47 protein-coding genes and 3 pseudogenes are annotated in these 57,671 nt (G+C 72.1%); 27 read left to right on the top strand and 23 right to left on the bottom strand.

Annotated elements, in window-relative coordinates:
- The first annotated feature begins 315 nt into the window (after positions 1-315).
- Positions 316-750 (top strand): hypothetical protein, encoded by a 435-nt coding sequence (locus tag ABZ854_RS15830; protein WP_361210408.1) that lies wholly within the window; start codon positions 316-318, stop codon positions 748-750.
- Between the two features lie 30 nt (positions 751-780).
- On the top strand, positions 781-1,248 hold the full coding sequence (locus ABZ854_RS15825; protein ID WP_361210405.1) for a hypothetical protein: 468 nt from the start codon (positions 781-783) through the stop codon (positions 1,246-1,248).
- Here the strand turns inward: ABZ854_RS15825 and ABZ854_RS15820 are convergent.
- From ABZ854_RS15820 to ABZ854_RS15775, 10 genes are all read right to left on the bottom strand, one after another.
- The gene (locus tag ABZ854_RS15820) at positions 1,236-2,750 is read right to left on the bottom strand and encodes a GMC family oxidoreductase N-terminal domain-containing protein (protein ID WP_361210210.1); all 1,515 of its coding nucleotides are present in this window, start codon (positions 2,748-2,750) and stop codon (positions 1,236-1,238) included. The genes ABZ854_RS15825 and ABZ854_RS15820 overlap by 13 nt on opposite strands.
- Before the next feature lie 113 nt (positions 2,751-2,863).
- Positions 2,864-4,228: an aldehyde dehydrogenase family protein gene (locus tag ABZ854_RS15815; protein ID WP_361210207.1), complete on the bottom strand. Its 1,365-nt coding sequence runs from the start codon at positions 4,226-4,228 to the stop codon at positions 2,864-2,866.
- On the bottom strand, positions 4,228-5,328 hold the full coding sequence (locus ABZ854_RS15810) for a phenazine antibiotic biosynthesis protein (protein WP_361210204.1): 1,101 nt from the start codon (positions 5,326-5,328) through the stop codon (positions 4,228-4,230). The genes ABZ854_RS15815 and ABZ854_RS15810 overlap by 1 nt, the downstream gene beginning before the upstream one ends.
- A gap of 102 nt (positions 5,329-5,430) precedes the next feature.
- Positions 5,431-6,069 (bottom strand): phenazine biosynthesis FMN-dependent oxidase PhzG, encoded by a 639-nt coding sequence (gene phzG / locus ABZ854_RS15805; protein WP_361210201.1) that lies wholly within the window; start codon positions 6,067-6,069, stop codon positions 5,431-5,433.
- Positions 6,070-6,081: 12 nt separating this feature from the next.
- The gene (locus ABZ854_RS15800; RefSeq protein WP_361210198.1) at positions 6,082-6,903 is read right to left on the bottom strand and encodes a PhzF family phenazine biosynthesis isomerase; all 822 of its coding nucleotides are present in this window, start codon (positions 6,901-6,903) and stop codon (positions 6,082-6,084) included.
- 11 nt (positions 6,904-6,914) lie between these two features.
- Positions 6,915-7,220, bottom strand: a complete 306-nt coding sequence (locus ABZ854_RS15795) for a hypothetical protein (protein WP_361210195.1) — start codon at positions 7,218-7,220, stop codon at positions 6,915-6,917.
- Positions 7,221-7,264: 44 nt separating this feature from the next.
- Positions 7,265-9,130 (bottom strand): anthranilate synthase family protein, encoded by a 1,866-nt coding sequence (locus ABZ854_RS15790; RefSeq protein WP_361210192.1) that lies wholly within the window; start codon positions 9,128-9,130, stop codon positions 7,265-7,267.
- Positions 9,127-9,750, bottom strand: coding sequence for an isochorismatase family protein (locus tag ABZ854_RS15785; RefSeq protein ID WP_361210190.1), 624 nt, complete (start codon positions 9,748-9,750; stop codon positions 9,127-9,129). Before ABZ854_RS15785 ends, ABZ854_RS15790 begins: the two co-directional genes overlap by 4 nt.
- A 24-nt stretch (positions 9,751-9,774) precedes the next feature.
- On the bottom strand, positions 9,775-10,956 hold the full coding sequence (locus ABZ854_RS15780) for a 3-deoxy-7-phosphoheptulonate synthase (protein ID WP_361210187.1): 1,182 nt from the start codon (positions 10,954-10,956) through the stop codon (positions 9,775-9,777).
- Positions 10,957-10,988: 32 nt separating this feature from the next.
- Positions 10,989-11,498 carry a PhzA/PhzB family protein gene (locus ABZ854_RS15775; protein ID WP_361210184.1) on the bottom strand — a complete coding sequence of 170 codons (510 nt, stop codon included), beginning with the start codon at positions 11,496-11,498 and terminating at the stop codon, positions 10,989-10,991.
- Between the two features lie 695 nt (positions 11,499-12,193).
- Here ABZ854_RS15775 and ABZ854_RS15770 point away from each other — a divergent pair.
- The 6 genes and pseudogenes from ABZ854_RS15770 (at position 12,194) to ABZ854_RS15745 (ending at position 17,565) form a co-directional block, all read left to right on the top strand.
- The gene (locus ABZ854_RS15770; RefSeq protein WP_361210182.1) at positions 12,194-13,552 is read left to right on the top strand and encodes an FAD-dependent monooxygenase; all 1,359 of its coding nucleotides are present in this window, start codon (positions 12,194-12,196) and stop codon (positions 13,550-13,552) included.
- A gap of 13 nt (positions 13,553-13,565) precedes the next feature.
- Entirely contained in the window at positions 13,566-14,675 is a 1,110-nt protein-coding gene (locus ABZ854_RS15765; protein ID WP_361210179.1) for a hypothetical protein, read from the top strand.
- 295 nt (positions 14,676-14,970) lie between these two features.
- Complete coding sequence (locus ABZ854_RS15760; RefSeq protein ID WP_361210176.1) at positions 14,971-15,834, top strand: oxidoreductase; 864 nt, start codon at positions 14,971-14,973, stop codon at positions 15,832-15,834.
- A gap of 583 nt (positions 15,835-16,417) precedes the next feature.
- Complete coding sequence (locus ABZ854_RS15755; RefSeq protein WP_361210173.1) at positions 16,418-16,747, top strand: hypothetical protein; 330 nt, start codon at positions 16,418-16,420, stop codon at positions 16,745-16,747.
- Positions 16,748-16,796: 49 nt separating this feature from the next.
- Positions 16,797-17,108, top strand: a pseudogene (locus ABZ854_RS15750) (glycosyl hydrolase family 18 protein); the annotation flags it as partial.
- Between the two features lie 157 nt (positions 17,109-17,265).
- Positions 17,266-17,565: a hypothetical protein gene (locus ABZ854_RS15745; protein ID WP_361210170.1), complete on the top strand. Its 300-nt coding sequence runs from the start codon at positions 17,266-17,268 to the stop codon at positions 17,563-17,565.
- 90 nt (positions 17,566-17,655) lie between these two features.
- Here ABZ854_RS15745 and ABZ854_RS15740 read toward each other — a convergent pair whose 3' ends face one another.
- Positions 17,656-18,135 (bottom strand): DoxX family protein, encoded by a 480-nt coding sequence (locus ABZ854_RS15740; RefSeq protein ID WP_361210168.1) that lies wholly within the window; start codon positions 18,133-18,135, stop codon positions 17,656-17,658.
- 367 nt (positions 18,136-18,502) lie between these two features.
- On the opposite strand from ABZ854_RS15740, the gene ABZ854_RS15735 reads away from it, so the two are divergent.
- Positions 18,503-19,231 (top strand): lytic polysaccharide monooxygenase, encoded by a 729-nt coding sequence (locus ABZ854_RS15735; RefSeq protein WP_361210165.1) that lies wholly within the window; start codon positions 18,503-18,505, stop codon positions 19,229-19,231.
- Between the two features lie 91 nt (positions 19,232-19,322).
- Here ABZ854_RS15735 and ABZ854_RS15730 read toward each other — a convergent pair.
- Both ABZ854_RS15730 and ABZ854_RS15725 read right to left on the bottom strand, forming a co-directional pair.
- A pseudogene (locus tag ABZ854_RS15730) lies at positions 19,323-19,433 on the bottom strand (fasciclin domain-containing protein); the annotation flags it as partial.
- Positions 19,410-19,679, bottom strand: a pseudogene (locus ABZ854_RS15725) (sigma factor); the annotation flags it as partial. The pseudogenes ABZ854_RS15730 and ABZ854_RS15725, both read right to left, overlap by 24 nt.
- Here ABZ854_RS15725 and ABZ854_RS15720 point away from each other — a divergent pair.
- The 3 genes from ABZ854_RS15720 (at position 19,678) to ABZ854_RS15710 (ending at position 23,867) form a co-directional block, all read left to right on the top strand.
- Positions 19,678-21,054: a deoxyribodipyrimidine photo-lyase gene (locus ABZ854_RS15720; protein ID WP_361210162.1), complete on the top strand. Its 1,377-nt coding sequence runs from the start codon at positions 19,678-19,680 to the stop codon at positions 21,052-21,054. The pseudogene ABZ854_RS15725 and the gene ABZ854_RS15720 overlap by 2 nt on opposite strands.
- Positions 21,055-21,171: 117 nt before the next feature.
- Positions 21,172-21,870 (top strand): alpha/beta fold hydrolase, encoded by a 699-nt coding sequence (locus ABZ854_RS15715; RefSeq protein ID WP_361210159.1) that lies wholly within the window; start codon positions 21,172-21,174, stop codon positions 21,868-21,870.
- Positions 21,871-22,112: 242 nt separating this feature from the next.
- Positions 22,113-23,867, top strand: coding sequence for a SpoIIE family protein phosphatase (locus ABZ854_RS15710; protein WP_361210402.1), 1,755 nt, complete (start codon positions 22,113-22,115; stop codon positions 23,865-23,867).
- A gap of 57 nt (positions 23,868-23,924) precedes the next feature.
- Here ABZ854_RS15710 and ABZ854_RS15705 read toward each other — a convergent pair whose 3' ends face one another.
- The gene (locus ABZ854_RS15705) at positions 23,925-24,437 is read right to left on the bottom strand and encodes a PadR family transcriptional regulator (RefSeq protein ID WP_361210156.1); all 513 of its coding nucleotides are present in this window, start codon (positions 24,435-24,437) and stop codon (positions 23,925-23,927) included.
- A 96-nt stretch (positions 24,438-24,533) separates the two neighbouring features.
- Here ABZ854_RS15705 and ABZ854_RS15700 point away from each other — a divergent pair, with 96 nt between their 5' ends.
- The 10 genes from ABZ854_RS15700 (at position 24,534) to ABZ854_RS15655 (ending at position 37,679) form a co-directional block, all read left to right on the top strand.
- Positions 24,534-25,094 (top strand): hypothetical protein, encoded by a 561-nt coding sequence (locus ABZ854_RS15700; RefSeq protein ID WP_361210154.1) that lies wholly within the window; start codon positions 24,534-24,536, stop codon positions 25,092-25,094.
- Positions 25,091-26,398 carry a carotenoid oxygenase family protein gene (locus tag ABZ854_RS15695; protein ID WP_361210151.1) on the top strand — a complete coding sequence of 436 codons (1,308 nt, stop codon included), beginning with the start codon at positions 25,091-25,093 and terminating at the stop codon, positions 26,396-26,398. The genes ABZ854_RS15700 and ABZ854_RS15695 overlap by 4 nt, the downstream gene beginning before the upstream one ends.
- A gap of 183 nt (positions 26,399-26,581) precedes the next feature.
- Positions 26,582-28,390 (top strand): fatty acyl-AMP ligase, encoded by a 1,809-nt coding sequence (locus ABZ854_RS15690; RefSeq protein ID WP_361210148.1) that lies wholly within the window; start codon positions 26,582-26,584, stop codon positions 28,388-28,390.
- Positions 28,384-30,114: an acyl-CoA dehydrogenase family protein gene (locus ABZ854_RS15685; protein WP_361210145.1), complete on the top strand. Its 1,731-nt coding sequence runs from the start codon at positions 28,384-28,386 to the stop codon at positions 30,112-30,114. Before ABZ854_RS15690 ends, ABZ854_RS15685 begins: the two co-directional genes overlap by 7 nt.
- A gap of 55 nt (positions 30,115-30,169) precedes the next feature.
- Positions 30,170-30,469 (top strand): acyl carrier protein, encoded by a 300-nt coding sequence (locus ABZ854_RS15680; protein WP_361210142.1) that lies wholly within the window; start codon positions 30,170-30,172, stop codon positions 30,467-30,469.
- Entirely contained in the window at positions 30,469-33,510 is a 3,042-nt protein-coding gene (locus ABZ854_RS15675) for a beta-ketoacyl synthase N-terminal-like domain-containing protein (RefSeq protein WP_361210139.1), read from the top strand. Before ABZ854_RS15680 ends, ABZ854_RS15675 begins: the two co-directional genes overlap by 1 nt.
- Before the next feature lie 97 nt (positions 33,511-33,607).
- Positions 33,608-34,624, top strand: a complete 1,017-nt coding sequence (locus tag ABZ854_RS15670; RefSeq protein WP_206739216.1) for a 3-oxoacyl-ACP synthase III family protein — start codon at positions 33,608-33,610, stop codon at positions 34,622-34,624.
- A gap of 3 nt (positions 34,625-34,627) precedes the next feature.
- A complete protein-coding gene (locus ABZ854_RS15665) occupies positions 34,628-36,571 on the top strand; it encodes an HAD-IIIC family phosphatase (protein ID WP_361210136.1) in 1,944 nt (647 codons plus the stop codon).
- Positions 36,568-36,837 (top strand): acyl carrier protein, encoded by a 270-nt coding sequence (locus ABZ854_RS15660; protein ID WP_361210133.1) that lies wholly within the window; start codon positions 36,568-36,570, stop codon positions 36,835-36,837. Before ABZ854_RS15665 ends, ABZ854_RS15660 begins: the two co-directional genes overlap by 4 nt.
- Positions 36,834-37,679 carry a 4'-phosphopantetheinyl transferase superfamily protein gene (locus tag ABZ854_RS15655; RefSeq protein WP_361210130.1) on the top strand — a complete coding sequence of 282 codons (846 nt, stop codon included), beginning with the start codon at positions 36,834-36,836 and terminating at the stop codon, positions 37,677-37,679. Before ABZ854_RS15660 ends, ABZ854_RS15655 begins: the two co-directional genes overlap by 4 nt.
- A gap of 23 nt (positions 37,680-37,702) precedes the next feature.
- On the opposite strand, the gene ABZ854_RS15650 is transcribed toward ABZ854_RS15655, so the two are convergent.
- Entirely contained in the window at positions 37,703-38,755 is a 1,053-nt protein-coding gene (locus ABZ854_RS15650) for a helix-turn-helix transcriptional regulator (RefSeq protein WP_361210127.1), read from the bottom strand.
- A 221-nt stretch (positions 38,756-38,976) separates the two neighbouring features.
- Here ABZ854_RS15650 and ABZ854_RS15645 point away from each other — a divergent pair, with 221 nt between their 5' ends.
- A complete protein-coding gene (locus ABZ854_RS15645; protein ID WP_164992264.1) occupies positions 38,977-39,147 on the top strand; it encodes a hypothetical protein in 171 nt (56 codons plus the stop codon).
- A gap of 40 nt (positions 39,148-39,187) precedes the next feature.
- On the opposite strand, the gene ABZ854_RS15640 is transcribed toward ABZ854_RS15645, so the two are convergent.
- Positions 39,188-39,895, bottom strand: coding sequence for a 4'-phosphopantetheinyl transferase superfamily protein (locus ABZ854_RS15640; RefSeq protein ID WP_361210123.1), 708 nt, complete (start codon positions 39,893-39,895; stop codon positions 39,188-39,190).
- A gap of 409 nt (positions 39,896-40,304) precedes the next feature.
- On the opposite strand from ABZ854_RS15640, the gene ABZ854_RS15635 reads away from it, so the two are divergent.
- The 3 genes from ABZ854_RS15635 to ABZ854_RS15625 all read left to right on the top strand — a co-directional run bounded on the left by ABZ854_RS15635 (position 40,305) and on the right by ABZ854_RS15625 (position 45,415).
- Positions 40,305-41,135 (top strand): metallophosphoesterase, encoded by an 831-nt coding sequence (locus tag ABZ854_RS15635; protein ID WP_361210120.1) that lies wholly within the window; start codon positions 40,305-40,307, stop codon positions 41,133-41,135.
- A gap of 243 nt (positions 41,136-41,378) precedes the next feature.
- Positions 41,379-45,146, top strand: coding sequence for an AAA family ATPase (locus tag ABZ854_RS15630; protein WP_361210118.1), 3,768 nt, complete (start codon positions 41,379-41,381; stop codon positions 45,144-45,146).
- A gap of 47 nt (positions 45,147-45,193) precedes the next feature.
- A complete protein-coding gene (locus ABZ854_RS15625; RefSeq protein ID WP_361210115.1) occupies positions 45,194-45,415 on the top strand; it encodes an MbtH family NRPS accessory protein in 222 nt (73 codons plus the stop codon).
- Here the strand turns inward: ABZ854_RS15625 and ABZ854_RS15620 are convergent.
- Together ABZ854_RS15620 and ABZ854_RS15615 are read right to left on the bottom strand one after the other, a co-directional pair.
- Complete coding sequence (locus ABZ854_RS15620; RefSeq protein WP_361210112.1) at positions 45,380-46,282, bottom strand: hypothetical protein; 903 nt, start codon at positions 46,280-46,282, stop codon at positions 45,380-45,382. The genes ABZ854_RS15625 and ABZ854_RS15620 overlap by 36 nt on opposite strands.
- A 1-nt stretch (position 46,283) precedes the next feature.
- Complete coding sequence (locus ABZ854_RS15615; RefSeq protein ID WP_361210110.1) at positions 46,284-46,553, bottom strand: hypothetical protein; 270 nt, start codon at positions 46,551-46,553, stop codon at positions 46,284-46,286.
- 272 nt (positions 46,554-46,825) lie between these two features.
- Between ABZ854_RS15615 and ABZ854_RS15610 the strand changes: the two genes are divergently transcribed.
- On the top strand, positions 46,826-47,770 hold the full coding sequence (locus ABZ854_RS15610) for a polyprenyl synthetase family protein (RefSeq protein WP_361210107.1): 945 nt from the start codon (positions 46,826-46,828) through the stop codon (positions 47,768-47,770).
- A gap of 129 nt (positions 47,771-47,899) precedes the next feature.
- On the opposite strand, the gene ABZ854_RS15605 is transcribed toward ABZ854_RS15610, so the two are convergent.
- The 5 genes from ABZ854_RS15605 to ABZ854_RS15585 form a co-directional block, all read right to left on the bottom strand.
- A complete protein-coding gene (locus ABZ854_RS15605; RefSeq protein ID WP_361210104.1) occupies positions 47,900-49,660 on the bottom strand; it encodes an AMP-binding protein in 1,761 nt (586 codons plus the stop codon).
- On the bottom strand, positions 49,651-51,843 hold the full coding sequence (locus ABZ854_RS15600; RefSeq protein ID WP_361210101.1) for a LuxR C-terminal-related transcriptional regulator: 2,193 nt from the start codon (positions 51,841-51,843) through the stop codon (positions 49,651-49,653). Before ABZ854_RS15600 ends, ABZ854_RS15605 begins: the two co-directional genes overlap by 10 nt.
- A gap of 485 nt (positions 51,844-52,328) precedes the next feature.
- Positions 52,329-55,007 (bottom strand): BTAD domain-containing putative transcriptional regulator, encoded by a 2,679-nt coding sequence (locus ABZ854_RS15595; protein WP_361210098.1) that lies wholly within the window; start codon positions 55,005-55,007, stop codon positions 52,329-52,331.
- Positions 55,008-55,020: 13 nt separating this feature from the next.
- Positions 55,021-56,010 (bottom strand): AfsA-related hotdog domain-containing protein, encoded by a 990-nt coding sequence (locus ABZ854_RS15590; protein ID WP_361210095.1) that lies wholly within the window; start codon positions 56,008-56,010, stop codon positions 55,021-55,023.
- A 317-nt stretch (positions 56,011-56,327) separates the two neighbouring features.
- Positions 56,328-57,671 (bottom strand): LuxR C-terminal-related transcriptional regulator (locus tag ABZ854_RS15585; RefSeq protein ID WP_361210092.1); only part of this gene is annotated, 1,344 nt, incomplete at its 5' end.

Below are 57,671 nucleotides of genomic sequence, written 5' to 3'. Positions count from 1 at the left end.
ATGTTCTGGCTGTTCTAGGAAGCTGACGATTCCTAACTTCGGTGCTCTGTACGATCGCTGGGACGGGTGTGATGGAGGGGACCAAACTCGGCGCGGATGTGCGCGGGCTGGGACACTGCGGGGCCCGTCCGGGGGCGCGTGCCGCGGGTTTCGGAGGACACGTCTCGCGCGGGGCGGCTGAACTGGACGCGGGGATTTCGCCCTTGGTGAGCGTGCGTCGTTCCGAGGCGGGGCTCAAGCAGCTGCCGAGCATGATCCCGGTCTGGTAGACGCGCTGCTTGGCGCTGGTGATCCCGGAAGGGCGGTGACGGAGATCTGGCGCTCCCCCCTTACAAAGGAGGAAAGCTTCCCCCTGCACGCGACCTTCGCGGACCGCTGAGGCCGCCCCAGCACCGGCATCCAGACCGGGATGCCCCGTTCCGCTACATCGGCGACAACGTCTGCGAGTTCACGCAGGCAGGCGAGCCGGTGATCAGCGCGGACACCAAGACGGAGGAGGTGCCCGGCGACTTCGCGGCGGCCGGCCGGGAGCGGTGGCACACGCCGGTCGGCCCGCGCGGGGCCCGCACGCACGCCTTCCCGGAAAAGGGTGGGGCGGAGAGGGGCGCCCATGGATCTGCGGCCTGGTCACGGATGCCGGGTGCGTCTCGGGGGGCTGCGACGGGGACCCCGCGGCGTTCGCCGTGGCCACCCTGCGCCGCTGGTGGGAGGCAAAGAGGCGGGCCCGCCGGGACGCCATCCGGCTGCTGATCACCGGGACGCCGACGGGGCGAACGGTCCCTGTTCGCCCCGATCAGCATCAACTTACGCGGTAGGCCGGTCACTAGCCATGAAGCCGTCGTCAGCACCATCGGCGCGACCACGACCCGCATCGGGCTCACCGTTCGAGCGGAACGTGACTCCGGCGCCCACCCCGACCGAACCACCGTTCCCACCACGTCATGGGACAGGCTCCCCCTGGAGCCGCACGAGTGGCACGGCATCCGGAGCCGGCGCGGACCCGAACAGCTTCGACCCGAACCCCCGTGCCCGTCACCGGAGTCCGACCGCTTCCCTGCAGGGACAAGAGCCCCCGCAGGGTTGCTGCACCACAGCCGGGGCGGCATGGAACCCACCGCAGGCATACTCTGCTCGGCGGCCACCGCGACTACCTGGACGAGCAACCCGCCGATCATGGCAACCAAGAGAACCGGCCCCGGCAGCGAGTGGCCGGCCTCCTTGGCAGCCTTGGGCCGTCAGCGGTTGTAGACGAGGTGGGCGATGCGTTCGGCGAGCATGATCGTGGTGAGGTTGGTGACGCTGGAGGGCACGTACGGGATGATGGAGGCGTCCACGACACGCAGAGCGGCGAGTCCGTGCACGGCTCCGCGGGAGTCTACGACCGCCTGAGGCGAGTCGGCGGCGCCCATGGGGGCGGTGGAGGTGGGATGACCGTAGACGGAGAGGCCGGATTCGACTATCCGTGTCAGTTGCTCGGTTTCGTCGGGCAGTTCACGCGGCATCAAAAGCCCCGCGAGCGACGGCGCGAGTGCCGGGTCACGGGCTAGATCACCGGCGATGCGTACGCCTTCGAGCATGCGTCGGCGGTCGCGCTCGGTGCCGAGGTAGTTGTGGTCAATCAAGGGCTGGGCAAGCGGATCGCGGCTGGCGAGGCGCAGCGTGCCGTGCGCGTCGGGGAGCACCAGGGCCGTGGACAGGGCGATGACCCCGCCGGCGGGCATGAACGGAGCCCCGTTGGGATGCACGGCGACGATGTTCAGGTCGAGTTCACCGTCGTCGGCCTCGCTGGAGGCGGTCCACAGCAGCGCGCCGAGGGCGGGAGTCATCTCCGCTCGCCCCGGGGCGAGTGCATAGACGGTGGGGCAGAAAGGATGGTCTTGCAGGTGTCGCCCGACGGGCAGGTCGGCGAGAAGCTCGACGCCGAGAGACGCCAGTTCGCCGGCGGGGCCGATGCCGGAGCGCAGCAGGATCGCCGCGCTTCCGTAGGTTCCGGCAGAGAGGATCACCTCGCCGGCATTGTGCACGGCCCCGTCGGCGGTGACTACTCCAGTCGCCCTGCCACCGCGGAACAGGACCCGGTCGACGGTGACGGCACCGTGCACGGTGAGATTCGGGCGAGCGCGTACCTCAGCGGCGAGGTAGACCAGTGCGGTGTTCTGTCGGACCCCGTCGAGGACGTTGACCGCGAAGGGTCCGACGCCGCCCTGCTCGGTACCGTTGAAGTCGGCGATCCGCTTGTAACCAAGGGCGACTGCGGCGTCGATGAAGCCACGATGCGCGGGGGTCAGCTCCGAGTCGGTAAGTTGGCGCACGGGCATCGGCCCGCTTCGCCCGTGAAACTCGTCTTCGCCGGTTGAGGTGTTTTCCAGGGCGCGGAAGTACGGCAGGACGTCGGCGAAACTCCAGTCGTCGAGCCCGTTCTCGGCCCAGCGGGCGAAGTCGCGGGCGCGGGCGCGGAGGGCCGCGCCGGCGTTGACGGCGGAGCTCCCGCCGATCACCTTGCCGCGCAGAGCGGCGATCTCGGGGCTCAGTCGTCCGCCCCGTGCGGTGTATCCCCAGTCGTGATCGAGATCGGCGATGCGGTTGGCGTCGAGCAGCGCGCCGGGGAACTGGGTGGGGCCGTAGTCCGGCCCGGCCTCGAGCAGTACGATGCGCCGGGCGGGGTTCCCGCTCAGTCGCGCGGCGAGCACTGCACCGGCCGATCCGCCGCCGACGATCAGGACGTCGGCCGGTTCGACGGAGTGGGACAAGGTAGGACCCTTTCGATCTCGATGTAGTTGGAGGGGGCGTCCACGTGGCGAGCCGCCACCGGCGATTCGGAACCTTGCTCACGATGCGAACGTGAGCGCCGCCAGAACCACTTTCAGTTCCGGATGACACCCTTGTTCCGCATGAGGAAGTCGGCCAGGTAGCCATCGTGCGGAACCGAGGGATCCATCCAATGGGTGTGCTGGCTTCCCAGGTACAAGTTGCTTATGGTCGGCTCGCCGAGCAGGCGGTCGATGAGCTGGGCGTCGTGGGTCATCGCGTTCAGTACGAGCGTGTTCTTCAGCGGGTCCGTCCCGGCCTCGGGTGTCCACGGCGCGATCCACACGCAGGGGAACGGCAGCTCCACTCCTGCCTGCGGAGCGGCTGGATCGTCGATTTGGTGGACGGCGGGCAGCAGCGCGGCGCTCCCGTCCCCGAGTTCGCCCACGATGCCGTCGCCGCCGAGCCACGGCCGGGCGCCGGCTGCCTTCTTCAGCAGGTGCGTTTCGATCGCCTTGGCGACCGCGATCGGCTGTACGGGGAGTACGGCCTTGTCATCCTCGGGCGGCAACGGCGTCGCGGCGGACAACCGCGCCGCGACGGCCTCGGCGAGCGGAGCTGGGTCGCCCTCCACGAAGATGGCTGTCGCGTTCACGCATCCGGTCCCTCCGTGGCCGCTCACGGATGCGACGATCACGTCCAGGTGGTCGCGCCAGTCCACGTCGGCCGTGATGAGGATTTTCGACCGGCCCGGCCCCTGCGGCAGCACTGTCGCGGCCTCGCCGTACTTGCGGGTCACCTCCTCGCCGCCGTACACCATCCCCAGGTCGGCGCCGCGCAGAATGGCATCGGCACCGGCGTGGTCCGTGGGCAGGAGCACCACCTGATCGTCGGCAAATCCCGCGCTCCGCAATGCCGTCACAAGCCGGTGCGGGGTGAAGGGGTCACGGCTCGACGGGCGGACAGCGACGCGGTAGCCCAGTGCCAGTGCCTCCGGCCAGATGCTGTGGGTGCCGGGATGGTTGCCCGCCGCGTGCAAGGCGAATACGTCTCCGCGCCGTGTCCACACCGAACGCCCGGTCCGCGTCAGCGGATCGCGCCAGTTGTCGACCGCCCCCCGCGGGCGCGCGTACTGGATGCTCGCGTGAGCCTTCGCCACCCGCTCGGCGACCGTGGTGGTCGCCGTGACAACGGAGGAGACCGGAACTCCTCCCACCCTGCTGACAGCGTGTTGGTACTCCTCGACGGTCAGTCCGTCGATCGTCGCGGTCGCGAAGAGCGTGGCCGCACGGCTCAACGCGTCGGCCCGTTCGTCGGCCGGCATGACGCTGCCCCGGCGCAACGCCGCCATGGTGCGGTTGACGTACAACGGCGGCACGAGGCTCAGTTCCGCGAAGGCAGTGCCTGCCACATCGGTGACCGTCTGTATGTTCCTGGAGCGGTAGGCGCCGGTTGCACCGAGCGCGGGCAGGTCGATCATCAGTAGACCCCCTCGATGACGTTCTCGTCCTCGAAGACGGCGACGGTGCCGATGTCAGCGACCGAGTCCCCGACCGCGCCGTTCACCTGAGGAAATCGAGTGGCGAGGTCACGTTCCAGGTTGCTGGGCAGCAGAAAGGACTTGCTGACGTGGTTGACCAGTACCTGGCCTCGCTCTCCGTAGGGCACCGGCTCAAGGCTCTTCGGATCGACGACCGTGAAGGTCACGTAGGGGGAGAACGAGTCGAAGACACACGGGTCGTCGACGGTGAGCCCGGCACGCTCGCCAGCGACCCCGATGATCATCGTGCTTCCGTACTCGCCGCACAGCGCGACCTCGGGGAACACCTCGGTCTTGAAGAGGTGGCGGCTGTCGGCGTCCATCTGCGTACCTCCCCACCTGATGCACTTCACCCGCTTGTTCACCAGGGCGACCAGCTTGTCGTCCCTGGCCAGTCGTTCCAGCAGCGGGGGCGTGATGGTGAGCAGGCCGATGTCCTGCGTCCGCAGGACATCGGCGGCCTGGTCGATGAGGTGCTGGGCGTAGGCGTCGACCTGCCCGAACTGACCGTCGGCGATGAGCCGCTTCACCCAGCGCGGATCGAGGTCGATCGTGAAGCCATGGCGGCCGTGCGTCACGGCGTGCTGCCGGAACAGGGTGCCCACGACGTGCGGTCCGGTCGGGATGACTCCCAGCCAGTTCCCTCCGCGCGGCACACCGTGGCGGTCCAGGTTCGCGTTGCTCCAGCTCACCATGCGGTCAAGCCAGTCCCGCATCAGAACGACCCGCTTCGGAGCGCCGGTGGTGCCGCCGCTTTCGAAGAACCCGATCACGTCGGACTGATTTCCGTATCCCCTGGGAACCAGATCCTCGCCACGGACGTCACGAAGCTCCGTGGCCACGTTCGGGAAGTGCCGGAGGTCCTCGTAGGTCTTGACATCGGCTCGCGGATCGAAGCCGAGGGTAGCGGCTCGGTCCAGCCAGAACTTGCAGCCGGTCTCGGGATTGAAGTGCCACTCCATGGCGGCGCGGATGAACTCGTCCGGATCGGGCTGCACGTCGAACGGAAGATCCAGGATCTGTTCTGCGGTAAAAGGCATTGTCTCTTCCTCATGGAAAGGGTTCGGGTGGATCCGGGCACGACGACGATGCCGCCGGTGCAAGGCGGTGAGCCCGAGAAGGGTCTGCCGAAGGAGCGGGGACTACGGCTGCAGCCGGCTCGTACGCCAATCGAGCGAGTCGCGGTCATAGCGCAGCCTGCGGTGCAGCCGGTCCGAGCTCGCGGACCAGAATTCGACGACGTCGGGCTGCAGCCGGTAGCCGACGAAGAACTCCGGCCGGGGCTGGGGCGCCCCGGTCAGTCCCAGGCCGCGTGCCCTGGTGCGCAGAGACTCGACGTCCTCCAGTGGCTCACTCTGCTCGGTGACCGTCGACATGGCGTGCAACGGAATCGGCCGGGCGGACCACAGGGCGTCCGACTCGGCGTCGGGCAGTAGCACGACTGGACCGGAGAGGATGATCTGCTGACCGGTCTCCCTCCAGTACAGCAAACCCGACGCCCACCCCGTAGCAGCGATTTCACGTCCCTTCTGGCTGCAGCTGTGGCTCGTGAACACCAGGCCGAGGTCAGTGACATCGGTTATGGCGACCACCCGGTTCGAAGCACGGCAGCGGGAGTCCGCGGTGGCCAGCGCCAGCGCGGTGGGCTCGCGGACTCCGAGTTTTCGTGCCTGGGAAAGCCAGCTCTGCACCAGCTTGAGGGGCTCCGACGGCGGCTGATCGTACTCGGGGAAGGGGAGGTCGACCTTCCCGCTGAGGGACTCGTATCCACTTGCGTCCATGAAAGGCCCCCACTAGACGTTGATTGTTCCCTCGGCAACCACGACGGCGTGGCCGCCGACGTGGACCGAGCGGACAGACTCGCCGGCCCCCTCGGCGGTAGCCCTCATGACCGAGGCGCGTCCCATCTCCACGCCCTGGGTGATCTTGATCTCCTGCCCGTACTCGGCGAACCCGTGTCTGGCCAGGTGAATTGCGAGAGGCCCGGCAGCGGAACCGGTCGCCGCGTCCTCGACCACACCGTAGGCGGGGGAGAACATCCGCGTCCGCCAGCCCCCGTCTGCCTTGGCGAAGCAGTTGGCGGCCATGTCGGGAAAGCGTGAGAGGGCGCGATGATCCGGATTGAGAGCGGAAAGCGCCTCGACGTCGCTCAACCCCACGAACACGTGACGCGGTCCGTTGCAATAGATCTCGACCGGGGCCGTCGATGTTTCGACCCCGAGTGCGGCCAGGAGGTCATTGCTGAGATCGTAGGGCTCCGAGCTGGGAACCGGTTGCCGCATCTGGACCCACGCGGCGCCGTCGTGGGTACTCAGCTCGAACTGGATGACACCCATCGCGGTCTCCAGCCGCAGCCTGTCGCGTTTCCAGGTCTGACCGAGCGCGAGGGCCGTGCCGAGCATCGGGTGCCCGGCGAACGGCAGTTCGTTCACCGGGGTAAAGATCCTGATCCGTGCGTCGCCGCCTTGCTCGGCCGGCAGCACGAAGGTGACCTCGGAGAGGTTCATCTCTTTCGCGATGCGTTGCATCGTCTGGCCGGTCAGATCCCCGCTGTCGAAGAAGACGGCGACCGGGTTGCCCAGCAGCGGCTCGCGGGCAAAGGCGTCTACGATCATGTACCGGTGCACTATCGGCGCTCCGTGGCTTGTGGCGATACCGGGGGCCCGGCGGAGAAGGCAAGGCCTAGCGAGTCGATCCCCTCGGCCACCGCTGCGACGTCGAAGCCGGTGCGATGGTCGGGTGCGTACCCGATCAGCTCTGCCGCCCGGTTGGGCGGCAGCGGCTGATCTGCCGGAACATCCGAGTCCCACCACATGATCGCGCCCCAACGGCCGCGTTCACGGTCGGCGATCCACAGCTTCAGGCGCAATCCCTTGACCTCACGCCATGGCTCGGCGGAGCCGTCACGAAGATCCTTCTCCAGGGATTCCACGGTTTGGTGGGACCTGGCCAGGTCCCACCAGACGACATCCACTCTCATCGGCCGAGAACCCCCTGTATCGCCTCTCCGATGATGCGCGGGCCGTCGACGGTGAGCACCGACTCGGCGTGGAACTGAACCGAGGCAAAGCCGGGCCCGCGTAGCGCGTTCACTTCGCCGGTCTCCTCATCTCGGCTCACCTCGACCACACCGATCCCTTCGACGGTTCGCTTGCTCACCGAGCTGTGCGCGGCGAACGTGTTGTAGAAGCCCACTCGTTCGCGCACGCCGAACAGGTCGATCTCACGCTGTACACCCTGGTTGGGTACTTCGCGGCGGTGCAGGTCGAAGCCGAGCCTCATGCTGAGCACCTGGTGGCTCAGGCACACGGCCATCATCGGGCGGTGACTCGCCAACGCGGCGTCGACCGCCTGCCGCAGCTTGGCGATCTTGGGGTGGGAAGTCATCCGCGGATCCCCGGGACCCGGACCGAAGACCGTCAGGTCGCAGGCCGCCACGTCGAACGGCTCGTCGAATCGGCGGACCTTCACGGACAACCCCAGTGACCGCAACTGCTGGTCGAGCATCGCGGTGAAGGTGTCCTCCGCGTCCACGACCAGTGCCGTCGCGCCGTCCAGCCGGGCCACGGCCGGCCGGTGACCACACGTGTCCCGGAGCCAGAAGTCCGCGATCCCCTCGTTGCGGCGATCCAGGGCGGCCCGGACCTCCGGATTGGCCGCGTAGCCGGACCGATGGTCGGACTTGAGCGCGTTGAGCAGGGTCGCCAGCTTGCTGTGGGTCTCGGCGACCTCAGTCATCGGGTCGGAGTGGCGCACCAGTGTGGCCCCCACCGAGATGTTCATCCGGCCGCCGGGATCGATGTCGGCCGTCCGTATCAAGATCGACGAGTCAAGTGTGTGCCGTCCGGCCGCGTCCCGTCCGATCAGCGCGGCGACCCCGCTGTAGTAGCCGCGTCCTTGCGGCTCGTAGCGCCAGATGACCCTGGCGGCGCTCTCCAGAGGGCTCCCTGTGACGGTCGGGGCGAACATCGTCTCGTGCAGAACCTCACGCACATCACGGCTGGTCGTGCCTTCGATCAGGTATTCGGTGTGCGCCAGCCGCGCCATTTCTTTCAGGTACGGCCCGTGGACACGTCCTCCGTCATCGCACAGCCGGGCCATCATCTTCAGTTCCTCGTCGAGGACCATGTAGAGCTCGTCGGTCTCCTTGGTGTCGGCGAGGAACTCCATGACCCCCTGCAAGGTGGGGCCGCCGGACGGATACCGGTATGTGCCGCTGATCGGGTTCATGACGGTCTTGCCGCCGGCGAGCGAGATATGGCGCTCCGGCGTCGCACCGACAAGAGTGTTGGAGCCGGTGTGGATGATGAAGGTCCAGTAGGCCTTCTCCTCGCGCTCCAAAAGCCTTCGGAAGAACGACAGGGCGCTGGCCAGAGAGTAGTCGCCGATGTTTGCCATGAACGAGCGCTTCATCACGAAGTTGGCACCCTCGCCGGTGCCGATCTCCTCGGTGACGATCTGGCGCACCATCTGCGCGTAGGCGGCGTCGTCCACGTCGAAGTGTCCGTCGGTCAACTCCGTTGGGACCTGAGGGAAGCGGGCAAGCGCTTCGGCAACCGGCACCGATTCGCGAGCGGTGAGGTTCATCGCGAGCAAAGGCGTGGCGTCGTCTCGCGCGGCGAAGCCTCGATCGGCCAGTTGCCGGTAGGGGACGAGCACCAGAGTGTCGAGCGCGGGACCCGGCCCGGAATCGTCGGCCAACGGGATGTCGTCCAGCGACTTGTACTCGGTCACCTGGCCGGTCAGGACGTCCAGCGTGCCGGGCGAGCCGCTTTCGAGACGGTGGATGATCGCGAAGGCGGGCAGTTCCAGCGCGAGAACGCGCTCAAGCAGGACGGTCATGCGAGCACATCCTCGGTTTTGACCACCATGGCGCAGGACCGTGCCGCGTATTCGAGGGTCAGTTTATGGTGACCTTCGGAGAAGTCGCCGAGCGCGTCGGCGACCAGGAAGGGCTGAATGTCGTTGGAGAACGCGTCCAAAGCGGTCGACAGCACACCGATATGCCCGTACACGCCACAAATAATCAACTGGTCACGCTGCAGCGCGCGCATACGCTTCAGCAGCTCCGACCCGAAGAACGCACTGTAGCGCCACTTCGTGCTCATCCAGTCGTCCGCGTCGGGCTTGAGCTCGGGCACCACCGCGCGTTCGGCCTCCTCAGTGCGCATGCCGGGGCCCCAGAAGTCCTTCAGGAGCCCACGCTGCCGGTCCGTCATCCCGCCGGGCTGGGCGGTGTAAGCCACCGGCACCCCCAACTCCGCGCAGCGCTTCTTGAGGCCGGCGATGCTACCCACCAATTCGCTGCGCATGCCGTCCTCAAAGGGATTGAGGAAATAGCTCTGCATGTCGTGGATGAGGAGCACCGCCCGTTCCGGGCGGACGGTCCAGCGCACGGCGTTTTCCGGCAGCGCATACCGCGGCGGCAGACTGTACGGCGCGATCGGTGGTATTCCCGTCATCAAAAGGCTCCCTCTCTAGGAATCTCAATACTCGGACCACGCTGAGACCACCTCGATGGCCTGCCGGGTGTTGAGTCGCGGATCACACAAGCTGGTGACGGGGCCCGACCCCAGCTCGGCCGTGTCCAGCACGCACTCGGTCACGTCGTCGGGGGTCGCCTCGAGGTGAAGCCCCCCGGCCGGAACCCCCACCAGGTCCAGGACCCGCCTGAAGCCGCGGACTTCCCGGGCGATGGTTCCCACGAGCCGGTATTTGGTGCCGTCAGCCGCACAATCGGTGTTCCCGTGCATCGGGTCGCTGAGCCAGACCGCCGGGTGCCCGGCCGACTGCACGGCCTCGACGAGCCGGGGTAGCCTGCCGGCGACGAGGTCGGCGCCCATGCGCACGATGAGTGAAAGCCGGCCCGGCTCCCGATCGGGGTCCAACCGGTCGCACAGCTCCACGATCTCGCCCGCGGTCATTGACGGGCCGACCTTGCAGGCAACCGGGTTGACCACCTGGGCGAGCAGTGCAACGTGCGGGCCGTCGAACTGCCGGGTCCGCTCGCCGATCCACGGCCAGTGGGTGGAGCTGAGCCAGCGCCGGCCGCCGTCGAACTCTCGGAGCATCGACATCTCATAGTCCAGAAGCAGCGCTTCATGGCTGGTCCAGACAGCAGATCCGTCGAGCCGGGGTGCCAATCCCACCCACCCGAGCTGCGTCATGATCTCCCTCGCGGTCATGTAGCCCGTGAGCATGCGCAGAGGATCGGGACGCCTCCTCTCGTGGGTGGGCTCCGGCCCGTTGATCATGTGCCCGAAGAACGACGGCAGTTCGCCGTCGCCGAGCTTTTCGACCTGGCTGGAGCGGGGCTTGGAGAACTGCCCCGCGATCCGTCCGACCCGCAGCGTCCGTTTGCCTGTGGCGGTCTCCAGGTTCTGGGCGAGCAGGTCGATGAGTCTGGTCTTACCTTGAACATGCCCAGCGGTGCACTCGGCTGGGTCCTCCGCACAATCCCCTGCCTGGAGCACCTGCATCTCGCCGGTGGCGACACGGGCCAGGTGGGAGCGGAGGTTCACTACCTGCGCCGCGGTCACCAGCGGTGTGACAGATGACAACATCGCCCGTACGAGCTCGACCTGTGACGGATCGTCCCATTCGGGCTGGTGGCGCGCCTTGGCCTGCTCGAAGTCGGCAAGGATGTTTCCCATAACGGCCTTCTCCATTGATTGATAAGAAGACGCCCGGCGAACCACGTTCAGGTTGGTATGTCGGCACGCTTGACCTGAGGGACTGCTATGCCCAGAGCCCTGAACTGCTCGCAAGGGTTCATGAACTCGCGCTGGCGCTTGATCTTCCCGTTCTCGAACAGGAAGGAGTGCAGGAAGTGATTGCGGTAGTGGCCCTCGGGGTAGTCCGCGAAGCGGATCTTTCCCTCACCGTCGCATTCGACCCAAAACTGGTTGGGGTCCTGCGTGTCGAAGATCTGGATGTTCGTCCAGGCCCAGTCGGGGAAGCACTGGAGTGACCATTCGCCGTGGTCACCGAGTCGATCCCTTCCCTCGATGACGATCGGCAGTCCAGTGTCTGTTGTCCAGAGACCACCAGTGCCGTCTTCGGTGAACAGAAGATGCCGACGCAGGCGATCCAGCCCGCGGGTATTCATGTACTGCTCCACGATCGCACGGTTGCTCGCTCGCAGTTCCGCGTCGCTGTCGGACCTCGACAACGTATCAGTGGTTTCCGCGGTGCCGGTGATGTCGACCATTGGATCTCCCTGTAGTGCCGAAGTAAAGCAGAACCACCGCGTACAAGGGCAGCCTCAACCAGTCACGAAGGCACTGAAAGAGCACAATCATGCATTGGTTCACGAGATTCCTGTTGAACCCGCCTCCCCACGCACAACGGGTAGCCGAGATCCTGCTAAACTCTGGCTGGTTCGGGAAGCCGATCGCCGCTGTCTGGCCAAAATATTCCAGCGGGTATCACCGTCTGACGGATCTGCTCCATGGCGGGCGCGACTCCACCTGAGCCCGGGTCAGCCGATCGGGGCCCGGGGCGACGGCCAGTCGACCGTCCGGAAGCCGGCCCGTCCGCCGACCGGCCGAGCTGCACTCCTGTCCCCTGTACGACGGACGTCCACGACTACTGCCGACGCCGGGAGCTGGGGCCCAGTGCCGGTGCCGGACACGTACCGCCAGCTGTCGCCGACGAGCGCCGGAAACTCGCATCCGACGTGAATTTCGGCCACGCGAGCCGCGCTCGATGGAACGAACAAGCCAATACTGCGCCCACATGCGGTGGCCGAACCTGGGGGGCATCTATATTCGCGGTGCGCATTGAACACTTCGGTGATATCCGTATCGAAGGATTCGGGAAACCATCGCCGGGCATCGACCGCATCCCCCATGTGTTGGATGTCCTACCCCACACAAGACACTTGCCCCAGCAGAAGGAATTCCAGTGAAGCGTATCGGTGAACATGCGGTGGTGTTGGGCGCAAGTATCTCGGGTCTACTGGCCGCCCGGGTGCTCTCCGAGGCATTCGACAGGGTCACGGTGATAGAACGTGACGAACTGCCGGACGGCCCGCGGACTCAGCGGCGAGGTGTGCCGCAGGGCCGCCACGCTCACGGCCTGCTCTCCAAGGGTGCGAAGATCTTTGAGGAGCTGTTCCCCGGGATACTCGACGACTTCGTCGCCGGTGGCGCGCCTGTCATCGACGGACCTTCCGAGCTGCGGATGAGCTTGGGCGGGCACTTGTTGCGCATGGACGGCGAGTACAGAGATCTGTCCCGCACCTACCAGCCCAGCCGGCCGCATCTGGAGAATCGGCTCCGCGCCCGGATCGGGGAGCTTGCGAAGATCAAGCTCATCGACCAGTGCCAAGTCACCGGCCTCGAGACCACCTCGGACAATGGCGCCGTCACCGGTGCGCGTGTTAGGTACGTGGGCAGCGGCTCCGAGGATGTGATCCTCGCCGATCTCGTGGTGGACGCGACCGGCCGGTCTGGACGGACCACCAAGTGGCTGGTCGAGATGGGATACGAGCCACCGGCCGAGGAGCGTATCGACGTCGACATCATGTACACCAGCCGGTATCTGCGGCCGGCCCCCGGTTCGATGGGCCGTGAGAAGGTCGTGATCATCGGGCATGCGCCGGGGAGCCCCAAGGGCGCGGAGTTCCTGGAGGAAGAGGACGGCCGCTGGGTCCTGACGCTGATCGGTTACCGCGGTCACCATCCGCCGACCGACCCGGCCGAGTGGGTGGAGTTCGCCAGGCCGTTGGTTCCCGAACATGTCTTCGCGGCGATCCGCGACGCTGAGCCGCTCAGCGAGATTTCCGCGCACCGGTTCCCGGCGAGCGTGCGCCGTCGCTATGAGAAGCTGACCCGAATCCCGCGCAGGCTGCTGGTGGTGGGCGATGCGATATCGAGCTTCAACCCCATATACGCCCAGGGGATGACGGTGGCCTCGCTCCAGGCAATGGCGCTGCGTGACTCGCTGAGTGGTGACCTGGATCAGGTCGGCCAACGGTTCTTCCGCAAGGCCGCCAAACCCATCGGCGTCGCCTGGAAGATGGCGACCGGAAGTGACCTGGCCCTGCCTCAGATCGAAGGCCCGAGGCCACTTCCCGTACGGCTCATCAACTCCTACATGGACAAGGTGCTCGCCGCAGCCGAAACGGACATGGTCGTGACCGAAAAATTCCTGAAGGTCCAGTACTTGCTTGAACCGCCGACAACATTGTGCACCCCGGGCATTATGTGGCGCGTTTTTGCGGGAAATCGCCGGCAGCGCGTCCCGGCACACACCAGTTAGTGGAGGTAACCAAATGCCCATCTCCATCGCCGACAAAATCCTTCGGCTCTCCCTTACCACGTTCCCGTTCATAGATGCGTCACAGTTCTTTCCGTCGCTCTCAACGTACAAGGTTGACAGGACCTTCGATCTTACCGAGTTTGAGGGGGCCATGAAGTACTTCTTCCGGGGAAATCCGCTCTTCTCAAAGTGTCACCTGGTGGAGCTGACCTTCGATACTCCGGAAGATTTTCCCCTCTCGTCATTCCAAGGGCTCCTCGCGGAAAGGTATGAAAGCTACTACGACAGCTTTCTGCTTGCCTCCGTCACTTATCGCTCCGACCCGCACCTGCAGGGCATCTTTACGTGTATTCCGTTTCCGCTGCAGGACGGGTACAAGGTTTTCCGATTCCACCAGGCCTTGATGAAGACCCTGAAGACTCGGCAGGACGGCTTCCAGATCGCCCAAGGCCTCGCAGAGCTGGGCATCCGGCCCGACGAGCTGGCGACGTTTTTGCCGCCGGCCGAGACTTCGCCCTCCGGTGCGACCAAGGAACTCCCCGTCGCGTTCGCCGAAGGCTCTGCCTCGCCTGTCAAGATCGGCCCCTTCATGGAAAAAATGAGGACGGACTTCCTTGACCGCGACAGCGCAAACATGTTCGTCCTCAAGAACAGTCTTTATTCGCCGAAGCTGCCCCTCGGCAACACGCTTCGGTTTCTGACGGTGCCGCGCAGCGTAATCGCGCAAAGCACGGGAATCCAGATCCGTGACTACTATCGCGCCGAGGAGCAGCGGCAGATAGACGCACTTTCTCGCGTCGAGCGACGAGAAGACTTCATTGAGGCCGGTCAGGCGAGAATCCGGAAAATGATCGCCACGCCCGACGTCTTTGCCGTCAATAACTACGGCAATGTGTCGGCGCACGACGGTTCGGATGCCCATGCGGACCAAGGCATGCTCGTGAAGTACGAGTGGCATATGCCGCTCATTGTGTTGGGACTTACCGTGGGTGAGAGGTCTGGACTCTCGTGGACGATCACCATTCGCGACAAGGCGTTCAACTTTGCGACGGTCCGAACTTCCCCGCAGGGTGACATCGCCAAGGCGACGGTCGAAGGCAATCCGGAAGCATCCGTCGCATGAGCCGTCGGTGTACTAATATCTCCCTGATGTTTCAGGAGGTTCGGGCGCGGCGGTGACGTGCAGGAACGAGGGGCTGAGGCTCGACCCCGGAGTCAATGACTTGATTATTGTGTGAAAAATTCGAAGAGTTCACGAATGATCAAGGCTCGCGCGGGTTCTACCAGTCGGGTGGTCAGGGGCTCGGGCTCCCGACCACCCGACCGCGTCTCTGCCTCGGCCGCGCATATGGAAACTTGCCCAATCGATGCGCCGAGCGATCCGCGACGATTCCGCAACAGACCCGAGAGGCTCACCGATGAGTATCCCCGCCCCGCACACGCTGACCCTCGCCAACGACCTGAGCATCACTCGGATGGGATACGGCGCAATGCAGCTGACCGGTGCCGGTGTCTTCGGACCGCCCAAGGATCGCACTCAGGCGATCGCCGTGCTGCGCGCAGCGGTCGAGCTCGGCGTCACCCACATCGACACCAGCGACTTCTACGGGCCGGCTGTCGTCAATGAACTGATCAAGGAGGCCCTGCACCCCTACCCGGACGGACTGCACATCGTCACCAAGGTCGGCGTCCGCCGCAGTGCCACCGGCGGCTGGATCACCTCCCTGGCCCCCGCCGACCTCAAGGCCCAGGTCCACGAGAATCTCCAGCACCTCGGTCTGGAGGCCCTGGACGTGGTCAACTTGCGCACGGCAGCATTCGAGGGTGACGGGTCCTCCGTCGCCGAGGCGTTCGGCACTTTGGCCGGCCTGCGTGAGCAGGGCCTGATCCGTCATCTCGGCCTCAGCGGGATCACCGACGCCCAGCTCACCCAGGCCCAGGCCATCGCACCCGTGGTCACCGTGCAGAACCGGTACAACCTGGTCGACCGCGCCGACGACGACCTCGTCGATCGCTGTGCCGAAGAGAACATCGCCTACGCCGCGTTCTTCCCCCTTGGCGGCGGCTTCCACCCACTGCGGTCACGAACCCTGCGCAGCGTCGCGAGCCGCCTCGGCGCCTCCGAGCAGCAGGTGGCGCTCGCCTGGCTGCTGCAGCGCTCGCCGTTGATGGTGCTGATCCCCGGCACCTCCTCCGTGGCTCACCTGCGGGAGAACATCGCCGCGGCTGACCTGGAACTGCCCGACGAGGCGATCGCCGAACTCGACACCATCGGGAAGTGACCCTGTGCGCCCGCACGCCGGCGCAGAGCATCGGCAGGGAGCTGGAGACTACTAACTTGCGTGTCATAAAGAGTGGTTTGGCCGTAGGATCACGATGTGATGGAGGGTATCGAGGCCGCTGGTGGGGAACTTTGAACTTGCCACCACTTCCGGATGAGCGACCTCGGCGTCTGGTACTCAGCGCTGACGCTCGGGCGCTGGGACATCGCTGGATCCGTGTGGTGGCGTGTGCCGCAGCGCTGCGACCCCGGCCGGAAAGGGGTGATGATGGCCAGTCAGGGAAGTATTGGCCCGAACAGTCGGATTCGCCCATGGTGGAGGGTGGCTCTCAGGACGCCCGTAACACAGCGTCAAATCAAGTCAATTATACGCGACTTCGAATCCTCTGCAGGCTAAGGGTCTGCTCTTTGCCACTGCCCCGAGCGACTCGACTGGCCGCCCGGCTGCGCCGACGGCCGGCTGCCCGGTGGCGAGGTGATCAGTCCGGCCATCGACGTCCTCGCCGGTCGCGCCGCCGGGCTCCGCCGGCTCGACAGCACGGAGTACCGGTCGAGGACAATCACATCAGAGAAGGCTGTAATCAATGAAGATTCGAGACCTCCACAACGAATTCACCGCAGATCGCGCTGCCGCTGAGCGTGCCTACTATGGGAAATTCCTCACCCTTGAGGGAATCTCAATCCGAACGGGCGAAAGCCAATATCGCACGCCGGTGGTGGACGTGTCAGATGTCCCCGGAGGCCCCCACCTCGCCATCTTCGTGTTTCCGTTTGACCACCGCATCAAAGAGTCATTTCGGCTTGTGCGAAGCGTCCCCCTGAGTGTCCCCGTCACCGTCAAGGGAGAAGTTCGGGTTTTCAGCGAGGACGGAACGGTGCTGGTCATCAAGCAGTGCGAACTGCTTAGCCCATGAGTCCCTGTATGCCATTTTCCAGAGCGGCGAACGACCGGCACCCGCAAGGGCGGCAGGCGAATGGCAGGACGCGAACGGCGCCGCACCCGGCCAGTTCGACACCGAGGCCGGGACCCGCGGCTACGACAACCTGATCACCAGCTTCCCGTCCATGACCGTCCACCACGACGAGCAGTCGGTGTCGACCTTCGGCTGCACCGGCCCCGGCGGCCAGTGGTGGACCTTCGACGACGCCTGGTCGATCGGGAAGAAGACCGCCTGGATCATGACCAAGGGCCTCCTGGGCGGCTTCGTCTGGGAGATGTCCGGCGACACCCCGAACGGCACGCTGATGACCGCGCTCGACGACGGACTGTCGTGAGGGAGGACGGGGCCCTGACCTGAGCCGGGCGGAGGATGCAAACGGCCTAACCGGCAGGGCGCCGTCCGGTCCGGCGGTGAACAGTTGCCGTAACAGGGCGACCGGTCTGCCTCGCGCACCGGCGCCCACGGAGCGGCCGTTCGGAAGGGCAGGAAGCATGCGCGTCCTCATGACCGTCGAGCTGGACACCCAGCTGACGAACAAGGCGATCACGGAAGGCAGACTGGCGGCCGTCATGGAGTCGGTGTTCGAGCGGATCCGGCCCGAGGCGGCCCACTTCGGCGCCAAGGACGGCATGCGGACGGCGTACGTCGTCTTCGACATGGAGAACGCCTCGGACATTCCCTCCGTCGCCGAACCGTTCTTCCAGGAACTGAACGCCCGGATCGAGTTCCAGCCCGTCATGAATCTGGACGACGTCCGGACCGGCCTGCAGAACTTCGCGGCGGGCCGGTAACCCGAGGGGCGGGAGCAGGCGGCGGCGGAGGAGCCGGGCGGGCGGCGGTGTCCTGCACCGTCGTCCGCCCGGCCGTCGCCGGCGCGACTCTCAGGTGTCCGCCCGCACGGACACCGACGGGTCCGTGGGCGCCGCTGCCGCTGTTGCTGCCGCGGCCGGGACGCGGGCCGTGCGCCGGGGGGAGGGGAGGAGGGAGGCCAGGGTCCAGCGGCCGGGGCCGAGGGCGGCGATGAGCAGGAAGGACCAGCAGAACATCACCGCTGCCTCGCCGCCGTTCTGGATGGGCATGACCGCGTGCCGCTGGTGCACGTCGAAGTAGGCGTACGCCATGGAGCCGGAGCACAGGAGGGCTGCCGCGCGGGTTCCGAGGCCGCACAGGACCAGGGCGCCGCCGAGCAGCTGGATGACCGCGGCCCACCAGTCGGGCCAGGCGGCGAACGCGGGCTCGGCGCCGTGCGGGCCGCCCAGCACGCCGAACAGGGCGGCGGCCCCGTGGCAGGCGAACAGCAGCCCAACGACGACACGGAACAGCCCGATGACGGGTTCTCTGCTTCGTTCGAGCGCTTCCATCGGTCGATCCTCTCTCGCGCAGCGGCCTCGTGGGCGCTGCGACGCGGTGGGGGCGATGTGGCGGTGCTGAGCCGCGGCTGCGGGCGCACCGGCCCGGTCGGGGTCGGTGCACGGTGGTGCCGGGACGGCGGCCGGGTGGTGGCTCCGGCTGGGTGCCAGACCGGTGCGGTCGAACATTGAACCACCGCGACGGACTTTGTCTAGACCAATAGCGTGACGAATTCCGGGCATCGTGCGGCTGTCAACTGTGGCCTGCGGTTTGGTAGTTCGGCATGTTCAGCCCCTTGACCGGAAGGGATTCAGGGCTATGGTCTGGACCTAGTGTGTTTCAGGTCTAGACCTATCCCTGTGAAGGAAGTGGCACGGCATGAACACGAAGAGACGGGCGGCTGTCGCCATCGGCGCGCTGGTCGCCCCCCTGCTCGCGGTGAGCCTGCCGGCGAGCTCCGCCAGCGCCCACGGCTGGGTGACCCTCCCCACGAGCCGTCAGGAGCAGTGCGCCGAGGGCGTCGTCCAGTGCGGCGAGATCAAGTACGAGCCGCAGAGCGTCGAGGGCCCCAAGGGGCTGCACAGCTGCAGCGGCGGTCACTCGGAATTCGCCGAACTCGACGACGACAGCAAGGGCTGGCAGGTCACCCCGGTCGGTACGACCGCCACGTTCACCTGGCACAACACGGCCCGGCACGCCACCCTCAACTGGCAGTACTTCATCGGCGGCCAGAAGATCGCCGAGTTCGACGGCCACGGCCAGCAGCCGCCCGCCGACCTCAGCCAGCAGGTCGACTTCGGCGGCTTCACCGGCCGTCAGAAGGTCCTCGCCGTCTGGAACATCGCGGACACCGCCAACGCCTTCTACTCCTGCGTCGACGTCAACATCGGCGGCACCGGGGGCGGCGGCGACGGAGGCGGCACCGGCGGCGATCCCGGCACCTGCACCGCGCCCGCCTGGAGCGAGACGGCCGTCTACACCGGCGGCGAGACCGTCTCCTACGACGACCACAACTGGCGCGCCAAGTGGTGGGTGACCGGCGACAAGCCCGGCACCACCGGCGAGTGGGGCGTCTGGGAGGACCTCGGAGCCTGCGCGGCCGCGTGAGCGCGGGCGGAGTCGATCCAGCGGCCCGGCGGCACGGCACGGCCTCCGGGGTCACCCTCCCCGGGGGCCGTCGGCCGGCTCGGACCCGGTGTCAGTTCTTCGGCATCGGGACCGAGTCGATGATGTAGACGGTGGCGTTGGCCGTCTTCACGTTGCCGCAGACCACCTAGGCCGAGTCGAGGGTCCAGTTGATCGCGCTGCCCCGGTCGGGCCGGTGGTTCGCGGCCGTGCGCCACACCTCCACCAGCACCTCCTGCGTCACCTCCTCCGACTGCGCCCGGTCCCGCAGCACCGCGCGCACCACGCCGTGGACCGGTGCGGCGACCGCGTCGTACACGGCCGCGAACGCCTTCTGGCCGCCCCCGCGACCCGCCGAGGGTCCCGGGATACGGCCGGACGGCCGGACAATGCCGGGTTCCGCGGGACAGGAGCGAGAAGGTGGGGTCATGAGCGTCTCCGTCGTCCTGTTCACCTCCGACCTGCGGCTGCACGACCATCCGCCGCTGCGCGCCGCCCTGGCCCGCGCCGACGCGGTCGTCCCGCTGTTCGTCCGGGACCCCGCCGTGGCGGGGGCCGGCTTCGCCGCGCCCAACCGGAGCGCGTTCCTCGCCGACTGCCTCACCGACCTCGACGCCTCGCTGCGCGAACGCGGCGGCCGGCTCGTCGTGCGCACGGGCGACACGGTCGAGGAGGTCTGCCGGGTGGCGGCGGAGGCCGGCGCCGGGGAGGTGCACGTGAGCGCCGGGCACAGCGGCTTCGCCGCCCGCCGCGAGGACCGGCTGCGCCGCGCGCTGGAGGCGGACGGCGCTCGCCTGCACGTGTACGACGCCGTCACCGTGGCCGTACCCCCGGGCGAGGTGACCCCGGCCGGCTCCGACCACTTCGCGGTCTTCACGCCGTACCACCGCAAGTGGGCGCGGCAGCCCCTGCGAGCGGCCGTCGCCGCACCCCGCCGGGTGCCCGTGCCCGAGGATGTGACGGGCGAAGAGCTGCCCGGCCGGGCCGACGTCACCGGCGTCTCGCCCGCGCTGCCGGCCGGCGGCGAGCGCGAGGGGCGCAAGCGGGTGACCGGGTACTGGCGCCGCGGCCTGGAGGCCTACGACGACACGCGCGACGACATGGCCGGCGACACCACCTCCCGGCTCTCCGCGCACCTGCACTTCGGCACCCTGTCCCCGGTGGAGCTGGTGCACCGCGCACGGAGCCACGGCGGGCCGGGCGCGGCGGCCTTCGAACGGCAGCTCGCCTGGCGGGACTTCCACCGCCAGGTCCTCGCCGCCCGCCCCGCGACCGCCCACGCCGACTACCGCACCCGGCACGACCACTGGCGCACGGAACGCACCGCCCGGGCCGACATCAAGGCCTGGCGGGAGGGCCGTACCGGATACCCGGTGATCGACGCGGCGATGCGGCAGCTGCGCCACGAGGGCTGGATGCACAACCGTGCCCGGCTGCTCACCGCGAGCTTCCTCGCCAAGACCCTCTACGTCGACTGGCGGATCGGCGCCGCGCACTTCCTGTACTGGCTGGTCGACGGGGACGTGGCCAACAACCAGCTCAACTGGCAGTGGGTGGCCGGCACCGGCACCGACACCCGCCCCAACCGGGTCCTCAACCCCGTCACCCAGGGCAAGCGGTACGACCCCGAGGGCCGGTACGTGCGCCGCTGGGTGCCCGAACTCGACGGCGTGGACGGCAGGGCCGTGCACGAACCCTGGAAACTGACCGGTCCGGCGCGGGCCGCCCTGGATTACCCTGAGCCGGTCGTGGACCTGGCGGAGGGGCTGGAACGCTTCCGCCGGGCGCGCGGCCGGGCGGGATGAGCGACCGCGCGCGGAACGGCCCGCCGGGTAGGGCCAAAGGGCCTGGCCGAGCCGGACGGCGCGCGGCCACGGGTTCCGCACGGCGGCGGACGGTCGGAGCAGCGGGGAGCGGGGCGGATGACGACGCGGACATCGGTCAGCGGGACGGCACTGGTCGTACGGCACGCGCCGGAACGGCCCGGCGCCGCCGTTCTCACCCTGCACGGGGGCAGGCCGCAGGACGACACCGTCTGCCGGCCCTGGCACCTGGCCGCGCTGCGGATGCGGCCCGTGCTGCGCGCGGTGGCCACCGGGCTGCCGTTGCACCACGTCCTGCTGGGCGAGGTCCGCTACCGGCAGCGCGGCTGGAACGACGGCGCCGCCGCCGACGACGTCCGGCGTGCCCTGGACGAGCTGGACGCCCGGTACGGTCCGGTGCCCGTCGTCCTGGTCGGGCACTCGATGGGCGGCCGGGCCGCGGTCGCCGTGGCCGGGCACCCGGCCGTGCGCGGGGTGCTGGCCCTCGCCCCCTGGCTGCCGCCCGGTGAACCGGCCGCGCAGCTGGACGGCCGGCGGCTGCTCGTGTTCCACGGCGACGCCGACCGGGTCACCAGCTCCGGCGACGCCGCCCACTTCGTACGGCGGGCCCGCGCGGCCGGGGCCCGCGCCGGGATGGTGCTGATCGGCGGCGGGGACCACGCCATGCTCCGCCGCCTCCCGACTTGGCACGCCCTCGCCGCGTCAGCCGTCACCGACCTCCTCCGCGCCCACCCCTCCACCACCGGCCTCCTGCAGACCACCACCGCCCCGGGCGCCCCCGGCCTCCTCCACCGCTGAACCCGACGGCCGCCTCGACCGCGACGGCAGCAGCAAGCGGACCGCGCGTGCAGCCGCACCGCCCCGTCCCGCCGACACCCGATACCCCCGTCGCGGGCGTGCGGGTGGGCCCCCGGCACGCCACACTGGGTGCTGTCGAGGCCAGGAGGGGAGGACGAGGTGGGAAGGACACGGGCTTGAGCGCTGAGGAGCGCGGGCCGGTGGCGCCGCTCGGCGGGGTGTCCCACCGGCTGCGGAGTGCCATGGACCGGCGTGTGCTGGGCACCCTGCCCCGGCGGCTGCGCGGCGTGGTGTCCCCGGTCGTCCCCCGGCGGACCGCCCGCGCCCGGCTCGCCTGGCTGAACGAGGCGTCCACCAGCATCGGCACCACGCTGGACCTGCGGCGCACCGCACAGGAGGTCACCGACTTCTGCGTGCCCTGGCTGGCCGACGCGGCCGCCGTCGACCTGCTGGAGTCCGTGCTGCTCGGCGAGGACGGGGCGCACGGCATCGCCGGCACCGCGCCCGCCATGCGCGCGATGGCCGTGTCGTGCGTCGCCGAGCTGTGCGACCTGGAACCCGATCCGGTGGGCGAGCCCTCCACCTTCGAGCACAACAAGCTGGTCTACAGCGTCTGCGTCAGCGAGCGCAGGGCGGCCGTCGTGAACCGTATGCGGCGCCCGGACTTCGAGCGGGTCGCCCCGACGCCCAGCGCGGCCGAGCAGATGCGCAAGGCCGGCGTGCACAGCTACCTGGCCGTCCCCCTGGTCGCCCGCGGCGTGCTGCTCGGCATCGCCGACTTCCTGCGCTGCGGGGCCAGCCCGCCCTTCGGCCGTGCCGACGTGGAACTCGCCACCCAGCTCGCCTCCAAGGCCGCCGTCTCCGTGGACAACGCCCGCCTCTACGGCCGCGAGCGCGAGCACGTCGTGTCACTCCAGCGCACCCTGCTGCCCCGCGCCATCCCCAGCACCGCCGGCCTGCGCGTCACCGGCTGCTACGCCCCGGCGGACGATCCGCACGGCGTCGGCGGCGACTGGTTCGACGTGGTGGCGCTGCCCGGCGGGCGCACCGCTCTCGTGGTCGGCGACGTGATGGGGCACGGGCTGCCCGCCGCCGCGACCATGGGGCGCCTGCGGACCGTGGCCCGTGCGCTGCTCAGCCTCGACATCGCGCCCGAGCGGGTGCTGGCCCGCCTCGACCTGGCCGCCCGCGACCTGGAGGACGACCAGGTCGCTACCTGTCTGTGCGCCGTGTACGACCCGGCGACCACCACCTACACCCTGGCCAGCGCCGGCCACCCGCCGCCCCTGCTGGTCCCGGAGCCCGGCAGCGCACAGTACGCGCCGGTGCCGGTCGGGGCCCCGCTGGGCGCCGGCGTCATCCCGTACGACGCGGCCTGCCTGACCGTCCCGGCCCGCGGACGGCTCGTCCTCTACAGCGACGGGCTGGTGAAGACCCGACGCGGCGGGGAGGACATCGACGAACAGCTGGAGGGGCTGCGGGCCGCTGCCGCCGGGCTCTCCGGCGAGGACCTGGACGGCTGCCGGCTGACCCGGACCGTGCCGAACACCGGCAACCGCTACGACGAGTCCGTGCTGCTGGTCGCCGCGGGCCGGCCCGAGCCGCTCGGCGGCGACATGCGGGTCTGGCGGCTGCCCCCGGACGGCACCGCCGCCGGCACCGCCCGCCGCCTGGTCACCGAACAGCTCCGCCACTGGGAGCTGGAGGAACTGTCGGACGTCAGCGAGCTGGTCGTCAGCGAACTCATCGGCAACGCGCTGCGTCACGGGGGCGCCCCCGGCGAACTGCGCATGCTGCGGCACGACCGGCTGATGCTGGAGGTCTCCGACCGCGGCCCGGACCTGCCGCAGATCCAGCACGCCACCGAGTCCGACGAGGGCGGCCGGGGCCTGCAGCTGATCAACATGCTGTGCCGGCGCTGGGGTTCGTGCCGCATCCCCGAGGGCAAGGTGGTCTGGGTCGAACAGGACCTCCCGAACGGCCGGGGCGCGACATGAGCCGGCCCGCCTGCGGCGCGACATGAACGGGCCCGCCGCCCGCGGCGCCCCGAGGCCCTACTTCAGCTGGCCCGCCGCCCAGGCCGCCCACTCCCGGCGCATCTCGTGGAAGCGCAGGCCGTACTCCAGGGCGATGCGGCCGTGGACCGAGAGGTCGTCGTCGTCCCAGTCGATGGAGTCGGCGAGGGCGCGCAGTTCGTCGTGGGCCTCCGCGGACTGCCCGGCCAGGTCGGCGAGGTAGGCGCGGCCCTGTTCGGGTTCGAGGACGCCGAGGAAGAACACGCGCAGCAGCACGTCGCTGCGGGTGGTCCGCTGGGGCTTGGTCTCGGTCAGCCAGTGCCGCAGTTCGATGAGGCCCTCGTCGGTGAGGGCGTACTCCTTGCGGCCGCGCGGGCCCTCGGCGGCCACCGTGATCAGGCCGGTGCCCGCCAGTTTCGTCAGCTCGGTGTAGATCTGGCTCTGGGTCGCCGGCCAGACGTTCGCCAGCGAGGTGTCGAAGCGTTTCAGCAGGTCGTAGCCGCTCGCGGGGCGCTCCGAGAGCAGGCCGAGGAGTGCGTGTCTCAGGCTCATGCCTCCACCCTACATTCCACTCTTGACATGTCGCTAGAGGACCTTCTAGTTTTGACATGTCGGGAGAGGAATCCCGCACCGGAATGGGAGAGATCAATGTCGTACCTGCGCACGTTCCTGCCGTGGATCGTCTTCGCCGTGTTCCCCTCGGGCAGCTGGCAGTGGGGCGCCCTGGCCGCGCTGCTCGTCGCCGTCGCGATCATCGCCCAGCAGCGCCGGGCCGGAGCCGGGTTCGACGCGCTGATCATCGAGTGCGGTTCGGCGGTCTTCTTCGCCGCCCTCACCGTCATCGCCTTCGCCGACCCGCACTCCGGCGTCCACGACTACTCCGCCGCCCTCTCCTCCGGCGTCCTCGCCGTCATCGCCGGTGTCTCGCTCGCCATCGGCAAGCCGTTCACCCTGGGCATCGCCAAGCGCACCACCCCGCGCGAGGTGTGGGGGCTGAAGCCGTTCATCCGGACCAACGTCGTCATCACCGTCGTATGGACCCTGGCGTTCGCTGTCACCGCCGTCGTCCTCGCCCTGGTCGCGCACGCCGGGCACCCGCACTCCTCCACCGCGACCGTCGTGCAGATCGCCGGCTTCGTCGTCCCGATGGTCTTCACCGTCCGCTACATCGCCTACGTCCAGGCCAGGGCCGGGCAGGTGGCCCGGTGACCGCCCCCACCCCCCGCCACCTCGCCGGGAACTACGCCCCGGTCACCGAGGAACTCACCGTCCACGACCTGCCGGTGACCGGCACGCTCCCGCCCGAACTGAACGGCTGGTACGTGCGCAACGGGCCCAACCCGGCCGACGCCGCCTCCGGACACTGGTTCTTCGGGGACGGGATGGTGCACGGATTAAGGATCGAGGACGGCCGCGCGGCCTCGTACCGCAACCGGTGGGTGCGCACCAGCACCCTCACCGACGGCGCGCGGATGTACGACGACCAGGGGAGGCGCGACCTCACCGCGGGGCCGGCCAACACCCACGTCGTCCGGCACGCAGGCCACACCCTCGCCCTCGTCGAGACCGCCCTGCCCTACGAACTGACCCCCGAGCTGGACACCAAGGGCGCCTACGACTTCGGCGGCCGGCTGCACACCGCCATGACCGCCCACCCCAAGACCTGCCCGGCCACCGGCCAACTGCACTTCTTCGGCTACGGCGTCCTGGAGCCCACTCACCTCACCTACCACCGCGCCGACGCGAACGGCGAGTTGGTGGTCAGCCGGCCGATCGAGGTGCCGGGCGCGACCATGCTGCACGACTTCTGCCTGACCGCCGAGCACGTCGTCTTCCTCGACCTGCCCGTCGTCTTCGACCTCGATCTCGCGATGTCCGGCGGCGCCATGCCCTATTGCTGGGACGACGGCTACGGCGCCCGGCTCGGCGTCCTGCGCCGCGACGACCCCTACGGCGAGGTCCGCTGGTTCCCCGTCGACCCCTGCTACGTCTTCCACTCGCTGAACGCCTTCGACGCCCCCGACGGCGGCATCGTGCTCCACGTCATGCGGTACGAGGAGATCTGGCGGCGCACCGAACAGGGCCTCACCCCGCCCAAGGACGCGGTGCTGTGGAAGTGGACCATCGACCCGGCGCGCGGCACCGTCCGCGAGGAGCAGGTCGACGACCGGCCCGGCGAGTTCCCCCGCGTCGACGACCGGCTGACCGGTCTCGCCTCCGCCCACGGCCACGTCACCTGCGACAACACCCTCGTCCGCTACGACCTGGCCACCGGCGCGGCCACCACTCACGACTTCGGACCCGACGTCACCCCCGGCGAGGCCGCCTTCGCCCCCGCCGACGCCACACCCGGCGGCCCCGGCTACCTGATGACGTACGTGTACGACGCCGCCACCGACCGCAGCGACCTCGTCGTGCTGGACGCCGGTGATCTCGCCGCCGGCCCCGTGGCCACGGTGCACCTGCCGGCTCGCGTGCCGTTCGGATTCCACGGCAACTGGCTGCCGGACTGAGGCCCCCGGCGGCCCGTCCGGCCCCGGACCGGCGGACCCGCCGAGCCCCGCATGCCCGGACGGACGGTGCGCTGCCGGGTCGGCGCGCGCTGTCCGGTTGGTGCGTGCAAGCGCCCCTTTAGGCGGCCGTCGCAAGATCCAGGGCGACATGGGTTACGCGACCATGCGGGACATGCGAGGGGGATGCAGTTGTCACGCTTCGCCACTTTCACCGACCTCGTCCGGACCCGGTGCGCCGAGTTCGCGGGCGATGACGTACACATCCAACTCCGCGACACCACGGCCGGACCGGCCGCCGAGCGGCTGACCTACGGGGAACTGGACCGCGCCGGGCGACGGATCGCCCGCGCCCTGCGCGCGCACGGCATGACCGGACGGCCCGTGCTGCTGATGTACCCGGGGAGCCTGGAGTTCCTCAAGGCGTTCACCGGCTGCCTCTACAGCGGAGCCGTGGCCGTGCCCGCACCGCTGCCCGAGGGCAACACCAAGGGACGCCTCGGGCGCAGCTCGGCGATGCTGCGGGACTGCGGCGCGAAGGTCGTGCTCACCGACCGGGCCAGCGCGCCGGACGTCGCCCTGTGGCTGGCGACCGAGGGCTGCGCCGACGACGTGGTGTGCGTCGCGAGCGACGCCCTGCCCGACACCGACGAGGCCTGGGAGCCGCCCGCCACCGGACCGGACGACCTGGCCTTCCTCCAGTACACCTCCGGCTCGGTGTCCGAGCCGCGCGGCGTTATGGTCACCCACCGCAACCTGCTCGCCAACCAGGCGGCCCTGCAACGGGTGCTGGACACCACCTCCGCCGACCGGTTCGGCGGCTGGCTGCCGCTGTACCACGACATGGGGCTCATCGCGCACCTGCTGCACCCGCTCTGGCTGGGCAGCGCCTCGGTGATGATGTCGCCGACCGCGTTCATCAAGCGTCCCGTGCGCTGGCTGCAGGCCATCGACGAGTACGGCGTCACCATCGGCGGCGGCCCCAACTTCTGCTACGACCTCGCCCTGCGCCGGGTCACCGACGCCGCGCTGGCCCGACTGGACCTGTCCCGCTGGCGCCTCGCCCTCAACGGGGCCGAGCCGGTGCGCGCCGACACCCTTGACGCGTTCGCCCGCCGCTTCGCCGCCGCCGGCCTCGCCGCCGAGGCGATGTACCCGTGCTACGGGCTCGCCGAGGCCACCCTCGTCGTCTCCGGCGGCGTGCGCGGCGAGGCGTACCGGCGCCGGGACGCCGACGCGGCCGCCCTCGCCCGGGACGTCGTCGCCCCCGCCGAAGCGGGCCGCGAGTCGCGCACCCTGGTCTCCAGCGGCCGCGTCACCGACTTCGACGTCCGCGTCGTCGACCCCGTCGGCTACCGGGAACTGCCCGAGGGCGCCGTGGGGGAGATCTGGCTGCGCGGGGACAGCGTCGCCGCCGGGTACTACGGCAAGCCCGAAGAGACCGAGGCCACCTTCCGGGGCGTGCTGGACACCGGCGAGGACGGCTTCCTGCGCACCGGCGACCTCGGCGTCCTCGACGACGGACAGCTGTACGTCACCGGGCGGCTGAAGGAAGTCGTCATCCTCAACGGGCGGAACGTCTACCCGCAGGACGTCGAGTACGCCGTCAAGGCCCTGCACCCCGCGCTCGCCGCGGGCAGCGGTGCCGCGTTCTCCGTCGAGGCCGGCCGCGAACAGCTCGTCCTCGTCCAGGAGGTCCGGGGCGAGCAGCTCGACGGACCGCGGCTGCGCGAACTCGCCCAGCGCATCCAGGAGCTGATCGGCAAGGAGTTCCACGTGCCGGCCGGGAACGTGCTCCTCGTCCGCCCCGGCACCGTCCGCCGCACCACCAGCGGCAAGGTCCAGCGCACCCTCATGCGCCGCGAGTTCCTCGCCGGCGAGGTGCACGGCGAGTACGAGGTGTTCGACCCGGCCGTCCGCGCGCTCGCCCGCGCCGGGGACGTCCTGCTCGGAGAGGGGCTGCTGCAGTCCACCGCCGGCGGTGGCGCATGGTGACCCTGACCGCCGCGCCCGTGCGCGAGGCCGAGGTCCAGCGCCGGGTCGCGGCCGTGGAGGACCTCCTCGGCGACCCCGGCGACCCGGCCAACCCGTGCGGCTACGCGGCCCTGCTGGACGCCGACCGGGATGCCGTGCGCAGTGTCCCCGGCGAGGACGCCCTCGACCGGTCCGGCATGCACCGCGAGTACGTGCCCGTCGAACTCGGCGGCCGGCTCACCTCCATGGACACCCTGGTCCGCGTCATGCGCCCGGTCTTCCGGCGGGACGTGGGCCTCGGTATGGGGTACGGCGCCATGTCCTTCATGGCCGCCGCCGACGTGTGGATGGCCGGCACCGAGGACCAGCAGGCCGCGCTCGCCCGCCAGTTGCTGGACGGCTCCCGCGCGGCCATCGCCCAGCTGGAGACCGCCCACAGCAACGACTACGTCCGCAGCCAGGTCACCGCCCGGCCCGCGTCCGGCGGCGGGCTGCTGCTCAGCGGCCGCAAGCCCGTCATCAACAACCTCGACCGCGCGGACGCGCTCGTGCTGTTCGCCCGCACCGACCCCGCACCCGGCCGGCGCAGCCACACCGCCGTCCTCCTCGACCCCACCCGGATCCCCGAGGGCCGGGCCGAACTCCTGCGCCGGCACACCTCGCTGGGCCTGCGCGGCTGCGTGTTCGGCGGGGTCGACTTCGACGACTGCCCCGTCCCCGCCGACGCCCTGCTCGGGCCCGTCGGCGACGGCGTACCGATCGCGCAGCGCTCCTTCCAGATCACCCGCACCGTCATCTCCTCGATGGTGCTCGCCGCCGTCGACACCAGCCTGCGCACCGCCGTCGCCTTCGACCACGAACACCGCGGCGGCGGCTGGTCCACCGGCGGCTCCGACTCCCAGCGCACCGCCGCCACCATCACCGGCGCCTTCGTCAACCTGCTGCTCTACGACGCCCTCGCCACCGTCGCCACCCGGGCCATCCACGTCCTGCCGGAGCAGACCAGCGTCTACTCGGCCGCCGTGAAGTACCTGCTGCCGCGCGTGCTGACCGAGACCATGTACGACCTGTCGATCGTCCTCGGCGCCGGCCTCTACACCCGCGAGGGCACCCTCGGCATCTTCCAGAAGCACCTGCGGGACGTGCCCATGGTCACCCTCGGGCACGCCGGGACCGTCGCCTGCCAGGGCACGATCATCCCCCAGCTGCCGCGCCTGGCCCGCCGCTCCTGGTTCGTCGAGGACGAGGCGCCCGCCGCCCTGTTCCGGCCGCGCGACCCAATGCCCCCGTTCGACCCGGACCGGCTGGCGCTCGCCTGCGGGCGGGACAGCCTGAGCGCCACCCTGCTCGCGGTGGCCGCCGAGACCCCGGGGACCGGCGCCGTCGAACGCGCCCTGCGCGACCTGGCGCTGACCCTCGTCGACGAGTTCCGCGACCTGCGTGCCCGCGTCCTCGCCCTCGGCCCCGAGCCCGGCGCCGCGCCGTTCCCGCTCATGGACCGCTACGCCCATCTGCTCGCCGCCGCCGCGGTGCTCGGCGTGTGGCGGCACAACCAGGACGGCTCCGACCCGTTCCTCGCCGACCCGGCCTGGGCGGCGGCCGCCCTGCACCGCCTGGCCCGCCGCCTCGGCGCCCCGGTACCCGACCTGCCGGCCGAGTGCGAGCTGCGGGTCCGCCACGAGGTGCAGCTGCGCTTCAGCGACCGCCGCTCCTACGACCTCTACGACACCCCGCTGCCGGGATGAGCGCGCCCCAAGAAGGCATCCCGGACCGGCGAATCCCAGCGAAAGGCGTTCGGCCATGAACGTACCGACCCACCCGCAGTCCCTCTACACCCCCGACTCCGCCGTGCCGCGCGGCTGGCTCCTCGACCGGGTCGCGCTCTACCTGGGCCGGGACGCGGAGACCATCGACCCGACCGTGCCGCTGGCCGAGTACGGCATGGACTCGGTGTGCGCGCTGAGCCTGTGCGGCGACCTGGAGGACGAGTTCGGCCTGCTGGTCGAGCCGACCCTGCTGTGGGACCACCCCACCGTGCAGGCCCTGCTCGCCTTCCTCGCCGTCCAGGCGCCCGCGCCCGGCGCGAGCGGGGAGCAGTGATGACGGACGGTCCGGACCGGCAAAGAGCGGCGATGACGGACGGGGCCGCTTACGGCGACGGCGTCGCGATCGTCGGGATCGACTGCGCCTTCCCGCTCGCGCGGGACACCGACGCCTACTGGGAAGTGCTGCTGCGCGGCGGCGACGCGATCGGTGAAGTACCCCCGGAACGCTGGGATCCGGCCGCGTTCCCGGCCGCCGACGGCGCCGCCCGCGCCGGGCTGGACCGCGGCGGATTCCTGGACGGCGCCGACGTGTTCGACAACGAGTTCTTCTCCGTGCCGCCCCGCGAGGCCGCCGCCATGGACCCCCAGCAGCGGCTGCTGCTGCACTGCGCCTGGCGGGCCGTGGAGGACTCCGGCGTGGCCCCCGGGGCGCTCGCGGGCAGCGGCACCGGCGTCTACGTCGGCGTCATGGGCGGCGAGTGGGGCCGGCTGCACCTCGGTGACTACGACAGGGTCACCCCCCAGCTCGGCGCCGGCAGCAGCGCCGGCATGACCGCCAACCGGATCTCCTACCAGCTCGGCTTCACCGGGCCCAGCATGGCCGTCGACACCGCCTGCTCGTCCTCGCTGGTCGCCGTGCACCTCGGCGTCGGCGCCCTGCTGTCGGGGGAGTGCGACACCGTCCTCGCGGGCGGGGTCAACCTCGTGATGTCACCCGCGCTCGGGCTGGTCTACCACCAGCTGGGGCTCGCCGCGGCCGACGGGCGCTGCAAGCCGTTCAGCCTGCACGCCGACGGCATCGGGCGCAGCGAGGGCGTCGGCCTGGTCGTGCTGCGCCGGCTCGCCGACGCCGTCGCCGACGGGCAGCGGATCTACGCCGTGATCCGGGGCACCGCCGTCAACCAGGACGGCCGCAGCAACGGCATCACCGCGCCCAACCGCTGGTCGCAGGAGCAGGTCGTGGCCACCGCCTGCAAACGCGCCCGGGTGGAGCCGCGCGAGGTGGCGTTCGTCGAGGCGCACGGCACCGGCACCGCGCTCGGCGACACCATCGAGTGCGCCGCGCTGGGCAGCCTGCACGCGGAGGGCCGCGACGAGCCGCTGGCGATCGGCTCGGTCAAGGGCAACCTCGGGCACACGGAGGGCGCGGCCGGGATCGCCGGGCTGATCAAGGTCGCCCTGGCGCTGCACCACCGGATCGTGCCGGCCAGCCGCTTCGCCGACCGCGAGAACCCGCAACTCCGGCTCTCGCAGCGGGGCCTCAGGCTGCTGAAGTCGCCGCTCAGGCTGCCGCCGACCCCGGTCGTGGCCGGGCTGTCCAGCTTCGGCATGGGCGGCACCAACGCGCACGCCGTCCTCGGCTCCGCGCCCCGGCCGGCCCCGCGCACGACGGCCCGCCGGGCCGGGCCCGGCGCCGGCGTGTTCACGCTCACCGCCGACACCCCGGCCGCCCTGATCCGCAACCTCACCGAACAGGCGGAAGCCGTCGCCCGCCGCCCGCGCACCTCCGCCGCCGCGCTGTGCCGGCAGAGCAACCGGGTCAAGACCGGTCTGCCGTACCGTTTCTCCACAGCCGCCCGGGACACCGAGGAACTGGCGGCGGCGCTGCGCGAGGCGGCCCGGGGCGGCCTGCCCGAACAGGTCGCGCACCGCCCCTGGAGTCTGCCCACGGTGGCCTTCCTGTTCTCCGGACAGGGCGCCCAGTACCCCGGCATGACCGCCGCGCTCCACCAGGACTCCCACACCTACCGGCAGGCCCTCGACGCGGCCGACGCGGCCCTGCGGCCGTACACCGACACCTCGGTACGCGACCGGCTCCTGTCCGCCGGTTCCGGGGACGAGGACGCCGTGGCCGGGGAGCTCACCCAGCCCGCGCTGTTCGCCGTCGAGTACGCCCTCGCCGCCACCCTGACCGCGCTCGGCATCCGGCCGGCCGCCGTCCTCGGGCACAGCGTCGGCGAGTTCGCGGCGGCCGTCACCGCCGGCGTGCTCACCCTGGACGAGGCCGCGCACCTGGTCGCCACCCGCGGCCGGCTCATGCACGCCCTGCCCGCCGGCGGCGCCATGCTCTCCGTGCAGGCCGGCCCCGACGCCGTACGGCAATTGCTCGCCGAGGAGCCCGACGCGCACCTCGCCGCCCTCAACGGCCCCCGCGACACCGTGCTGTCCGGCACCGCCGAGGCCCTCGCCCGGATCGCTGAGACCCTGCGCGAGGCGCAGATACGCGTCCGCGACCTCCAGGCCCCGCTCGCCTTCCACTCCCCGCTGATCCGCCCGGCCCTGGACCGGCTCCGCTCGGCGGCCGCCGGCACCGAGCCGAAGCCGCCCGAGATCCCCGTCTTCTCCACCCGCTACGGCCGGCTCCTCGACCCGGCCGAGCGCATGGACGCCGCGTACTGGGCCGACCAGGCAGAGTCCCCGGTGCTGTTCGCGGACGCGCTCGCCGACCTGGAGACCGTCTGCGCGCCCACCCATCTGATCGAGATCGGCCCGCGCCCGCAGCTGCTGCCGCTGGCCGGCCGCGCCGGACTCGGCCCGGGTGTGGAGTTCCTGCACCCGTCCCCGGGCCCGGAGGCCGGCGCCACCGACCTCGCCGACCTGGTCGCCCGGCTCTACCGCGCCGGGCTCGACCCCGACTGGGAGCGGCTGTACGACCCCACCAGCACCGCCGGCTCTCCCGAGAAGCTGCGCGGCTACTCCTTCTCCACCGCCCACCGCTACTGGACGGCGCCGGCCCGGCCCGGTGCCGAGCCGGCCGAGCGGCCCCGGCCCACCGCCGCCCCGCCCCGGCCGGCGTCCGCCGCGCCCCGGGCGAGCGACCCGGTGTCCAGGGACCGTGATCCGGTGCTGGCCGCCGTCGTCGACGCCGTCGCGGAGGTGGGGTCGTACCCGCTGGAACAGGTCGTGGCCACCGCCCGCTTCTACGAGGACCTCGGCTTCGACTCCGTGATGATCATGCAGCTGAAGGACCGCATCGAGGCCCGGCTGCCGCACCTCGGCGAGGTCTCCGTGCAGCAACTGCTGCCCGCCCTCCGTTCGGTGGGCACCCTCGCCCAGTTCCTCGGCGGGCATCTCACCGAGGGGGTCGGGGCATGAGCGCCAGGGCCCGGGCCGCGGGAACACGCGCGCTGCTGTGCGCTGCGCGCGCACCCCAGGCCGTATCGTTCGGCTTTCAACTGGAAGGAGCCCGCGCGTGAGCGCCACCGCCTATCTCGCGGCGACCGGCAGCGCGCTGCCCGGCCCGCCCGTCGACAACGCGACCCTGGGCAGGGTGCTCGGGGTCAGCGAGGAGTGGGTCGACATCTTCGTGGGCACCCGCACCCGGCACTTCGGCTGGGACCTGCACACCGGCGAGGTCCGGCACACCCTCGCCGACCTGTGCGCGCAGGCCGGCGGCGCCGCCATCGAGGCCGCCGGGCTGGACCCGGTCGACATCGAGTTCGTGCTCCTCGCCACCGCCACCCCGGACACCCTGCTGCCCACCACCGCCAGCGAGGTCGCCGACCGGCTGGGCCTGATGTACCTGCCCGCCTTCCAGATCCAGTCCGGCTGCTCGGGTGCCGTCCAGGCACTCGACCTGGGCCGCACCCTGATCGGCGGCGGCGCCCGCGCCGGGCTGGTCATCGGCGGCGACGTCACCCACCGCCACCTCGACGCCCGGCGGGACGTGGCCCGCATGCCCACCGAGGAACTCGTCAACTACGTGCTGTTCGGCGACGGAGCCGGCGCGGCCGTCCTCACCGCCGAACCGGTCGCCGAACGCGTCCAGATCAAGGGCCTGCTCAACCGGTTCACAGGTCTCGGCCGACCGGCCGGGCAGACCGTGGACTGGTACGGCATCAGCGACCGGAACAGCGAACGCCCCATGGTCGTCGAGGACTACAAGGCCATCGAGGAGTCCGTGCCGACCATGGCCCGCGAGATCCTCTGGGAACTCCTCGACCAGCTCGAATGGACCCCGGACGACCTGGACTTCCTGCTGCCGCCGCAGCTGTCGGGACGGATGACCGAACGCATCACCGAGCACCTCGACGTGCCCGGCGCCAAGGAGGTGTCCTGCGTCGCCGAGACCGGGAACACCGGCAACGCCCTGGTCCTGCAACAGCTCACCCGGCTGCTGCCCGACCTGCCCACCGGCGGCCGCGCGCTGGCCATCGCGGTGGAGTCCAGCAAGTGGATCAAGTCCGGGCTCGGCCTGGAGAAGGTGTAGACGATGGCGGTACTGGAGCGCGCGGCCACGCGCGGCGAGCCCCTGCGCCGGCTGCGGGACCTGGCCGCCGAGGGCCGGCTGGAGGAGGCGTACGACGAGGTCGTACCCCTCCTCGCCGAGCTGGCCGACGACCCCGGGGCGCGGCCGGGCTGGGCCCGGCGCGCCGGGCGGCTGCTCGGCCGCGCCGACCGGGACGCCGTCCTCGCCCGCCATGTGGGCGTCACCCAGGTGACGGTGGCGGTCACCGGGCAGTCGACGGTCGCGGACGTCGTCGAGCCGCTCACCGGCGAACTCGCCCGGCACGGACTGCTGTTGCACGCCGTCGTCGGTGACCACGGCGGCTGGCTGCGCGACCTCACCGACCCCGAGGACCCCGAAGGGTCCTTCCGGAGGGTGGCCGCGGACCTCACGCTCTGCCTGCTGGACGACACCACCGTCTTCGCCGAGGTGCCCGCCGTCTGGGGCCCCGACGACGTCGAACGGGCCGCCGCCCAGGTCGCGGCCCGCATCGAGGCCGTCGTGCGGCAGCGCGCGGCGGCCGGCGCCCCCACCCTGGTGCTCACGACCCTGCCGCTGCCCCGCGAGCGCACCCACCAGCTCATCGACCACCGCTCCCGGGCCCGGCTGGGCGCGGTCTGGCGGGAGTTCAACGCCCGGCTGCTGCGGCTCGGAGCCGGCACGGCGGGCCTGGTGGTGATCGACCTCGAGCCGCTGATCGCGGCCGGCGGACCGGTCGCCGACACCCGCCTCGCCCAGTACGCCGGAGCCCGCCTCGGCACCGAGCTGCTCGACGCCTGCGCCCGCGAAGTCGCGCACCTGGCACGGGCGTTGACCGGCCGCGGCCGCAAGTGCCTGGTGCTGGACCTGGACCACACCCTGTGGGACGGCGTGCTCGGCGACGACGGTCCCGACGGGATCGCCGCCGCCGGCACACTGCGCGGCGAGGCCTTCGGAGCCTTCCAGCGCGCGGTGCGTCAACTGGCGTCCCAGGGCGTGCTGCTCGCCGTCAGCAGCAAGAACGACCGTGACACCGTGGGGGCGGTCCTGCGCGATCATCCGGATCTGCTGCTCCGGGAGGGCGACTTCGCGTCCGTGCACGCCGACTGGGAACCCAAGAGCGGACACCTGGCCGCCGTCGCCGACGCGCTCGGCATCGGCGCCGACGCGCTGGTGTTCGCCGACGACTCGCCCGCCGAGCGCGCCGAGGTGCGCCAAGCGGGGCTCGGCGCCGCCGTCGTACCCCTGGACGACGAACCCGCCCTGCACGTCGAACGGCTCCTCGCCGAAGGCTGGTTCGACACGCTCGCCGTCACCGACGAGGACCGGGCCCGCACCGCCCACTACCGCGCGGCCGGGGCCCGCGCCGCCCTGCGCGCCGGGGCCGGCTCGCACGAGGACTTCCTGCGCGGCCTCGGCGTCACCCTCGACCTGTCCGCGCCGGAACCCCACGAACACGAACGGCTCGCACAACTCACCCAGCGCACCAACCAGTTCAACCTGACCGGCCTGCGCCTCACCCCCGCCGACGCGGCCCGTCTGACCGCCGACCCCGGCCGGCTGCTGCTGGCCGCGCGCACCGCCGACCGGTTCGGCGGGAACGGCCTGACCGGCGCCCTCCTAGCCACCCTGGACGGGAACACCCTGCGCCTGGACAACGCCTGGCTCAGCTGCCGCGTCCTTACCCGGGGCATCGAACACGCCCTGCTGGCAACCCTGCTGGCACACGCCCGGCACACCGGGCGGCACGCGGTCCGCGCCGCGTTCCGGCCCACCGCCAAGAACGCGCGGGCCCGCGAGCTGTACCCGTCGCTCGGCTTCGCACCCGAGGGCGAGCACGACGGGACGCTGCTGTTCCGGCACGACCTGCGGCGGCTGCCCGCCCCGCCGGAGCACGTGCGGATCACCGGGCCGCTGACCGGCGGCCTCGACAGGAGGAAGCACTCATGAGCGCGGTCGACACCCTCGACGGGTTCCTGGCGGCCATCGGCGACGAACTGGGCCTGGACGCGACCCGGGACGAGGCCCACCGCAGTCTGACGGACCTGCCCCGGTGGGACTCGCTGCACCTGCTCCGGATGGTCGCGCTGATGGAGGACGAGACCGGCCGACGGCTGCCCCTGGCCGAGATACTCCAGGCCCGCACGCTCGCCCAGATCCACGCCGTCGTCGTACGGCAGGCACAGCCACAGCACACCGCGGAGGCACAGGCATGACGGTCCCCGGCAACTCCACGCTCGGGCCGCCGCTCGGCGCACCCGTCGAGGTGGGCGTCGACGACGCCGCGTGGGACCGGGTCAGGGAGGACCTCACCGGCTGCGGGACCGCGCTCCTGTACGCCCACCGGCCGGTTTTGCAGCCCCGGTTGCCCTCCGGCGACGGGCTGCGCCGGCTCCTAGGCCGGGACTGGTCGCGCTACCTCGGCCTCGCCCACGCCGACGTCCGCGACCGCTACGCCGCCTCCCGGGTGCTGCTGAAGTCCGCCGCCGCCGCCGTGCTGCGCGGCGACCCCGAGGCCCTGGAGCTGGCGTACGGGCCGACCGGACGGCCGTACCTGCGCGGCTGCGACCAGGTCGACATCAGCCTCAGCCACACCGACGACCTGCTCTTCGTGGGCCTGACCACCCGCGGCCTGATCGGCGTCGACGCCGAACGCGCCGACCGGCAGATGTACGGCGGCGGACTCGGCCGGCACGTGTGCACCCCGTACGAGATGGTGACCCTCGCCGCCCTCCCGGAGGAGCAGCGCAACCCGTCCCTGGTCCGGCTGTGGACGCTGAAGGAGGCCTACAGCAAGGCCATCGGGCAGGGCATGCAGTTCCGGTTCACCGAGTTCGGCTTCGGCCCCGACGGCAAGCCGGTCCGGGTGCAGCGGCCCGACGGCAGCGCGGGCACCGGGGACGAATGGGCCTTCAGGACCTTCCCGCTGGCCAGCGGGTACTGCGTGAGCGCGGCCGTCTACGACGCCGGGTTCGGGACGCCGGGCGGCACCGACATCACCACCATGCTGGACGCGGACTGCGTGGATTCCATCGAGGAGGCGCTGGGGGAGGAGTGAACGTCATGCGGTCGACGCGGGCGTCAGCCGAGATCCCGCTCGGGACCCGGCCGCTGCTCCAGCATGTGCGCCAGCGCCACGTTGTACCCCGCCTGGAAGCGGCTGGTGGCCTCCAGCTCCTCGGTGATCTCCGAGATGTGCCGGCGGCAGGTGCGCACCGACATGCCGAGGCGGCGCGCGACCATCTCGTCCTTGTAGCCCTTCGCCATCAGGCGCAGGATCGACTGCTTGAGGTCGTCGGCGATGGTCGGCGCGCGCGACGTGTCCGGCACGAACGGCGTGGCGCCGTCCCACAGATGCTCGAAGACGCTGCACACGAACGCCACCAGGGTCGGCTCCCGCACGACGATCGCCCCGCCGTCCAGACCGCCCTCGCCGTCCTCGTCGTCCGCCATGTGAGTCGGCAGGAACACGGTCTCCCGGTCGTAGATGAGGATCCGGTCGATGACCTGGTCCGCGGTGCGCACCTCCACGCCCGCCGCCGTCACGTCCCGCACGTAGGCGCGCGTGGCGAGGTCGCTGCGCGCGGTGTGCTGGTAGACGACGCGCATCGCGATGTCTCGCTCCCGCATGCCGAGGGCCGATCTGCGGGCCGCCTGCAGGACATCGCCGGGGCGGGCGCCACCCGGCGCCACCGACGCCCACTCGTGACGGCAGTGCGTGCCGAGGTGGTCGAGCATCGACTGCACGGTCGTAGGGTCGGTGATGACGTCGAACGCCTCCAGCCGGTTGCGCAGCCGGCGCCCCTCAAAGTAGACGGGCGTCAGCGACATCAGCCGGCTGCGCACGTCCGTGACCGCCTGCTGGAGGTCGCGGATCTGCGTCTCGGCCGAGCTGACCAGGTCGGCGGTGGCCACGTCCGGCGCCACCGGCACCAGCACCTCGGGGCTGCCCGGCATCGGCTGCAGCAGCCGCAGCAGCGTCAGCACCTTCTCGGCGTGCTCGACCTCGGCGGGTGACAGCGCGAGACGCTCGACTATGTCGTCGCGCGTGAACCGGCCCAATTCAACAGCGTGTCCATAAGCGGCGGCGCTGATGTCGTCCAGCTCGGCGAATTCGGAACGGGAGTAATTCATTCCGCGCATCCGAGGGGTCGGGGGCCCGGGCGGAGTTGTTGCCGTGCAACTTTGGGCCATCGTCCGGCCCTTGGGTTCGGCCGATCCGATTGGAGATGGTGTTCCCGGCAGCAGGAGGTGCCAAGGGTGGACAGGGGGCTCAGGGAGTTCATGACGATCCTTCCCCTTTGGTACGCCGAGTCATCGAGTCTTCAGGGGGAAACGTGCACGCCATGACAAACATGATCAACATCGTCGCTCGTAGTGCAGCTTTGGGTACTGCTCTTGGTGTGTTGTTTACCGGTGCCATACTCTACGGCACGCATGGGGACAGCCAGGGCGCCCCCGCGCACCACGCGACGGTGGTGACGGCGACGGACCACACCGACGGCCCCGACGACCGCTGGCCGTAAACCGCGCCCACCGCCTTCTTCGCCCGCAGGCGCTCCCCGCTCAGACCGGCAGGGGGGCGCCTGCGGGCGTCCGCGCGAGCGTCGCGTGCCGCACCGCCGGTACGGCGATCGCGCTCAACACCAGCCCGTGCGTGGCCGAGAACCGCCCGCCGAGAACCCGCCGCCCCGCGCCCGGCTCGGCCGCCGGGTCGCGCAGCAGCGCCGCGAGGAACGTGCCGCGCTCGGCGTCCACCGTGAGCAGCGCGTCCTCGAACTCCAGGGTGTGCCCGGTCAGCGGGAAGTACGCCTTGTAGACCGCCTCCTTCATGGAGAACAGCAGCCGGTCCCAGCGGACCCCGGGCGCGGTGCGCAGCAGCCGCGCCACCCAGGAGCGCTCCTGCGGCAGGCCGATCGACTCCAGGATCCCCTCCGGCAGCGGCTGGTTGGGCTCCGCGTCGATGCCGAGCGCCGCGATGTCCTCCACGCGGGCCAGGGCGGCACCCCGGTAGCCGGCGCAGTGCGTCACCGAGCCGACCAGCCCCGGCGCCCACTGCGGCGCGCCCCGCAGGCCCGGGAGCACCGGCGCCGCGTCCTGGCCGAGGGCGGCCATCGCGCGCCGGGCGCACCAGCGGGCCGTCGTGTACTCCCGGCGCCGCGCCTCGACGGCCCGGGCGACCTGGGCCTCCTCGGCGGGGAAGAGGGCCACGTCGGTGCGGTCCACTGTCGTGTCGACGGCGGCGACCTCGGCGGGGAGCAGCGTTTCGATCATGGGGATCACCCTCGTGGGACGGGCCGTCTCGCGGGTCTGCGGTGCGGCTGTGTCGCCAACTTGGCCGTCGGGGGTGTGCCGGCTCCAGCGGGGAGCGGGTGGTGGGCCGGGGTTGGCCGCCCCGGGGCCCGCGAAGCGACGGTCCCTTGCTAGGTGGGGGGAGTTGTGGCGTGGGGTTGCCATGCGGTTGTCATACGGCTGCGGGCCGGTGGGGGCTTGTCGCGCCCACGCGGCGGAGCCGCAAGTCGACAGCGCCCCGCGCCCCTGAAGGGGCGATGCCGTCAACGCCCCTGAAAGGGGCGCGGGGAACTGCGCGACGAGCCGCCCACCGGCCCGCAGGGAACCGGCTGCCCCGCTAGGGGGTTTCAGGGGTACTCCCCGGATGTCGGCGCACCCTAGGGTCGGCTGAATGGCGCACGGACGACTCATGGCCATCAGCGACCTTCACGTGGCGTTCGAGGAGAACCGGCGGATCCTGGACGGGGTACGCCCCGAGGACCCGGGAGACTGGCTCCTCGTCGCGGGGGACGTGGGGGAGCTGCTCTCGGACGTGGAGTGGGCCCTCGGCGTGCTGGCCGAGCGGTGGGCCCGCGTGGTGTGGGTGCCCGGCAACCACGACCTGTGGACCGCGCACGAGGACCCCGTGCAGCTCAGGGGCGACGCCCGCTACCGCCGGCTCGTGGAGATCTGCCGCGGCCTCGGCGTGCACACCCCGGAGGACCCGTACCCGGTGTGGTGCGGCCCCGGCGGACCCGTCGTCGTGGCACCGCTGTTCCTGCTGTACGACTACTCGTTCCGCACCCCCACCGCCCGCACCAAGCAGCAGGCGCTGGAGCAGGCGTACGCGGCCGGGGTGGTGTGCACCGACGAGTTCCTGCTGCACCCCGACCCCTACCCCAGCCGGGACGCCTGGTGCCGGGCGCGGGTCGCCGAGACCGAGCGGCGGCTCGCCGGCTGCGACCCGGCCCTGCCGACCGTCCTGGTCAACCACTTCCCGCTGGTCCGCACCCCCACCGACGTGCTGCGCCACCCGGAGTTCGCCCAGTGGTGCGGTACCGCGCTGACCGCCGACTGGCACGTGCGGTTCCGGGCGGCGGCCGTCGTCTACGGCCATCTGCACATCCCCCGTACGACGTTCCACGACGGCGTCCGCTTCGAGGAGGTGTCCGTCGGCTACCCGCGCGAGTGGCGCCGTCCCGGCCACCCGAGGGACGTCCCCCGGCGGATTCTGCCCTCTTGACAGGCCGCCGGCGGGGCCGGGGGGACTTGCTGTCGTGCAGCTTTCGGTCACCGGCATGCGCCAACAGGGCCCCTAAACTGGGGCCTTGAAGGACGGTTGCCCCGCGCGAGGGAATTTCTTTGCGCTGTCTTGGGGAAGTCATGGGGACGTCTGGAGGAAGTCACGAAGAAGTCCCTCTCGGTACTCCGATAAGTTCCGGCGGATTTCGGCTTCCTTGACAACGGGGGATGTGAGGCGGCGGCGATGCATATGGACCGGAGAAATCAAATCCAGTTGCTGGAATCCGCAGTGGGAGAGGCGGTCGACGGAGCCGCCCGGATCGTGCTCATCGAGGGCGCGGTGGGCTGCGGAAAGACCGAACTGCTCGAATCGGCCGCCGAAATGGCCGTACGGGCCAAGGCGCTGGTGCTGCGCGCGGAGGGCGCGCGGGCTGAACGGAACATTCCGTTCGGCGTGGTGGCGCAATTGGCGGCGGCGGCCCCCGAGGGGGTGCTCGACGCCGTGCCGGACCTGGCGACCGCGGGAGCCGGAGGGTCCGCGCAGGCCGGAGGGTCCGCGCAGGCCGGAGGGTCCGCGGGCGCCGAGGGGATCGCGGCCCGCCAGGTCTTCGTGACCGCGGTCCAGCGGCTGGCGGCCGACACGCCGCTGGCGATCTGCGTCGACGACCTGCACCTCGTCGACGAGCCCTCCCGGCGCTATCTGCTCCACCTCGCCGGCCGGCTGCGCCGGGCCCGGGTGTTGCTGGTGTTCGCCGAGTCGCTGCACGAACGCGCCGACGACCCGGAACTCGGCACCGACCTGCTGCGCAGGCCGGGCTTCGCCCGGATCGAACTCGCCCCGCTCACCCGGGACGGTGTCGCGGCGGTCCTGGAGCGCTCCGGCGCCGGCCCGCGCGGCGCCGCCGAGGCCCACGCCCTCACCGGAGGCAATCCGCTGCTGCTGCGGGCGCTGACCGAGGACGGCGGGCCGGGACGGGCCTTCGTCCAGGCCTTCCTCGCGTGTCTGCGGCGCAGCGGCAGCCGGACCGAGGACGTCGCGGGAGCCGTCGCGGTGCTGGGCTCCCTCGCCGCAGCGGGCACCGTCGCCGGGCTGCTCGGCCTGCCGGAGGGCGAGGTCAAGGACTGCCTGGACGCCCTCACCCGGGCCGGGCTGCTGGACGGCACGGCCTTCCGGCACCCGGCGCTGCGCACCGCCCTGCTCGACCACCTGGACTCCGCCGTGCGTCCGCAGCGGCACCAGCGGGCCGCCGAACTCGCCCACGCCCAGGGGCATCCGGCCACCGACGTGGCCATGCAGCTCCTCGCGGCGGGTGAGCCAGCACCCGCCTGGGCCGGCCCGGTGCTGCGCGCCGCCGCCGACCGGCTGCTCGCCGACGGCGAACACCGCAAGGCCCTGGAGTGCCTCCAGGTGGCGCTTGAGGGCACCGAGGACCCGGCGGAGAGCGCCGAGTTGCGCACCGCGCTGGCCGCCGCCCAGCTCGCCATCGACCCGGCCGCCGCCGACCAGCAGCTCGCCGAGCCGCTGGCCGCCCTGCGCGCCGGCCGGCTCCCGTCACCCGTCGCCGCCCGGCTCGCCCGCCTGCTGGTCACCCAGGGACGGATCGACGAGGCCGGCGAGGTGCTGCGCGCACTCACGCCGCACCAGGCCTCCTCCGCCTCCGCCCATCCCCTGCCGGGCGCCGTCCCGCACCGCCCGTCCGGCCCGCGCACGACGTCGGCCGAGTACCCGGGCCACACCACCGCGAGGCCCCCGGCCCGCACCGCCGCGGACCCCGGCATACCGGGAGCGAGGCCGCCCGGGCCGTCCCCGGAGACTCCGGGCGAACCGGGCACGAGGCGCCCCGGACACAGCGTGAGCGAGCCGGGCACGAGAGCCGCCCGGCGCCCCGACGAACACCCGGACGCGCCCGCCGGGATGCCGTCCGCCCGGCCGGCGGAGAGCGGAAGCGCCCCGTCCCGCCGGTCCGCCGAGAACTGGGCTGCGTCCACCACGGCGCCGTCCCACCGGCCCGCGGAGAGCCGGGATCTGCCTGCCACGGCGCCGTCCCACCGCTTCACCGAGGGCGCGGGCGAACCCGGTGCCCCGGCGCCCGGCCGTCCCGCCGAAGCTCCGGACGCGGGCGCCCTCGTCGCGGGACTCCCGGGACGTCCCGGCGAGAACCCCGGTACGCCCGGTACGGGGGCCTGCGGCAGGTCGGCCGGGGGCCGGGGTGTGTCCGACGCCCAGCTGTCCGGCAGGACCGCTGACGACCGGGGGCTCTCGGGCGCGGGGTCGTACGCCCGGTCCGCGGAGGGGCGAGACGTGTCCGACGACGGGCTGTCGGGGAGGTCCGCCGAGAACACCGGTGTGGGGGCGTACGGCCAGTCCATCGAGGGGCGGGGCAGTTCCGGCGCCGGCTTGTCGGGCAGGTCCGCCGATGAACGGGGGCTCTCGGGCGTAGGGCCGTACGGCCGGTCCGTCGACAGGCTGGGCGTGGCCCGTGCGAGCGTGGGCGGGCGGTACTCCGAGAGCCCGGGCGTGGCGGGCGGGAGGGGCTTCCGGCGGTCCGGGGAGGGCGCGGTCGCGCCGCAGCAGCGCGTTGTGCCGGACGGGCACGCCGCGTTCCCCGGGGCGCCCGGCGCCGACGCCGCTCCCGGCGAGCCCGGTGTCTGGGACGAGTTGCGGGGTGTGCCGTTGCTGGACGGACTGTCCGCCTTCCCGCACTGGGCGGCGCGGCCCGCACCCCCCGTCGTGCCCGCCCGGCCGAAGGAGCGCGCACTGTCCGGGGCGCAGGCGCAGGCGCAGGCGCACCGCGCCCCCGCCACCCCGCACGGGCCGGGCTGGGCGGTGGCCTTCTGGGGCGTCCCGGAGTGGGAACGCTCCACCCGCGGCACCGAGATCGCCGAGGCGCTGCTGCGGCGCACCAGCCCCGCCGAGACCACCCTCGCACCCGTCCTGCAAGCCCTGCGTGCCCTGCTGCACCTCGACGGTCCGCGTCGCGCGCTGCCCTGGACGCAGACCTACCTGGACGAGGCCGCCCGACGGGGCGCGCCCGGCTGGCAGGCCGTGTTCGCGCTCACCCGCGCCGAGGCCCTGCTGCGCCAGGGCGACCTGCCCGGGGCCGAGCAACTCGCGCTGGAGGCACGCTCGCTGGTGCCCGAGCACGACGACAGCCTGTTCCACAGCTGGACCGGTGCCACGCTGGCCGCCGCCCGCACTCCCATGGGCCGGCACGACGACGCCGGCCGCGAGGTGTGCCGCCCGCAGCCCGAGGGCCTTGCCGGAACGTTCCAGCTCCTGGCCCACCTCAAGGCGCGCGGCACCTACTACTTCGCCACCAACCGCTACCAGGCCGCGCTCGCCGACTACCTGGACATCGGCCGTGCCATGCGCCGCTGGGGCATCGACCGGCCGGTCGTGCTGCCCTGGCGGACCCTCGCCGCCGACGCGCTGCTCCAGCTCGGCGAGGTCCGCCAGGCCGCCCGCCTGGTCGCCGACCAGCTCGCCTCCCGGGACATCGCCCACCCGTGGGTGAACGGCCTCACGGTCCGTCTGAAGGCGGCCCTCGCCGAGCCCGCGGAGCGCCCCGCGCTGCTCACCCACGCCGTCGACGAGCTGCGCCGCTCCGGCGACCGGCTCGAACTCGCCCGCGCCATGGCCGACCTGGCCGAGGCGTTCAAGGAGTCGGGCGATCCGGGCCGGGCCACCATGGTCAACCGGCGCGCCTGGCAGCTGGCCAAGGAATGCGGCGCCCAGACCCTCAGGGAGCGGATCCTGCCCGGCCGGGCCGCCGCCGACGCTCCCGACGCCGCCCGCCACGCCGAACTCGACGCGAAACTCAGCGAGTCGGAGAAGCGGGTCGCCCTGCTCGCCGTGCACGGCCACACCAACCGGGAGATCGCCCTGAAGTTGTACATCACCGTCAGCACGGTCGAACAGCACCTCACCCGCGTCTACCGGAAGCTGAACATCACCCGCCGCCAGGACCTGCCCGCCGACCTGCCGTTCAGCGAGGCCCTGGACCTCGCCTGAGAGGGCGCGTCCCGGGTTCCGCCGTGAGAGAAGGAGAGACCACCACCATGAGCGGTACGCCGTTCGAGAAGCCCGGCGCCGAGTACCTGGCGCTGGTCAACGACGAGGGCCAGTACTCGGTGTGGCCCGCCGCGGCCGACGTGCCGGCGGGCTGGCGGGTCGACCTCGCCGCCGCGCCCCGGCAGGCCGTACTCGACCACATCGACCGCCACTGGACCGACGCGCGGCCCGCCTCACTGCGGGCCGCCGACGGGCAGCCGGGCCAGTGACGCCCGCGCGTACACCACCTGGCTGCCCGGGACGATGAACAGCGACTCGCGCAGCGCGGAGGCGGACTCGGTCGTCAACTCCTCGACCGTGTCCGCCTCTTCGCGCATCAGCGCGCGTTCCAGCTCGAAGTAGTACAGGTTGAACGCGTCCACCTGCCGCTGGTACAGCCACCAGCGGCGGGCCTCCTCGGCCGTGCCGTGCTCGCGCAGGTACGCCGCCGTCAGCTGCTCCTCCAGCCGGTGCGCGAGGCGCTCGGAGGCGAGCCGGGTGCGCAGACCGGTACCCGGGCGGGCCCGCTCGTAGAGGCAGTGGCCCAGCTCGTGGGCGACCCCGGCGAGGGCGCCCAGGGTCGGCCCGTCGGCCCCGAGGATCACGGCGGCGTGCGCGGGGCCGACGGTACGGAACGGTGTGCCGCGCTCGGCCAGCGAGGACTCGGCGAGGATGCGCAGCACCGGCTCGCGCCAGGGCCGCAGCTCCGCGAGGCCGGGCAGGATCTCGGCGGCCGGGGCGTGCGTGGGATGGCTCAGGATCAGGTCGTCGGCCGGCAGCGGCAGGGGCAGCTCGGCCAGGTGCACCAGCATCGAGCGGCGCAGCGGCAGTACGGCGGCGTACCGGGGGGCCGCGAGGACCTGGCGCACCTGACGGTGCGTGACGTCGAACAAGCGCCGCACCCAGGCCAGTCGCCGCAGTGCGGCCAGCCGGGCACGACGCTCGGTGAGCAGCTTCTCGATCAGGTCACCGGTGCCGAGGACCGCCTCCCGCTGCAGGCGCCGGCGCTCGTCGCGGTAGGCGGTGACGGCGTGGGGGTCACCGGTGAGGTCGGCCTGCGGGGCGGGCGGGCGCGCCCCGCCCCGCTCAGGCGCCACGTCAGTTGTTGACGTTGTCGTTCGAGTTGTTGTTGGAGTTGCTGTTCGCGTTGTTGTTGCTGTTGTTGTCGTTGGCGACGATCGACAGGTCCTCGGCGAGGGCGTTGAGGTCCGTGGCGGTCACGCTCTGCAGACGCGGGGTGTCGATGTCGTCGTTCATCATCGCGTTGTTGATGTTGTCGATGTTGTTGTTGCTGATGTTCGCGTTGCTGTTGGAGTTGTTGTTGCTGTTGTTCGACATGGAGTTGTTCGCCGGGGAGTTGTTCGCCATGGGATCTCCTGAGGACGAGCGTGGGGCCGGGCCGGTGCCCGGTCTGCGTGTCGAGCAGCGCCTCCATACAGCACCACCGCGCTAAAGCGGCGGATGGCTTGTGGCAAGCGCATGGCAAGGTCGCGCCGCCGGACGCCCCGGCATGGCAGGACACGGGGACGTCCCCCGCGAAAGCGCAGGCGACGCGGGGGCGCCCTCGCATGTCGCCGTTGTGGTCACCTCACGCAGGAAGCAGGGTCGGTCGCAGAACGTAACCCCCGCAGGAGGTCGCCATGCTGACGGAACACGACCCCAAGGCAACCGCCCCGGCCCGCCGGCGCGAGGACATGCTGGACCGCGTCGAGGCGAGACTGCGCGCGGTCCTGGGCGACGAGTACCGCCGGCACGCGGGGCACGCGCGCGCCGCCGGTCTCGTCGAGTCACTGGCCGAGCTCGTCGCGGCCGGCGGCGAACGGGTCCGCCCCGTCGTCCTGCTCACCGGCTACCTCGCGGCCGGCGGCGACCCGGACGACGAGCGCGCCGTCGACGCGGCCGCCGCCCTCGAACTCCTCGACACCGCCGCGCTGCTGCGCGCGGACGAGCACGACGGGGTGGCCGTACGGCGCGGCATGCCCGCCCTGCACGTGGCGCATGCCGCCGAGCACGAACGCGGCGGCTGGGGTGGCGACGCCCGCCGGCACGGCGCGTACGCCGCGACGCTCGCCGGCGACCTCGCCCTCGCCTGCGCCGGCCGGCTGACCGGCGGCGCCCTGACCGGCGCCGCACGGGACCACTGGGACGAACTGCGCGCCGACCGGTCCATCGGCCTGTACGCCCGCGAGGCGATGACCGTCGCCTACCTCGACGACCCGTGGCCCGGCCGCTGTGTCTCCGGCTGCGACAGCGGCTGCCGCGCCGGGTGGTACGCCCTGCGCGCACCCCTCCTCATCGGCGCGGCCCTCGCCGGCCGCGCGGACCTCACCCCCGCCTACGAGTCGTACGCCGCCGCCCTGCACGCCGCGTGGCGCCTGCGCGGCTTCCTCGACGGCGGCCCCGAGTACGCCTGGGAGGCCGACCTGCTCCGCGAGATGCTCCTCGACGGCGAGGAACGGGACGTGGCCGAACGCATGATCCGCGACCTGGTCAAGAGGGCGTCCCGCACCGCCGCCGACGCCTCCCTGCCACCGGAGTGGCGCACAGAACTGGTGACCTTCGCCTCCCGGGTCGCGGCGGTGTGAGACGGGCGCCGCCTGGACCGCAGCCGTCGGCACACGCGCTCACGCGGTTGCGGGCGGCCGTCCCGGCGGGGCTCACGGCCGGGCGGCCTCGCCCGGGTACCGGCCCCGGCGCGGCCTTCTGCGGGCGGGTCAGTCCGGTGCGACCGGGCGGGGCCGGGGTGTGCCGGGGCGCAGGCGGGTCAGCCAGGTGCGGAGGGCTTCCTTGCGGAGGCGGCCCTGGGTGTCACGGGGGAGGGAGCCGACCAGTTCCAGGCGGGTCGGCAGGAACGCCTCCGTGAGCCCGGCGCGGGAGAGATGCTCGCGCAACTCCACCAGCCCCGGCGGCTCCTCCTGGAGCGCGGGCACGACCACGGCGCACGGCATCTCCCCGTACGTGGCGTCCGTGTACTCCACCACGGCCGCCTCCCCGACCCGTGGGTGCGACCGCAGCGCGGCCTCCAACGCGTCCACCGGTACGACGAACAGCCCGCCGGTGCGTTCGTCGGCGCGGCCCACCACCGTGACCTCGCCGGGCCGCCCAGGCAGCGCCGCGTCCCCCGTGTCCAGCCAGCCGTCCGACCGTTCCCAGGCCGCCGTCACCGGTTCCCCGTGCCGCCAGGACGCCGTGGCGACCGAGGGCCCGCGCACCGCCAGCCGTCCGTTCCGCAGCGCCACCTCGAGTCCCGGGAGCGGGCGCTCCCCGGAGCCGTCCGACAGCGCGCCCAGCCCCGCCTCGGGCGACCCCCACACGTCCCGCACCCGCACGCCCAGTTCGGCGCGCAGGTCCCCGGGCAGCGCGGGAGGCGTGTCCACGCGGCCCCCCGTCAGCGCCAGCCGCAGTCCCGACACGTCCCGGCGTTCCTGCCGCTGCGCGGCCAGCAGCTCGGACCAGAGCGCGGGCGTGGCGTACACCCGGTCGACACCGGCGGACTCGACCAGACCGAGAAAGACCCGCGGGTCCCACACATCCTGGAACACCCCGGTGCCACCGGCCGCCAACGGCCAGCACACCGAGTAGAGGAGCGAGGCGAGGGAGGTGAGGGGGAGGGGCGTGGCGAACACACCGGTCACCGCACCGGAGGTCGTACCGGGGGCGCCCGCACACCCCTCCCCGACCGCACCCCGAGACCCGTCACCGGGCTCGCCCCCCGCCCCGGGCTCCGGCTCTCTCGACTGGGCCGCGAATCCCGCGTACAGGGTGTTGGCCGTGTGCAGTACCGCGCCGTGGTCCTCGCCCATGCCCATGACCGTCAGCAGGAGCGCGGGGCGGTCGGGTGTGGCCAGGGAGAGGGGGAGGTCGCGGCCGTGCGGGCCGCGTTCGTGTGCGGTGCGCAGGAAGTACGTCCCGAAATCCACCGCCCCCGTCGGCCCCGCGTCCCCGACGACCACCCGGCGCCGCAGCCAGGGCAGCCGGTGCGCGAGTTCCGCCAGCACCTCGGCGTGGCCGTACTCCTCCCACCGGTCCGGCACCACGCACACCCGGGCCCGCGTGTCCGCCAGGATCCGCTCCAGGTCGGGCGCCCGCACCCCCGGCAGCACGGGCACCACCACCGCGCCGATCCGCCAGCAGGCCAGCGCGAGGGCCGCCGCCTCCCACCAGTTGGGCAGCTGCACTGCCACCGGGTCGTTCTCCCCGACCCCCAGGGAGCGCAACGCGGCCGCGAAACGGTCCATGCACAGGGCGAGCCGGGCGTACGACACCGTGACCGTGCGCCGGTCCGGCGGCAGGTGGGCGCGGTGGCCGACGAAGGCGGGACGGTCGGGGTGCGCCGCGGCGGTGCGCAGCACGTCGTGCACGAAACCCTCGGCGCGCCAGAGCCCGGCCGCGCGCCACCGCCCGGCGACGGCCGCGGGCACGCTCGACCCGTCCGGCAGCGGGACCGGGCCCGCGTCCCGGCCGGTCACGTCCACCGGCCCACCGACCACGCCACCTGCAGGCGGGAGGTGCAGCCCAGTCTCCGCATGATCTGCCGTACGTGGTTGACGACCGTCCACTCCGAGATGTCGAGCCGGGCCGCTATCTGGCGGTTGGTCAGCCCCTCCGCGACCAGCATCGCCACCTGCACCTGCCGGGGGGTGAGCGGCTGCGCCTCCGGGGTGGGGACGGCCGGGCGGGTGTCGGGCGCCGGAGCGGCCAGCGCCTCCTCGACCGCGGTGGCCGCCGGCATCCGCAGGCCCTCGGCCCAGGCCACGGTGAAACCGGTCCTGGACAGCCGGGAGCGCAAGGCGTCCAGGGCCTCCTCGACGGCCGCCCGGCGCGTGGCGCCGGAGGAGCTGCCCAGTGCCGTGCGCAGGGCCGCGCAGGCCGCCAGGGCGCGAGTGATCCGGGGGCCGCCCGCCGCCGCGTCGGTCCGCAGCCACAGCAGCGCCAACTCCTCCAGTGCTCCAGGGAGTTCGGTTCGCTCGTCCAGTGACCGGTACAGCTCCAGGCACTCGCGCAGGGCGGTCGCCGCGGTCCGGGCGTCGTCTCGCTCCGCGGCCACGGCCGCCGACTCGCGCAGCGCCGCCGCCAGCCCGCGGGCGTCCGCCACCCGGCGATGCGTGTCGAGCCCCTTGTCCAGGGCGTCCTGCGCCTTGCGCGTGTCGCCCTGCGTGCGCAGCGCGGCGGCCAGCGCGACCGCCGTGTCCGCCGCCGGAGCGGCCGCGCCCAGCGACTCCAGGGCGGTCAGCGCGGGGCCGAGCGCCGCGACCGCGCCCGCCGGGTCGCCGTGGCGGAGCAGCGCGAGGCCCATCCGGGCGGTCACGAGTGCCGTCTGCCGGCGGTCACCGAGCCGCTTGCACAGGGCGAGGGCCCGGCGGTGCCGCCGTACGGCGAGGTCGGCGTCGCCGAGGGCCAGCGTGAACGTCGCGGACAGGTCGACGAGGCGGGCCCGCAGCGGTTCCGGCAGCGAGGGCCGCGTGCCGGCGCCCTCCGGTGCCGGTTCGTCCTGGCCGAGCGAGTCGCACCACTCCACGCCGGTCCGCAGGTGCCCCTGCACCAGCCAGGGCAGACGCAGGGCGAGGACCAGCGAGGCCACGTCCTCGACGGCGCCGCACTGCCGCAGGCGGCGCAGCGCGACCACGATGTTGGGGTGCTCGGCGGCCAGCACGCGCAGCCAGTGACTCTGCCGGGGCCCGGTCAGCCGGGGCTCGACGGTGGTGACCAGGTGCCGGTAGGCGGAGGCGTGCCGGTCCTGGGCCGCCTCCAGCAGCCCGTCGGCGGCGAGTTCCTCTCCCATGTGGGAGCGCACCGGCTCGGGCACCGCGAACCGCGGCTCCCCCTGCTCCTGGTCGAGGGCGACGACGAGGCTCCGGTCGAGCAGCGCGTCGAGGACGGCGTCCGTCTCCGCCCGGGGCAGGGGTGAGACCCGTTCCAGCATGGGCAGCCCGAACCCGGGCTCGAACACGGCCAGATGGCCGAGCAGCGTCAGCTCGTCCCGGCTCAGACCCGCCACCGCGGACTCCGCGAGCGTGGCGAGCGAACGGTGCCGGGCCGGAGCGTGCGCCGGCCCGCCGGACAGCGCGGTCAGCGCGCCGCCACGGTGCCGCAGCCGGGCCAGCAGCACCTGCGGCGTGAACAGCCGCAGCCGCCCCGCCGCCAACTCCAGTGCCAGCGGCAGCCCTTCGAGCAGCACGCACAGCGTGGCGACGGCGGCGGCGTTCTCCTCGGTGACGGCAAATCCGGGTACGACGTCCCGCGCGGCCCGCGTGAACAGGGCGGCCGAGGCGTTGCCGGCCAGCTCACCGGGATCGTCGCACGCCCCGGCCGGAACCGGCAGCCGGCGCACGGGAAGCAGCAGCTCACCGGCGATCCGCAAGGGCTCCCGGCTGGTCGCCAGCACCCGCAACCGCCCCCGGGGGGTGAGGAGTTCGGTCAGCATGGTGGTCAACGGCTCCCCGTGATGGTCACAGCCGTCGAGGACCAGCAGGGCGTCCGCATCCCCCGGGATCCTGCGAAGTTCGGCGGTCAGCCGCAGCACGGTTGCCGCGGCCTCGTCCGCCGACGCGGCGGGTGCCAGATCGGCGGTCCGCACCCCCCGGAACTGCCCCGGCGCGGGCTCGAAGGCCCCCGCCAGCGCGCTCTTCCCCACCCCGCCGGGCCCGGTCAACGTCACCAGCCGAGCCCCGACGTCCCCCAACCGCCCCCCAAGCCCGATCAGTTCGGCCTCCCGCCCCACAAGAGGGCGCCCCCCACCCACCAACCCCGACCGCATGCCCAAAACCCGCGGAGCCCGCTCAACAACGCTCATGCTCTCCCCCTGAAGGTGGCTCCCCCCACACTCCCCCCCACCCCCAAAGCCCGCCTTAAACCCACCCCCAGGAACACGCCGCGCCAACGCCCACTTGTCAACCCGGCCAGCACCAACCCCCAGGGGCGCGGGGAACTGCGCGAAGGGCACCCGTCCCAACACCAACTTGCCACCTTGGCCAACACCCACACCCTCGGGGCGCGGGGAACTGCGCGAAGGGGCGCCCGTCCCAAGCGGCCGCCTCTGAACTCGGCCAACACCCACACCCTCAGGGGCGCGGGGAACTGCGCGACAAGCCACACTCAACCGGCCCCCGAACAACGACGCACCCCACCCCACCCCGCACCGAACTACGCCGCCTCCGCCACACCCCTCAACCGCCACACCCCAGGCCGCACCTCCACCGCCGGTGCAACCACCCCCGACTCACCGAGCCGCCGCAGGCACCTGCGGGCATACGCCTCCAACCGCCGGTCCCGCAGCGCGACCGCCAGCTCGCGGCACGCGGTGAAGCGGGCCACGGCCGTCACCGCGTCCCCGAGGTCCAGCGCGAGCAACGCCCCAGCACGCAGCGCGTCGAACCGGGCCGGCGAACGCTCCGGAAGCGCACCGAGGGCGATGTCGAGCAGCACACCCGCCTCGTCGTACGCCCCCGCGTCCAACCGCACATCGGCCAGCCCCACCAGCGCCCGCCCGTGCTCATGCTCGTCCGCGCACCCCCGCGCCGCCCGCACGGCCGACTCGTACAGCTCCTCGCAGCGCTCCAACTGCCGCTGCTGCCAGGCCAGATCACCGAGCGAGCGCAGCATCCGCGCCTCGCCGGCCCGGTCCCGGGCCCGCCGGGCCGCGTCCAGCCCGAGCGTGTGCGCGGTCCGCCACAGGGGCCACGCGGCGTGCGATTCGAGGCTGCCGGACAGGGCGTCGGCCAGCCGCAGCGCCGACGGCCAGGCACCGTGCGCGTGCGCGGTGCGCAGGACGCCGACGAGGGCCGGCAGATCGGTGCGCGGGGTGGTCGCGGCACCGCCCGGAACCGGCCCGGTGTCCGCGTACGCCTCGGCGAGCCGGCCCGCCGCGTCCCGCGCCGAGTCCTCGGGCTCGTGCCGGGCGAGCAGTTCGACGGCGAGCAGCCGCAGCAGCGGGTGGAAGCGGTAGCGGCCCGACTCGTCGGCCTCCAGCAGCCGTACGTCGACGAGGCTCTCGACACCGCGTCCGGCCGCCTCGGCGCCGAGCCCCAGCACGGCTGCCGCCGAACCGGTCTCGAAGGGGGCGTCGGGCAGCAGGGCCAGCAGCCGGAAGGACCGCTGCTGCTGCGCCGTGGCCGCCGCGTACGCCGTCAACAGGACGTCCCGGACGTCTAGTTCACCGACCCGCAGCGCGTCCAGCCGGTCGCGTGCGTCGCGCAGCCGGTCCGCGAGGGTCTGGAGGGTCCAGTGCGGACGGGCCGCGAGCTGCGCCGCCGCGCTGCGCAGCGCCAGCGGCAGCCCCCCGCAGAGCGTGGCGACCTCGGCTGCGGGCCGCCGCGCGTCGTCGGCCCCGACCGCGCCCCGACCGTGCCCGACGAGCCGTCGTACGACAGCGTCCCCGGCCGCGACACGTGGCCGTACCGACCCGTCCGACCCATGCGACCCACCCGGGTCGTCCGGGCCGGACGACCCGGACGTGGCCCCCGGCCGGGCCCGCCCGGAGGCGGTGGTCAGCAGGGCGCGGGCCGCTTCAGGCGGAAGGGGGGCCAGGGTCACCGTGCGGACCGCGGCGAGGGACGCCGGGGTGCGGCGGATGGTGACCAGCGCCCGGCAGCCCTCGGTCGCCGGCAGCAGGGGACGCAGCTGGGCCTCGGAGGCGGCGTGGTCCAGGACGAGCAGCAGACGGCGGCCCGCCAGCAGCACGTGCAGGGCGTCCCGCAGGTCCTCCACCGCCTCCGGCAGCGGGCCCGTCTCGCCCGCCCGCCGCAGCAGCCGGGTCAGCGCCTGCGCGGCGGTCAGCGGGCGGCCCGGCTCCGGCTCCAGGTCGAGGAACAGCCGGCCGTCGGGGAACGCGTCCGCGCAGCGGTGCGCGGCCTCCACGGCCAGGGCCGTCTTGCCGACCCCGGGCATCCCGGCGACGGCCACGCAGGTCCCGGCCGGCGCCGACGTCAACAGGGCTACCACTCGGGCGAGTTCCGTGTCCCGGCCGGTGAACGCCGGGTCGGCGCTGGGCAGCGCGACGGGCCGGCCCCGGGTCTGCGCCACGGTGACCGTGCCGGTCGGCGCGGCCTCGTCGACCAGCAGCCCGGCGTCGCCCGCCAGGATCCGGCCGTGCAGCCGCTGCAGCGCCGGGCCGGGCTCGATCGCCAGCTCCTCCACCAGCGTGTGCCGCAACTGCGTGAACACGCGCAGCGCCTCCGCCTGCCGGCCCGACCGGAACAGCGCCAGCATCAGATGCCCGTGGAACTCCTCGCGCAGCGCGTACCGCGTCGTCACCGACTGGAGCTCGGCGATCAGGTCCCGGTGCCGGCCAAGTTCCAGGTCGGCCCGGATCCGCTGCTCCAGCGCGGCCACGCCCGCCTCGTCCAGCCGGACCGCCGCCGCGTCCAGCGCGGGACCGTGCGGGGTGTCCGACAGCAGCGGTCCGCGCCACAGCTCGACCGCCTGCCGCTGCAGCGCCGACGCCTGCGCGAAGTCACCCGACTCCAGCGCCTTGCGGCCGCGCGCGTGCAGCGCCTCGAACCGGGCCAGGTCCAGCTGGTCCGGCTCCAGGCGCAGCACGTAGCCCGGCTGCCGGGTCACCAGCGACTCGCGGCCGAACCCGTCCTCGGCGGCGTTGAGCTGCTTGCGCAGCTGCGAGATGTACACCTGGAGCGTGGTGGTCGCCGTACGCGGCGGATCGTCCTGCCACAGCTCGTCCGTCAGCGCCTGCACGGACACCACCTCGCCGCCGCGCACCAGCAGCGTGCCGAGCACGACACGGAGCTTCGCGGCCCGCGGCGTGTACGACACGCCGGGGCCGGCGCTGCCCTCGATCTCCATCGGGCCGAGGATGCGGAACCTCATGCGGACACCCGGGTCACAGATCCTGCACGACACTGGTGCGGGCCTCGGCCACCGCGCGCCGGTGCTGTGTCACCGTCAGGGTCACCGGCACCGACGGGCGCCCCTCGGCGTCCCGCTCCAGCGGCCCCGGCACCGCGACACAGCGCAGCGGCAGCCCCGCCTGCGCGTAGCCGCGGAAGTGCACGTCCCAGTCGGCGACCACGGCCCGGTCGGCGTCGACCCCGCTGGCCCGGCCCGCCGTGAGGATCGACGTCTGGCGCAGCGCCTCCAGCAGCAGCAGACCCGAGACCTGCCCGTCGTCGGACGGCGCAAGCGCCGGATTGTCACCCCGGGTGAGGATCCACGTCGTCAGCCGGCCCTGCGCCGACACGCTCGGCTCGCACACCACCACGTTGCCCGGCGACCGGCGGCCGATCTCGGCCGGGTCCACCGGCCAGCCCGCGCCGTCCGGGGCGTCGTCCAGCTCCGGCGCGGCCCGCAGGGCGCGGCGGCTGTGCTCCACGTGGTTGCGGTGCAGGGCGGGGGTGAGGAACACCAGGCCCGCGCTGCCGGTGCAGCACGGGACGTCGTCGATGCGGACGTCGACACCGAACGTCAGGCCGCGCGGCACCCCGCCGATCATGTGGTCGGGGCGGGCGGTCAGCCGCGTCGTCATCCGGGGCGGCTCGCTGTCACCGGCGCGCCAGGCCCGCAGATCGGTCAGGGCGAGCGAGAACCGGTAGAACAGCCCCGGCCGGTCACCCGGCACACCGAAGTAGCGGTGGCCGACGAACTCGCCGACCTCACGGACCTCCTCCGTGACCGATTGCGCGTCGTGGAAGTGGCCCGGACCGTCGTTGAACAGCGGGTGCCCGGTGGGCACGGCGCCGGCCAGGACGAAGTTCTCCTCGCCGCTGCTGGGCGCGTCCAGGAGGTAGTGCTCCCAGGACGTCGGACAGTGGATCAAGTGACGGGTGGCGTACGTGAGTCCCTGCACGGTGCTGCTGGTCGTGTCGACAGTCATGGTCTCTCCTCGGCGCGTTGGGAGCGCTCCCTGCTCGCAGAGCGTGGGGGAGGGCCCGTCGTGCGGCGCGCGCTGTCCCCGTGGCCGCCACGCGGACGGCCCACGCCCACAAGGGTGCGAAACCGACGGTCCCGGATGCCAGCCGGGGACGGTGGCAGCAAGTTGCACGGCAGTTAGTTGGGGTGACGCCGCTGGTGGCACGCCAGCCGCGCTTTAGTCACGCTCATGCCGGCGGCGCAAGGGTGGTGCCCACGGCACGGTCCCACCGATCCCCCCGTCACGCGGGCCGGCGCCGTCTGCCAGCCCCGCCCGGGACGTCATCCCCCGATGTCCCGGGCGGGGCCCGCGCCCACTCCGACCCAGTGCGCCACCTGGGCGCGCGAGGTGATGCCGAGCTTCTTGAAGATACGGCTGAGATGGGTCTCCACCGTCTTCGGACTGACCTGGAGCCGGGCGGCGATCTGATGATTCGTGCAGCCCTCACTGACCAGCAGCGCCACCTGCGCCTCCCGCCGGCTCAGCGACGCGGACTCCGACCCCGGCGCCGTCCCCGCCCCGTCCGCCGTGTCCCCGTCACCCCGCACCGCCGACGGCACCGTCGCCGGCGCCTCCTGTTCGAGGACGAGCCGCACCTCGCGCAGCCGGGCCTGTGCCCGGTCCCGCCACACCCCGCCCAGCGGGCGCGCCCCCCGCGCCGCCGCGCGGGCCGCCGCGAGCGCGGCGACGCCGTCACCGGCGGCGAGCCGGATCCGGGCCAGCCACAGGTCCGCGTCCACGGCCAGCGGTACACCGCCCGTCCGCCGCGCCGACTCCGCCGCCCGCTCGGCCCACCGGCCGGCCGCCGCGTGATCCTCCGCGGCGAGCCGCGCCCGCGCGAGCCCCAGCTCCAGCCGGCCCGCCACCAGCTCCTGCCCCGCCTCCCGCGCCGGCAACGACGCCGCCTCCAGCCACCGCTGCGCCGCATGCCGGCGCCCGGTGTGGAACAGCGCGTCGGCCACCCGGTGCACCGCGTCCAGCCTGCGCAGCAGCCCGTCCTCCCCGAGGGCCTCAAGCTCCCGCACAGCGGCATCGGCGGCATCGAGAGCGGCCCCGAAGAGCCCGGCGGCGGCGTAGGCGGCAGCGAGAAGCGAACGCGCGTACGCGGTGCCGGGGGTGGGCTGGGCGGGGCGGGGCGCTTCGCGGGCCGGGCCGGGCGAGCCAGGCGCCGGATGCGGTCGGGGAGGGGTGTCAGGGTCGGGGTATGGGGTGTGTGGTGCCCCCACCTGGGCCGGGGCCGAGGCTGCGGCAACCGGATGAGGATGGCGCGTGGTGTCGAGGGCCGCGGCGGGTGGGGTGAACGCCGGATGCGGCTGGGGAAAGCTGCCGACGGCGGGATCCGCGCCGGCCACTGCTTCCCGGGCCGGGTCGAGGGGTGCGGGGTCCAGGTGGTGGCGGGGCGGGGTGTCGGGCGCCGGGTACGCGGTGCGCGGTGCCTGCTCCGGTGTGCGGGCGGTCGGGGTCGGGGCCTGGGGCGGCTGGGCCGCGGTGTCGGCGTTGGGCTGTTGCGTGGTGCGCGGTGCCTGCTTTGGTGTGCGGGCGGTCGGGGTCGGGGCCTGGGGCGGCTGGGCCGCGGTGTCGGCGTTGGGCTGTTGCGTGGTGCGCGGTGCCTGCTTTGGTGTGCG

The sequence above is a fragment of the Streptomyces sp. NPDC047028 genome, assembly GCF_040644095.1.
Lineage (GTDB): Bacteria > Actinomycetota > Actinomycetes > Streptomycetales > Streptomycetaceae > Streptomyces.
The sequence above is the reverse complement of the archived record's forward strand: the minus strand, read 5'-3'. Positions and strand labels throughout refer to the sequence as shown.

Coding starts and splice junctions, on each gene's coding strand:
- ABZ854_RS15815 (WP_361210207.1), bottom strand. CDS start 4,228: ATGATCGACCTGCCCGCGCTCGGTGCAACCGGCGCCTACCGCTCCAGG.
- ABZ854_RS15645 (WP_164992264.1), top strand. CDS start 38,977: ATGATCAACATCGTCGCTCGTAGTGCAGCTTTGGGTACTGCTCTTGGT.
- ABZ854_RS15745 (WP_361210170.1), top strand. CDS start 17,266: ATGCGCGTCCTCATGACCGTCGAGCTGGACACCCAGCTGACGAACAAG.
- ABZ854_RS15735 (WP_361210165.1), top strand. CDS start 18,503: ATGAACACGAAGAGACGGGCGGCTGTCGCCATCGGCGCGCTGGTCGCC.
- ABZ854_RS15655 (WP_361210130.1), top strand. CDS start 36,834: ATGACGGTCCCCGGCAACTCCACGCTCGGGCCGCCGCTCGGCGCACCC.
- ABZ854_RS15765 (WP_361210179.1), top strand. CDS start 13,566: ATGCCCATCTCCATCGCCGACAAAATCCTTCGGCTCTCCCTTACCACG.
- ABZ854_RS15595 (WP_361210098.1), bottom strand. CDS start 55,007: ATGAGGTTCCGCATCCTCGGCCCGATGGAGATCGAGGGCAGCGCCGGC.
- ABZ854_RS15630 (WP_361210118.1), top strand. CDS start 41,379: ATGCATATGGACCGGAGAAATCAAATCCAGTTGCTGGAATCCGCAGTG.
- ABZ854_RS15720 (WP_361210162.1), top strand. CDS start 19,678: ATGAGCGTCTCCGTCGTCCTGTTCACCTCCGACCTGCGGCTGCACGAC.
- ABZ854_RS15760 (WP_361210176.1), top strand. CDS start 14,971: ATGAGTATCCCCGCCCCGCACACGCTGACCCTCGCCAACGACCTGAGC.
- ABZ854_RS15785 (WP_361210190.1), bottom strand. CDS start 9,750: ATGACGGGAATACCACCGATCGCGCCGTACAGTCTGCCGCCGCGGTAT.
- ABZ854_RS15715 (WP_361210159.1), top strand. CDS start 21,172: ATGACGACGCGGACATCGGTCAGCGGGACGGCACTGGTCGTACGGCAC.
- ABZ854_RS15615 (WP_361210110.1), bottom strand. CDS start 46,553: ATGGCGAACAACTCCCCGGCGAACAACTCCATGTCGAACAACAGCAAC.
- ABZ854_RS15755 (WP_361210173.1), top strand. CDS start 16,418: ATGAAGATTCGAGACCTCCACAACGAATTCACCGCAGATCGCGCTGCC.
- ABZ854_RS15665 (WP_361210136.1), top strand. CDS start 34,628: ATGGCGGTACTGGAGCGCGCGGCCACGCGCGGCGAGCCCCTGCGCCGG.
- phzG (WP_361210201.1), bottom strand. CDS start 6,069: ATGGACGCAAGTGGATACGAGTCCCTCAGCGGGAAGGTCGACCTCCCC.
- ABZ854_RS15640 (WP_361210123.1), bottom strand. CDS start 39,895: ATGATCGAAACGCTGCTCCCCGCCGAGGTCGCCGCCGTCGACACGACA.
- ABZ854_RS15675 (WP_361210139.1), top strand. CDS start 30,469: ATGACGGACGGTCCGGACCGGCAAAGAGCGGCGATGACGGACGGGGCC.
- ABZ854_RS15790 (WP_361210192.1), bottom strand. CDS start 9,130: ATGACCGTCCTGCTTGAGCGCGTTCTCGCGCTGGAACTGCCCGCCTTC.
- ABZ854_RS15700 (WP_361210154.1), top strand. CDS start 24,534: ATGTCGTACCTGCGCACGTTCCTGCCGTGGATCGTCTTCGCCGTGTTC.
- ABZ854_RS15800 (WP_361210198.1), bottom strand. CDS start 6,903: ATGATCGTAGACGCCTTTGCCCGCGAGCCGCTGCTGGGCAACCCGGTC.
- ABZ854_RS15650 (WP_361210127.1), bottom strand. CDS start 38,755: ATGAATTACTCCCGTTCCGAATTCGCCGAGCTGGACGACATCAGCGCC.
- ABZ854_RS15710 (WP_361210402.1), top strand. CDS start 22,113: ATGGACCGGCGTGTGCTGGGCACCCTGCCCCGGCGGCTGCGCGGCGTG.
- ABZ854_RS15780 (WP_361210187.1), bottom strand. CDS start 10,956: ATGGAGAAGGCCGTTATGGGAAACATCCTTGCCGACTTCGAGCAGGCC.
- ABZ854_RS15660 (WP_361210133.1), top strand. CDS start 36,568: ATGAGCGCGGTCGACACCCTCGACGGGTTCCTGGCGGCCATCGGCGAC.
- ABZ854_RS15810 (WP_361210204.1), bottom strand. CDS start 5,328: ATGCCTTTTACCGCAGAACAGATCCTGGATCTTCCGTTCGACGTGCAG.
- ABZ854_RS15590 (WP_361210095.1), bottom strand. CDS start 56,010: ATGACTGTCGACACGACCAGCAGCACCGTGCAGGGACTCACGTACGCC.
- ABZ854_RS15690 (WP_361210148.1), top strand. CDS start 26,582: ATGCAGTTGTCACGCTTCGCCACTTTCACCGACCTCGTCCGGACCCGG.
- ABZ854_RS15775 (WP_361210184.1), bottom strand. CDS start 11,498: ATGGTCGACATCACCGGCACCGCGGAAACCACTGATACGTTGTCGAGG.
- ABZ854_RS15610 (WP_361210107.1), top strand. CDS start 46,826: ATGCTGACGGAACACGACCCCAAGGCAACCGCCCCGGCCCGCCGGCGC.
- ABZ854_RS15685 (WP_361210145.1), top strand. CDS start 28,384: ATGGTGACCCTGACCGCCGCGCCCGTGCGCGAGGCCGAGGTCCAGCGC.
- ABZ854_RS15625 (WP_361210115.1), top strand. CDS start 45,194: ATGAGCGGTACGCCGTTCGAGAAGCCCGGCGCCGAGTACCTGGCGCTG.
- ABZ854_RS15705 (WP_361210156.1), bottom strand. CDS start 24,437: ATGAGCCTGAGACACGCACTCCTCGGCCTGCTCTCGGAGCGCCCCGCG.
- ABZ854_RS15740 (WP_361210168.1), bottom strand. CDS start 18,135: ATGGAAGCGCTCGAACGAAGCAGAGAACCCGTCATCGGGCTGTTCCGT.
- ABZ854_RS15635 (WP_361210120.1), top strand. CDS start 40,305: ATGGCGCACGGACGACTCATGGCCATCAGCGACCTTCACGTGGCGTTC.
- ABZ854_RS15680 (WP_361210142.1), top strand. CDS start 30,170: ATGAACGTACCGACCCACCCGCAGTCCCTCTACACCCCCGACTCCGCC.